Annotated in this window: 53 protein-coding genes, 21 tRNA genes, 2 rRNA genes, 1 pseudogene, 1 riboswitch and 1 other annotated feature; of the genes and pseudogenes, 19 read left to right on the top strand and 58 right to left on the bottom strand. The window is 38.5% G+C overall.

Going from position 1 to position 57,671, the window contains the following annotated elements; genetic code table 11:
* The first annotated feature begins 287 nt into the window (after positions 1–287).
* Together M3189_RS12265 and M3189_RS12260 are read left to right on the top strand one after the other, a co-directional pair.
* The gene (locus tag M3189_RS12265; RefSeq protein ID WP_063252171.1) at positions 288–509 is read left to right on the top strand and encodes a DeoR family transcriptional regulator; all 222 of its coding nucleotides are present in this window, start codon (positions 288–290) and stop codon (positions 507–509) included.
* Between the two features lie 174 nt (positions 510–683).
* On the top strand, positions 684–2,018 hold the full coding sequence (locus tag M3189_RS12260; RefSeq protein ID WP_251634346.1) for an amino acid permease: 1,335 nt from the start codon (positions 684–686) through the stop codon (positions 2,016–2,018).
* Positions 2,019–2,045: 27 nt separating this feature from the next.
* On the opposite strand, the gene M3189_RS12255 is transcribed toward M3189_RS12260, so the two are convergent.
* Positions 2,046–2,771 carry an AAA family ATPase gene (locus M3189_RS12255; RefSeq protein WP_251634345.1) on the bottom strand — a complete coding sequence of 242 codons (726 nt, stop codon included), beginning with the start codon at positions 2,769–2,771 and terminating at the stop codon, positions 2,046–2,048.
* Positions 2,772–2,916: 145 nt separating this feature from the next.
* Positions 2,917–3,726, bottom strand: coding sequence for an adenosylmethionine decarboxylase (speD, locus tag M3189_RS12250; RefSeq protein WP_251634344.1), 810 nt, complete (start codon positions 3,724–3,726; stop codon positions 2,917–2,919).
* A 198-nt stretch (positions 3,727–3,924) separates the two neighbouring features.
* Between speD and M3189_RS12245 the strand changes: the two genes are divergently transcribed.
* The gene (locus M3189_RS12245) at positions 3,925–4,371 is read left to right on the top strand and encodes a Dps family protein (RefSeq protein WP_251634343.1); all 447 of its coding nucleotides are present in this window, start codon (positions 3,925–3,927) and stop codon (positions 4,369–4,371) included.
* A 34-nt stretch (positions 4,372–4,405) separates the two neighbouring features.
* On the opposite strand, the gene M3189_RS12240 is transcribed toward M3189_RS12245, so the two are convergent.
* Both M3189_RS12240 and M3189_RS12235 read right to left on the bottom strand, forming a co-directional pair.
* On the bottom strand, positions 4,406–5,125 hold the full coding sequence (locus M3189_RS12240; RefSeq protein WP_251634341.1) for a pseudouridine synthase: 720 nt from the start codon (positions 5,123–5,125) through the stop codon (positions 4,406–4,408).
* A 30-nt stretch (positions 5,126–5,155) separates the two neighbouring features.
* Entirely contained in the window at positions 5,156–6,778 is a 1,623-nt protein-coding gene (locus tag M3189_RS12235) for a putative polysaccharide biosynthesis protein (protein WP_251634340.1), read from the bottom strand.
* Between the two features lie 239 nt (positions 6,779–7,017).
* Here M3189_RS12235 and M3189_RS12230 point away from each other — a divergent pair, with 239 nt between their 5' ends.
* Positions 7,018–8,295 (top strand): NAD(P)/FAD-dependent oxidoreductase, encoded by a 1,278-nt coding sequence (locus tag M3189_RS12230; RefSeq protein WP_251634771.1) that lies wholly within the window; start codon positions 7,018–7,020, stop codon positions 8,293–8,295.
* Between the two features lie 8 nt (positions 8,296–8,303).
* Here the strand turns inward: M3189_RS12230 and M3189_RS12225 are convergent, their stop codons facing one another.
* From M3189_RS12225 to M3189_RS12210, 4 genes are all read right to left on the bottom strand, one after another.
* Positions 8,304–8,489 carry a sporulation protein Cse60 gene (locus M3189_RS12225; protein WP_251634339.1) on the bottom strand — a complete coding sequence of 62 codons (186 nt, stop codon included), beginning with the start codon at positions 8,487–8,489 and terminating at the stop codon, positions 8,304–8,306.
* A 95-nt stretch (positions 8,490–8,584) separates the two neighbouring features.
* The gene (locus M3189_RS12220; protein WP_251634336.1) at positions 8,585–8,890 is read right to left on the bottom strand and encodes a rhodanese-like domain-containing protein; all 306 of its coding nucleotides are present in this window, start codon (positions 8,888–8,890) and stop codon (positions 8,585–8,587) included.
* 52 nt (positions 8,891–8,942) lie between these two features.
* The gene (gene leuS, locus M3189_RS12215) at positions 8,943–11,360 is read right to left on the bottom strand and encodes a leucine--tRNA ligase (protein ID WP_251634335.1); all 2,418 of its coding nucleotides are present in this window, start codon (positions 11,358–11,360) and stop codon (positions 8,943–8,945) included.
* A gap of 40 nt (positions 11,361–11,400) precedes the next feature.
* Positions 11,401–11,625: a binding site (T-box leader), on the bottom strand.
* 136 nt (positions 11,626–11,761) lie between these two features.
* Positions 11,762–12,949, bottom strand: a complete 1,188-nt coding sequence (locus M3189_RS12210) for an MDR family MFS transporter (RefSeq protein WP_251634333.1) — start codon at positions 12,947–12,949, stop codon at positions 11,762–11,764.
* A gap of 285 nt (positions 12,950–13,234) precedes the next feature.
* Here M3189_RS12210 and M3189_RS12205 point away from each other — a divergent pair.
* Positions 13,235–14,020: pseudogene (locus M3189_RS12205) on the top strand (nuclease-related domain-containing protein); the annotation flags it as partial.
* Positions 14,021–14,317: 297 nt separating this feature from the next.
* Here M3189_RS12205 and M3189_RS12200 read toward each other — a convergent pair.
* The 6 genes from M3189_RS12200 to M3189_RS12175 form a co-directional block, all read right to left on the bottom strand.
* Positions 14,318–14,542 carry a hypothetical protein gene (locus tag M3189_RS12200; RefSeq protein WP_251634330.1) on the bottom strand — a complete coding sequence of 75 codons (225 nt, stop codon included), beginning with the start codon at positions 14,540–14,542 and terminating at the stop codon, positions 14,318–14,320.
* A gap of 226 nt (positions 14,543–14,768) precedes the next feature.
* Positions 14,769–16,238, bottom strand: a complete 1,470-nt coding sequence (locus M3189_RS12195; RefSeq protein WP_251634329.1) for an ammonia-forming cytochrome c nitrite reductase subunit c552 — start codon at positions 16,236–16,238, stop codon at positions 14,769–14,771.
* A gap of 2 nt (positions 16,239–16,240) precedes the next feature.
* Positions 16,241–16,765 (bottom strand): cytochrome c3 family protein, encoded by a 525-nt coding sequence (locus tag M3189_RS12190; protein ID WP_251634328.1) that lies wholly within the window; start codon positions 16,763–16,765, stop codon positions 16,241–16,243.
* 91 nt (positions 16,766–16,856) lie between these two features.
* Positions 16,857–17,693, bottom strand: a complete 837-nt coding sequence (locus tag M3189_RS12185) for a hypothetical protein (protein ID WP_251634326.1) — start codon at positions 17,691–17,693, stop codon at positions 16,857–16,859.
* A gap of 247 nt (positions 17,694–17,940) precedes the next feature.
* Entirely contained in the window at positions 17,941–18,120 is a 180-nt protein-coding gene (locus tag M3189_RS12180; RefSeq protein ID WP_251634325.1) for a glycogen biosynthesis protein GlgD, read from the bottom strand.
* On the bottom strand, positions 18,117–18,404 hold the full coding sequence (locus tag M3189_RS12175; RefSeq protein ID WP_251634324.1) for a YtzC family protein: 288 nt from the start codon (positions 18,402–18,404) through the stop codon (positions 18,117–18,119). The genes M3189_RS12180 and M3189_RS12175 overlap by 4 nt, the downstream gene beginning before the upstream one ends.
* A 338-nt stretch (positions 18,405–18,742) precedes the next feature.
* On the opposite strand from M3189_RS12175, the gene M3189_RS12170 reads away from it, so the two are divergent.
* Together M3189_RS12170 and M3189_RS12165 are read left to right on the top strand one after the other, a co-directional pair.
* A complete protein-coding gene (locus M3189_RS12170) occupies positions 18,743–19,705 on the top strand; it encodes a TIGR01212 family radical SAM protein (RefSeq protein ID WP_251634322.1) in 963 nt (320 codons plus the stop codon).
* Between the two features lie 2 nt (positions 19,706–19,707).
* Positions 19,708–20,280, top strand: a complete 573-nt coding sequence (locus M3189_RS12165; RefSeq protein WP_251634320.1) for a class I SAM-dependent methyltransferase — start codon at positions 19,708–19,710, stop codon at positions 20,278–20,280.
* 30 nt (positions 20,281–20,310) lie between these two features.
* Here the strand turns inward: M3189_RS12165 and M3189_RS12160 are convergent, their stop codons facing one another.
* Together M3189_RS12160 and M3189_RS12155 are read right to left on the bottom strand one after the other, a co-directional pair.
* Positions 20,311–21,369: a tetraprenyl-beta-curcumene synthase family protein gene (locus tag M3189_RS12160; protein ID WP_285889611.1), complete on the bottom strand. Its 1,059-nt coding sequence runs from the start codon at positions 21,367–21,369 to the stop codon at positions 20,311–20,313.
* Between the two features lie 37 nt (positions 21,370–21,406).
* Positions 21,407–22,210, bottom strand: coding sequence for an alpha/beta hydrolase (locus M3189_RS12155; RefSeq protein ID WP_251634318.1), 804 nt, complete (start codon positions 22,208–22,210; stop codon positions 21,407–21,409).
* Between the two features lie 80 nt (positions 22,211–22,290).
* Between M3189_RS12155 and M3189_RS12150 the strand changes: the two genes are divergently transcribed.
* Positions 22,291–22,803 carry a gamma carbonic anhydrase gene (locus M3189_RS12150; protein WP_251634317.1) on the top strand — a complete coding sequence of 171 codons (513 nt, stop codon included), beginning with the start codon at positions 22,291–22,293 and terminating at the stop codon, positions 22,801–22,803.
* A gap of 45 nt (positions 22,804–22,848) precedes the next feature.
* Here the strand turns inward: M3189_RS12150 and asnB are convergent, their stop codons facing one another.
* Both asnB and metK read right to left on the bottom strand, forming a co-directional pair.
* Positions 22,849–24,741 carry an asparagine synthase (glutamine-hydrolyzing) gene (asnB, locus tag M3189_RS12145; protein WP_251634316.1) on the bottom strand — a complete coding sequence of 631 codons (1,893 nt, stop codon included), beginning with the start codon at positions 24,739–24,741 and terminating at the stop codon, positions 22,849–22,851.
* Between the two features lie 202 nt (positions 24,742–24,943).
* On the bottom strand, positions 24,944–26,143 hold the full coding sequence (gene metK, locus M3189_RS12140) for a methionine adenosyltransferase (RefSeq protein ID WP_251634315.1): 1,200 nt from the start codon (positions 26,141–26,143) through the stop codon (positions 24,944–24,946).
* A 203-nt stretch (positions 26,144–26,346) separates the two neighbouring features.
* Positions 26,347–26,492: riboswitch (SAM riboswitch) on the bottom strand.
* 218 nt (positions 26,493–26,710) lie between these two features.
* On the opposite strand from metK, the gene pckA reads away from it, so the two are divergent.
* Positions 26,711–28,297 (top strand): phosphoenolpyruvate carboxykinase (ATP), encoded by a 1,587-nt coding sequence (gene pckA, locus M3189_RS12135; RefSeq protein ID WP_251634314.1) that lies wholly within the window; start codon positions 26,711–26,713, stop codon positions 28,295–28,297.
* A gap of 37 nt (positions 28,298–28,334) precedes the next feature.
* Here the strand turns inward: pckA and M3189_RS12130 are convergent, their stop codons facing one another.
* Both M3189_RS12130 and M3189_RS12125 read right to left on the bottom strand, forming a co-directional pair.
* On the bottom strand, positions 28,335–28,577 hold the full coding sequence (locus M3189_RS12130; protein ID WP_251634312.1) for a DUF2584 domain-containing protein: 243 nt from the start codon (positions 28,575–28,577) through the stop codon (positions 28,335–28,337).
* Positions 28,578–28,616: 39 nt separating this feature from the next.
* A complete protein-coding gene (locus M3189_RS12125) occupies positions 28,617–29,408 on the bottom strand; it encodes an alpha/beta hydrolase family protein (protein WP_251634310.1) in 792 nt (263 codons plus the stop codon).
* Between the two features lie 130 nt (positions 29,409–29,538).
* Here M3189_RS12125 and M3189_RS12120 point away from each other — a divergent pair, with 130 nt between their 5' ends.
* From M3189_RS12120 to M3189_RS12110, 3 genes are read left to right on the top strand one after another with little or no spacing between them, the layout of a single operon-like run.
* Entirely contained in the window at positions 29,539–30,555 is a 1,017-nt protein-coding gene (locus M3189_RS12120; RefSeq protein WP_251634308.1) for an ABC transporter substrate-binding protein, read from the top strand.
* Positions 30,556–30,576: 21 nt separating this feature from the next.
* Positions 30,577–31,347: an ABC transporter ATP-binding protein gene (locus M3189_RS12115; protein WP_251634307.1), complete on the top strand. Its 771-nt coding sequence runs from the start codon at positions 30,577–30,579 to the stop codon at positions 31,345–31,347.
* Entirely contained in the window at positions 31,334–32,140 is an 807-nt protein-coding gene (locus M3189_RS12110) for an ABC transporter permease (protein ID WP_251634305.1), read from the top strand. Before M3189_RS12115 ends, M3189_RS12110 begins: the two co-directional genes overlap by 14 nt.
* A gap of 4 nt (positions 32,141–32,144) precedes the next feature.
* On the opposite strand, the gene ytkD is transcribed toward M3189_RS12110, so the two are convergent.
* Positions 32,145–32,639 carry an RNA deprotection pyrophosphohydrolase gene (gene ytkD / locus M3189_RS12105; RefSeq protein ID WP_251634304.1) on the bottom strand — a complete coding sequence of 165 codons (495 nt, stop codon included), beginning with the start codon at positions 32,637–32,639 and terminating at the stop codon, positions 32,145–32,147.
* An 85-nt stretch (positions 32,640–32,724) separates the two neighbouring features.
* On the bottom strand, positions 32,725–33,048 hold the full coding sequence (locus M3189_RS12100; RefSeq protein ID WP_251634302.1) for a hydrolase: 324 nt from the start codon (positions 33,046–33,048) through the stop codon (positions 32,725–32,727).
* Positions 33,049–33,285: 237 nt separating this feature from the next.
* On the opposite strand from M3189_RS12100, the gene M3189_RS12095 reads away from it, so the two are divergent.
* Both M3189_RS12095 and ytzI read left to right on the top strand, forming a co-directional pair.
* Positions 33,286–33,543: a DUF6154 family protein gene (locus M3189_RS12095; protein ID WP_179160128.1), complete on the top strand. Its 258-nt coding sequence runs from the start codon at positions 33,286–33,288 to the stop codon at positions 33,541–33,543.
* Positions 33,544–33,645: 102 nt separating this feature from the next.
* Complete coding sequence (ytzI, locus tag M3189_RS12090) at positions 33,646–33,810, top strand: YtzI protein (protein WP_251634301.1); 165 nt, start codon at positions 33,646–33,648, stop codon at positions 33,808–33,810.
* 76 nt (positions 33,811–33,886) lie between these two features.
* On the opposite strand, the gene M3189_RS12085 is transcribed toward ytzI, so the two are convergent.
* Positions 33,887–34,360 (bottom strand): S-ribosylhomocysteine lyase, encoded by a 474-nt coding sequence (locus tag M3189_RS12085; RefSeq protein WP_251634300.1) that lies wholly within the window; start codon positions 34,358–34,360, stop codon positions 33,887–33,889.
* A gap of 141 nt (positions 34,361–34,501) precedes the next feature.
* Between M3189_RS12085 and yidD the strand changes: the two genes are divergently transcribed.
* Positions 34,502–34,729 (top strand): membrane protein insertion efficiency factor YidD, encoded by a 228-nt coding sequence (yidD, locus tag M3189_RS12080; protein ID WP_251634299.1) that lies wholly within the window; start codon positions 34,502–34,504, stop codon positions 34,727–34,729.
* Here the strand turns inward: yidD and M3189_RS12075 are convergent.
* Entirely contained in the window at positions 34,726–35,289 is a 564-nt protein-coding gene (locus M3189_RS12075; RefSeq protein WP_251634298.1) for a beta-class carbonic anhydrase, read from the bottom strand. The genes yidD and M3189_RS12075 overlap by 4 nt on opposite strands.
* Before the next feature lie 211 nt (positions 35,290–35,500).
* Between M3189_RS12075 and M3189_RS12070 the strand changes: the two genes are divergently transcribed.
* Both M3189_RS12070 and M3189_RS12065 read left to right on the top strand, forming a co-directional pair.
* Positions 35,501–36,433 (top strand): metal ABC transporter solute-binding protein, Zn/Mn family, encoded by a 933-nt coding sequence (locus M3189_RS12070; RefSeq protein ID WP_251634297.1) that lies wholly within the window; start codon positions 35,501–35,503, stop codon positions 36,431–36,433.
* 92 nt (positions 36,434–36,525) lie between these two features.
* A complete protein-coding gene (locus M3189_RS12065; RefSeq protein ID WP_251634296.1) occupies positions 36,526–36,684 on the top strand; it encodes a DUF1540 domain-containing protein in 159 nt (52 codons plus the stop codon).
* A gap of 32 nt (positions 36,685–36,716) precedes the next feature.
* Here M3189_RS12065 and menC read toward each other — a convergent pair whose 3' ends face one another.
* From menC to M3189_RS12035, 6 genes are all read right to left on the bottom strand, one after another.
* On the bottom strand, positions 36,717–37,832 hold the full coding sequence (gene menC / locus M3189_RS12060; protein WP_251634295.1) for an o-succinylbenzoate synthase: 1,116 nt from the start codon (positions 37,830–37,832) through the stop codon (positions 36,717–36,719).
* A 17-nt stretch (positions 37,833–37,849) separates the two neighbouring features.
* Positions 37,850–39,313, bottom strand: coding sequence for an o-succinylbenzoate--CoA ligase (locus M3189_RS12055; RefSeq protein ID WP_251634294.1), 1,464 nt, complete (start codon positions 39,311–39,313; stop codon positions 37,850–37,852).
* Positions 39,314–39,420: 107 nt separating this feature from the next.
* Entirely contained in the window at positions 39,421–40,239 is an 819-nt protein-coding gene (gene menB, locus M3189_RS12050; RefSeq protein WP_251634293.1) for a 1,4-dihydroxy-2-naphthoyl-CoA synthase, read from the bottom strand.
* Entirely contained in the window at positions 40,211–41,065 is an 855-nt protein-coding gene (gene menH, locus M3189_RS12045) for a 2-succinyl-6-hydroxy-2,4-cyclohexadiene-1-carboxylate synthase (protein ID WP_251634292.1), read from the bottom strand. The genes menB and menH overlap by 29 nt, the downstream gene beginning before the upstream one ends.
* Entirely contained in the window at positions 41,065–42,813 is a 1,749-nt protein-coding gene (gene menD / locus M3189_RS12040; RefSeq protein ID WP_251634291.1) for a 2-succinyl-5-enolpyruvyl-6-hydroxy-3-cyclohexene-1-carboxylic-acid synthase, read from the bottom strand. Before menD ends, menH begins: the two co-directional genes overlap by 1 nt.
* Before the next feature lies 1 nt (position 42,814).
* Positions 42,815–44,215, bottom strand: a complete 1,401-nt coding sequence (locus M3189_RS12035; RefSeq protein ID WP_251634290.1) for an isochorismate synthase — start codon at positions 44,213–44,215, stop codon at positions 42,815–42,817.
* Between the two features lie 355 nt (positions 44,216–44,570).
* Here M3189_RS12035 and M3189_RS12030 point away from each other — a divergent pair, with 355 nt between their 5' ends.
* A complete protein-coding gene (locus M3189_RS12030) occupies positions 44,571–45,509 on the top strand; it encodes a 1,4-dihydroxy-2-naphthoate polyprenyltransferase (protein ID WP_251634289.1) in 939 nt (312 codons plus the stop codon).
* A gap of 182 nt (positions 45,510–45,691) precedes the next feature.
* Positions 45,692–45,919, top strand: coding sequence for a hypothetical protein (locus M3189_RS12025; RefSeq protein WP_251634288.1), 228 nt, complete (start codon positions 45,692–45,694; stop codon positions 45,917–45,919).
* 150 nt (positions 45,920–46,069) lie between these two features.
* Here the strand turns inward: M3189_RS12025 and M3189_RS12020 are convergent, their stop codons facing one another.
* The 28 genes from M3189_RS12020 to M3189_RS11885 form a co-directional block, all read right to left on the bottom strand.
* The gene (locus tag M3189_RS12020; protein WP_251634287.1) at positions 46,070–48,463 is read right to left on the bottom strand and encodes a glycogen/starch/alpha-glucan phosphorylase; all 2,394 of its coding nucleotides are present in this window, start codon (positions 48,461–48,463) and stop codon (positions 46,070–46,072) included.
* Positions 48,453–49,901 (bottom strand): glycogen synthase GlgA, encoded by a 1,449-nt coding sequence (gene glgA / locus M3189_RS12015; protein ID WP_251634286.1) that lies wholly within the window; start codon positions 49,899–49,901, stop codon positions 48,453–48,455. The genes M3189_RS12020 and glgA overlap by 11 nt, the downstream gene beginning before the upstream one ends.
* A complete protein-coding gene (locus tag M3189_RS12010) occupies positions 49,898–50,929 on the bottom strand; it encodes a sugar phosphate nucleotidyltransferase (RefSeq protein WP_251634285.1) in 1,032 nt (343 codons plus the stop codon). Before M3189_RS12010 ends, glgA begins: the two co-directional genes overlap by 4 nt.
* A 19-nt stretch (positions 50,930–50,948) precedes the next feature.
* Positions 50,949–52,094 carry a glucose-1-phosphate adenylyltransferase gene (locus M3189_RS12005; RefSeq protein ID WP_251634284.1) on the bottom strand — a complete coding sequence of 382 codons (1,146 nt, stop codon included), beginning with the start codon at positions 52,092–52,094 and terminating at the stop codon, positions 50,949–50,951.
* On the bottom strand, positions 52,042–53,982 hold the full coding sequence (gene glgB, locus M3189_RS12000; protein ID WP_251634283.1) for a 1,4-alpha-glucan branching protein GlgB: 1,941 nt from the start codon (positions 53,980–53,982) through the stop codon (positions 52,042–52,044). The genes M3189_RS12005 and glgB overlap by 53 nt, the downstream gene beginning before the upstream one ends.
* A gap of 1,050 nt (positions 53,983–55,032) precedes the next feature.
* Positions 55,033–55,104, bottom strand: a tRNA-Glu gene (locus M3189_RS11995).
* Positions 55,105–55,114: 10 nt separating this feature from the next.
* A tRNA-Ser gene (locus M3189_RS11990) sits at positions 55,115–55,205 on the bottom strand.
* An 8-nt stretch (positions 55,206–55,213) separates the two neighbouring features.
* Positions 55,214–55,288, bottom strand: a tRNA-Asn gene (locus M3189_RS11985).
* A 60-nt stretch (positions 55,289–55,348) separates the two neighbouring features.
* Positions 55,349–55,425, bottom strand: a tRNA-Ile gene (locus tag M3189_RS11980).
* Between the two features lie 3 nt (positions 55,426–55,428).
* Positions 55,429–55,502 (bottom strand) — tRNA-Gly (locus M3189_RS11975).
* A 19-nt stretch (positions 55,503–55,521) separates the two neighbouring features.
* Positions 55,522–55,597: transfer RNA gene (locus tag M3189_RS11970), tRNA-His, on the bottom strand.
* A 29-nt stretch (positions 55,598–55,626) separates the two neighbouring features.
* Positions 55,627–55,702 (bottom strand) — tRNA-Phe (locus M3189_RS11965).
* 29 nt (positions 55,703–55,731) lie between these two features.
* A tRNA-Asp gene (locus tag M3189_RS11960) sits at positions 55,732–55,808 on the bottom strand.
* A 3-nt stretch (positions 55,809–55,811) separates the two neighbouring features.
* A tRNA-Met gene (locus M3189_RS11955) sits at positions 55,812–55,885 on the bottom strand.
* A gap of 162 nt (positions 55,886–56,047) precedes the next feature.
* Positions 56,048–56,140 (bottom strand) — tRNA-Ser (locus M3189_RS11950).
* Positions 56,141–56,159: 19 nt separating this feature from the next.
* Positions 56,160–56,236: transfer RNA gene (locus M3189_RS11945), tRNA-Ile, on the bottom strand.
* A 31-nt stretch (positions 56,237–56,267) separates the two neighbouring features.
* A tRNA-Met gene (locus tag M3189_RS11940) sits at positions 56,268–56,344 on the bottom strand.
* A 74-nt stretch (positions 56,345–56,418) separates the two neighbouring features.
* Positions 56,419–56,494: transfer RNA gene (locus M3189_RS11935), tRNA-Ala, on the bottom strand.
* Between the two features lie 21 nt (positions 56,495–56,515).
* Positions 56,516–56,592, bottom strand: a tRNA-Pro gene (locus M3189_RS11930).
* A gap of 7 nt (positions 56,593–56,599) precedes the next feature.
* Positions 56,600–56,676, bottom strand: a tRNA-Arg gene (locus M3189_RS11925).
* 34 nt (positions 56,677–56,710) lie between these two features.
* A tRNA-Leu gene (locus tag M3189_RS11920) sits at positions 56,711–56,799 on the bottom strand.
* Positions 56,800–56,804: 5 nt separating this feature from the next.
* A tRNA-Gly gene (locus tag M3189_RS11915) sits at positions 56,805–56,879 on the bottom strand.
* A gap of 36 nt (positions 56,880–56,915) precedes the next feature.
* A tRNA-Leu gene (locus tag M3189_RS11910) sits at positions 56,916–56,997 on the bottom strand.
* Between the two features lie 33 nt (positions 56,998–57,030).
* Positions 57,031–57,106 (bottom strand) — tRNA-Lys (locus tag M3189_RS11905).
* Positions 57,107–57,136: 30 nt separating this feature from the next.
* Positions 57,137–57,212, bottom strand: a tRNA-Thr gene (locus M3189_RS11900).
* A 9-nt stretch (positions 57,213–57,221) separates the two neighbouring features.
* Positions 57,222–57,297 (bottom strand) — tRNA-Val (locus M3189_RS11895).
* Between the two features lie 10 nt (positions 57,298–57,307).
* Positions 57,308–57,423 (bottom strand): 5S ribosomal RNA (rrf, locus tag M3189_RS11890).
* Between the two features lie 129 nt (positions 57,424–57,552).
* Positions 57,553–57,671: ribosomal RNA gene (locus M3189_RS11885) — 23S ribosomal RNA — on the bottom strand; the annotation flags it as partial.

Here is a 57,671-nt window from a genome sequence, read left to right as displayed (position 1 = left end):
TGTCATAATCTTAACATTCACAACCATAGACTATAGTAAGAATACTGTAAGGGAGGAGAAAAGCCGAACAATAATTGTTAAGTTAAGATGAGTTTTATGTAAAATATTCACTAATGGTGGAAATTTTCAGAAATTACGGGTACAATATATGTAAGTCATCAGGGTATCCACTGCAACTATCTATTAATAAAAGGAGTTGTCTGCGGAAGAAAATTACATACTAATCAAAGAGGCTGTCGGTAGAGGGATTAAGCCATAGGTTTGAAAAAAGGATAGGGAGTGGTTTTTTGAAACCTTCGACTAACCGGATGTTAAACCGCATCAAATGCATCTACATGTTTATTCGGAATAAAGGCACAGTCACGACGCAAGAACTTGTAGAGGAATTTGGTATCACTCCTCGCACCATACAACGAGATTTAAATGTTTTAGCCTATAATGACTTGGTAATAAGCCCAAGCCGCGGAAAATGGACGACAACACAAAAGAAAGTAAAAATGTCATCGTAATAGATGAATAAACAATAAAAGCAACCAAGCACGCGAATATTTCGTGTGCTTGGTTGCTTTTATTTATTAAATAAGGTTGAATATCTATAATAATATGATATATTAGTATAATACTTTAGCACTTAAAAGCGTTTATGCAAGTGAGTAATAATTTCATAATAAAGGCAGGACAACATGGAAAATAATCAGCATGAACTTAAAAAAGGATTACTGCCAAGGCATGTTCAGTTTATTGCATTAGCTGGCATGATTGGTACAGGAATTTTCAAAGGCAGTTCCGATACGTTAAGTATTGCAGGACCTAGTGTTATCTTCACCTATCTAATAGGTGGATTATTATTATTCATTGTGATGGCTGCGTTAGGCGAGATGGCCATTGCGTTTCCTAATCACAATGTACAATTGCTTCTTTATAAAGCATTTGGTTTTAAGGTTTCTTTTATTACAGGGTGGCTTTATTGGATTAACTGGACCATTGTTATTACCGTTGAATTATTAGCAGCAGGAAGTTTTCTGCAATTTTGGTATCCCTCTTTGCCACTATGGTTACTTAGTTTGTTTTGTGCAGCGGTTATTATTGCAATCAATTTATTCCCTGTAAAGTATTATGGAGAGCTTGAGTTTTGGTTCGCAGGAATAAAAATAATCGCATTAGTTGCTTTTATCATATTAGGGGCTTTCATTATTTTTGGTATTTTACCCAGCAATATTGAAGAACCTTTAGCAAACTATACTGCGCATGGCGGATTTTTCCCACATGGAGTTAGCGGTATGCTAAGTGCCTTTTTAGTCGTCATGTTTTCATATGGCGGTGCGGAGTTAGTCGGAGTTGCCGTAACCGAGACAAAGGACGCTGAGCGCGTCATGCCTAGTATCATTAAGGGTGCAGTATGGCGAGTTATTATTTTTTATATTTTCCCAATCTTAATTATTTGCGGTATTATGCCTTGGAATCAAATAACAGGACAAGATAGTCCGTTCGTTCAAGTTTTCACTATTACAGGGCTACCAGGTGCAGCTCATGTGATGAATTTCATACTATTGACTGCTGTCCTATCAGCTGCAAACTCGGGGATATATGCAACTTCAAGAACGCTTTTTTCAATGGCTAAAAGCGGAGTAGCTCCAAAAAGCTTGATGAAAACCTCTAATAGCGGAATTCCGGTTATTGGGCTTTTGATTACATCACTCTGTCTATTAGTTGGTGTTTTTCTAGCTTATATTAGTCCTGGTAATATCATTAGTTACCTTATGACCATCCCTGGGTTCACGATTATGATGGTTTGGATAGGAATCTGTTCGGCCCATTTAAAGTTAAGACCACAGTATAAATCGATGCCTGCTTTCTATGTTCGATGGTTCCCATTCACAACCATCATAGGTGTTATTTCGTTAAGTTTGATTTTTATTGGGTTTGTATTAAGTCCAAACAATATAATTGGCTCAACCGTTTCCCTAGTAATCGTTGGAATGCTCGTAGTCCTATCCTTAATAGCTAAAAAAAGGTGATATCCGTTTTGGATATCACTTTTTTTGTTATTCCTCCTCTTTAAAAAGCTCATGGAGAAATCTTTTTCTATTTTCTAAAAAATATTTTGTAATTGTATAATGGTCTGTATCTTCATAGCTTATTTTTGAAATTTGACCGTGGTCGAAGCTATAGATGTCTGCTTCTGGATATCCCAGTAGGATTGGAGAATGTGTCGCAATGATAAATTGAGCATCACCTTGAGTTTCAAGGTCATGGATGATTTTCAAGAGGGATAATTGCCTTGCAGGGGATAATGCAGCTTCTGGTTCGTCTAGCAGATAAATGGCTTCCCCATTAAATCGATTTAAAAATAGTGACAAAAAGGATTCTCCATGCGATTGTTGCAGCAACGATTTTCCACCATAATCTTTAAATCCATTCTCATCCACTTCATCAATATGGGTAGCAAAGTGATAAAAAGATTCCGCACGTAAAAAGAAACCATTCGTTACTTTTGGCATCCAGGAAAGTCTAATGTACTCAGTAAGTTCTGAATCTGTTTCATAAACATCATAAGCATTATTTCTGCCGCCGCCCGCTGTATTGAAGCCACATTTGTCCGCAATTGCTTCTAATAAAGTAGATTTACCTGATCCATTTTCGCCTACAAAAAAGGTAACGTTACGTTCTAACCGGATTTCACTGAGGCTTGCAATGGATGGAATAGAAAAGGGATAGTGGTTAATGGTTGGAATCTTTTCTTTTAATAAAGTAACTCTCTTTAAAAACATAATTTTCTCCTACTAAAAAGTAAATTTCCTTGATACCATTTTACACTATCGGCGAAAAAAAACAGCCTTACTTTTTCGTAAGGCTGCTGCGAACTTTCTTTTTGGCTACGATTCGATATATTAACGCGATAAGTAATACCGTCATTTATTGCACAATATTCTTGCCATAAAAAATCTCATCCATTTCCAGCTTTATTCTCTCGGTAATTTCGATAAGTTCTTCTGGATGTAATGTTTCTTTTTTATAGCCAAATAAATAATTATTTAAATCAAATTCCCGAAGCTTACATTTTGTGTGGAAAATATTTTCTTGATATACATTTACGTCAATCATGTCGAACAGTTCTCCAACATCTTCAGGAATATAATTTTGTATCGAGCTGATTTCATGATCAATGAATAATTTATATCCATCTTTATCTCTGGTAAAACCACGGACACGGTAATCAATTGTCATGACGTCTGTTTCAAACGAACGAATAAGATAATGCAGAGCTTTTAGTGGTGAAATTTCTCCGCAGGTAGATACATCAATATCTGCCCTGAAAGTACTGATTCCCTCATCCGGGTGATATTCAGGGTATGTATGAACCGTGATATGACTTTTATCTAATTGCATGACCACTGATTCTGGCAGTGGTCCAGGTGATTCTTCAAAGTGCTCGGACGGAGCATTTTCAACAGGACCCTCTGAGACTAGAAGCGTAACACTTGCGCCAGCTGGTTCAAAATCCTGACTCGCTACATTTAATACATGTGCACCAATAATATCCGAGACATGGGTTAATATCTTTTGTAACCTTTCAGCGCTGTATTGCTCATCAATATATTTTACATACGCCTCACGCTCTTCCCTCGATCGGGTGTAACAAATATCGTACATATTAAAGCTTAAAGATTTGGTCAAATTATTAAAACCATGTAATTCAATGGTTTCCTTTGGTGTCAGTTTCAAGTTGCTTCCCCCTTTGGATTTTCAGGAATGCAGGACAGTGTAGTAAATATTTTTAGATTACCCATTTTTATAAATTGTTACTTCATTTTTATAAAAGGATATTTTAATTTTCCTGTTTATAATTATTCTAATTTAATATTTACTTTTATATAATATGTGTTATAATTAAAACAGATAAGAAATTAGGAGGAATGCACAATGACTCAAACGATGACACTTGAACAAGTAATGAACCAACAAATTGCAAACTGGAATGTACTATACACAAAGCTACACCGTTTCCACTGGTATGTTAAAGGACCACATTTCTTCACCTTACATGCAAAATTTGAAGAATTATATGAAGAAGCTGCGGGAACAATTGATGAATTAGCAGAACGCTTATTAATTACAGGTGGAATGCCCATTTCAACATTAAAGGAATATATCCAATATGCCTTAATTGAAGAAACCTCTGAAAATTTATCAGCTGAAGAAATGGTACAAACTATTGTAAATGATTTCTCACAGATTATTTCGGAATTAAAGAGCGGTAAAGAGGCAGCACAACAGGTGAATGACGAGGTAACTGGTGATATGTTTACTGAGCTAATTGAGAAAATAAGCAAGCATAATTGGATGTTAACATCATTCCTACAAGCTTAAAAAGGACAAGGCTAGCTGCCTTGTCCTTTTGCTATTATACAACTTGATATTCCTTTAGTAATTCTACTTCTTCATCGGTTAATTCCCGGTATTCCCCGAGTTCGAGCGTTTCATCTAATGGCAATGGCCCCATGGAAATTCGCTTTAGGTAAACGACTTTTTTTCCAACTGCCTCGAACATTCTTTTCACTTGATGAAATTTTCCTTCGGTTATTGTCAGCTCAATGTCGGAGCGAATGCCAGACTTTAAAATTTTCAACTCTCCAGGTTTTGTTTCATACCCGTCATCCAGGGTTACCCCTTCCCCAAATGCCTTAACGTCTTCATCGGTTACTTCCTGGTCAATTACGGCAAAATAGGTCTTGGGAACATGTTTTTTTGGTGACAACAACCGATGGGCTAATTGGCCATCATTCGTGATTAATAGCAAACCTTCCGTATCCTTGTCCAACCTTCCGACCGGGAATGGCTCATAAACCTGGTCCCCAAGTTCTAGTAGGTCGATTACCGTTTCCCCAACACTGTCTTCAGTAGCTGACAAAACACCTTGAGGTTTGTTCATCATTAAGTAGATAAACTCTCTATATTCAATGACTTCTCCATTTAACGTAACCATTTGTTTAGCTGTATCTACGTGCTGTTTGGCATCCTTCACGATTACATCATCGATTTTGACAGCACCGCTTTTTAGAAGCTGCTTCACTTCTTTTCGACTGCCATAGCCAAGATTAGCTAGCATTTTATCAATTCTCAAAGCATGATCCTCCTTCATTTTTTTTAGGAGTTAATTCGTTAATCTTAATTTCCGCTTGATACGGTCAACCCTGTCACCAAATAGTCTGTTTACAAGTCCAGATTTTAATCCTAAGTAAAAATAGATGATAGCTCCAATGGCTGCACAAACAATAATGATTATAAGCGACTGAAACTTTGATGCTGGAGTTAGAAATAACAAGAGCAGCTTATAAACAATTTCGGTCCCTGCCCACATAATTCCAGCAAAAATAACGATTAACAAGCTCCTTCTCCAAATAAATAAGAACGGGTATTTTGCATAATTTTTAATAACAACCAATTGAATCAATATGGCTCCAATGTATCCAAGGGCCGTTGCATATACGGCACCTTTTGTTTCAAACATCGTAATTAGGGAAATATTCAGCGACAATTTAATCAGTAATCCTACTAACAAACTTAATACTGTCCATCGTTGTTCATTGATTCCCTGCAGTATGGAACTCGTTACTAAAAATAATGAAAAAAGAATTCCAACTGGCGCATAGGCTTTTAATACCTCAAATCCAATCTCCTTGTGCTCATAAAAAACAGTGTAAATGGGCTCTGCTAATAGAGAAAGCCCGATTGCCGCAGGTAATGTTAAGAACAGTAACACTTGAAAAGTCTGATTAAGCTGCTGCTTTAACCCTTTTCGATCATTATCGACAAAAGCCTTCGTGATACTTGGAACAAGAGCCAGTGAGAACCCTGTTGCAAGCGAAACAGGGATAATAACGATTTTATGTGATTCAAAATTTAGGATAGAAAATGCTGCTTCTGCTGCTTTATAACTGTGACCAATATCCTGCATTGCCTGCGAAAAGGTAACTTGATCGATTGCTTGAAATAATGGGTTGGCAATCCCGACAAATACAAAGGGAGCTGCATAGACAAGGATTTCCTTATAAATTTCTCTTAACGAAACTTGTACTTCCCCTTTATCATGTTGGAGCAGCTGGTCTAAGTGTGGTTTACGTTTATACCAATACCAAAACAATACCACCAGACTTCCAATTGCCCCAACAAACGCGGCAAAGGTCGCCACACTTACAGCTGTTACAATACTTCCATTTAAAAAATTTATGACGATGTAGGCTCCTGCAAGTGTGAAGGCAATCCGGACAATCTGCTCGACTACTTGGGAAACAGCGGATGGTCCCATCGATTGATGTCCTTGAAAGAATCCTCTAATTAAACTCATGAACGGAATAACAATCAAGGCAAAACTTACAGCGCGGATCACCGTTATAATATCCTTTGCTCTTGAGCCGACATCTTCTTTTTTACTGATAATCATATCAGCAATAAGCGGTGCTGACATATATAGAATTAAAAATGAAACTATACCCGTCAGCAGCATCATGACTAGTCCAGATTTAAACAATTTACGGCCAACCGCATATTCTTCGAGTGCATTATATTTTGAAATGAATTTTGATACAGCAAGCGGTACACCTGCTGTGGCGATACTTATAAAAATTGTGTAGGGTATGTATGAATATTGATACAATGCTGTTCCTTCTGAACCTACAATTTGATAAAAGGGTATAACATATAGTAAGCCAAGAATCTTGGATATAATCGTACCCAATGTTAAAATAAATGTTCCTCTTATTAGCTTAGACGACATAAAATTAGAATCCCTTCCCAATGAAGAAAAAGTTTGTGCGCGTGTGAGCAAGGTTTATATCAGCTATTTCAAACACACTATTAGTAGTTTACAACTCTTTGGTCTGTGATGCTACTAACAGCACAGTTAATTTTCGTAAAAATAGATGACTTTTCGTTTTCTTTTCTATCAGGATGTTTATAATGGAATAATGCGTAGGATTACTATTTAAATTGAATATATATAAAGTTGGTGGAAGTATGATATATGATGTGGTTGTTATTGGAGGCGGACCTTCAGGTTTAATGGCTGCGATTGCGGCTGGTGAAAAAGGTTTAAAGGTCCTGTTAATCGATAAAGGAGACAAGCTTGGCAGGAAGCTCGCCATTTCCGGAGGCGGCCGCTGCAATGTTACCAATCGGCTCCCTGTAGAGGAAATAATCAAGCACTTACCTGGTAACGGAAAATTTTTGTACAGTGCCTTTTCTATTTTTAGTAATGAAGACATTATTACGTTCTTTGAAAAGTTAGGAATTGAGTTAAAGGAAGAAGACCACGGCCGGATGTTCCCAGTATCGAATAAAGCACAATCAGTCGTGGATGCCCTATTAGATCAATTAGAAAAATTAAAGGTCAAAGTATACACAAATAGCCCGGTTGCGGACCTTATATACAAAGACGGCCATGTATCATCAGTGTTATTGAAAAATGGCACTGAAATTGAAACAAAATCCATTGTTATTGCAGTCGGCGGCAAATCTGTTCCCCATACTGGATCTACAGGTGACGGCTATGCTTGGGCAAAGAAAGCCGGTCATACGATTACAGAACTGTTTCCAACCGAGGTGCCTGTCACCTCAAACGAACCTTTTATCAAAAATAAATCTCTTCAAGGTCTATCATTAAGAGATATCGAGCTAAGTGTTTTGAATCCAAAAGGGAAAGCCATTATTACTCATAAGATGGATATGATTTTCACCCACTTTGGGCTGAGCGGTCCGGCAGTCCTTCGCTGTAGTCAATTTGTGGTTAAAGCGATGAAAAAGTGGAAATTAAATGAAGTTGTCATGAGTTTAGATGTGATACCCGATAAGAAGGAAGAAGAATTCTTTCAGGAAATTGTGAAGCTGGTTAAAAGCGAGCCGAAAAAAAGCATTAAAAATACGTTAAAAGGACTCGTTCCTGAACGCTATCTTTTGTTCTTGTTAGAGCAGAATGATATTGATCCTTTCGAACAGGGTGCAACGATTTCCAATGAAAAAATTCGGACCTTTGTAAAAAGCTGCAAGCAATTTCTAATAAAAGTAAATGGTACTTTGCCGTTGGAGAAAGCATTCGTAACCGGTGGCGGTGTTTCAGTTAAAGAAATAGAACCGCAGACAATGGCATCGAAATTAATGGGGGGTCTCTACTTTTGCGGTGAGATTCTTGACGTTCATGGCTATACTGGTGGTTACAATATTACCTCTGCGTTAGTAACAGGTCGTCTCGCCGGGACCAATGCGGCACTTTCTGCAAAAAAACAATATCAGGCCTAATCATTCTATTAGGCCCGATAGATTATCATTGCCGAAAAACAATAAATTTGTTCTTCCTCTTCATCCTCTGTTATGGCAGCTACATTATACTTAATATCCATTAACTGCTTTTCATCCATTCCTTTTAAAAAACGGTTCATTTCCTTTTCTAAATCCTTTTCATGCTCACGGTCAAACAACTTTACTTGAATCATATGATTCTTCCTTTCTGTTTTTATTTTCATTATCTCCATAATTTCTGAAAATTAAAAATAAATGATATAAAAAAAACGATTCCGCAGTGGAATCGTTACTTTGTTTCTCCCGTCCATTCAAGCATGCCGCCAATCATGTTGCGAACCTTGTATCCTTGGTCCTGAAGATAATAGCAGACATTTTCACTTCTTCGGCTGGAGCGGCAAATGAAGATGTATTCTTTTTCTTTGTCAAAATAATCAAGATTAGCAGGAATCTCGCCCATGCGGATATGCTTTGCACCCGGTATCATTCCTTGCTCTACTTCTTCATGTTCTCTAACATCGACAAGCTCAAGTTTCTCCCCTTGCTCAAGCTTTTTCTTTAATACTTCTGGCGTAATAATTTGAATTTCTTCCATCTTTTCCACCCCATTGTTAGGATTCCCCCTCGTAAAAGGGGGTTCCTTTGTATTAATTGGCTACGATATTAACAAGTTTGCCAGGAACAGTGATGACTTTGCGAATGGTTTTCCCTTCGATTTGTTCCTTCACTCGATCATCGTCCATTGCAATACCTTCTAATGCTTCCTTGCTAGCATCTGTTGGCACTTTAAGCTTAGTCTTTACTTTTCCGTTAACTTGGATAACAATTTCAACTTCATCATCAACTAATTTAGCTTCATCATATGCTGGCCATGTTTCATATGAAATCGTGCCGCGCGACCCAAGCTTTTCCCAAAGTTCTTCAGCAACATGCGGCGCAACTGGGGCAAGCATTTTAACAAACCCTTCCATATAATGCTTTGGAAGAACAGTTGATTTATAGGCCTCATTAATAAATACCATCATTTGCGAAATCGCCGTATTAAATCTCAAGCCCTCATAATCCTCTGTTACCTTTTTCACGGTTTGGTGATACACCTTTTCTAAATTTGAGGCTTCTTCATTGTCCTGAATTTTTGGATTTAAATCGCCATTTTCCTCCACCATCAAGCGCCAGATACGATCTAAGAAACGGCGAGATCCATCAAGTCCATTTGTTGACCAAGCAATAGAAGCGTCAAGAGGTCCCATGAACATTTCATACAAGCGAAGTGTATCAGCACCATGACTGTCAACGATATCATCAGGATTAACTACATTTCCTTTTGACTTACTCATTTTTTCATTGTTTTCACCTAAAATCATTCCCTGGTTGAAAAGCTTTTGGAATGGTTCTTTCGTTGATACAACCCCGATATCATAAAGGACTTTATGCCAGAAACGAGCGTAAAGTAAGTGAAGAACGGCATGCTCTGCTCCACCAATATATACGTCAACTGGAAGCCAGTGATCTAATTTTTCTTTTGAAGCAAGTGCTTGATCATTTTTCGGATCAATATAGCGTAAATAATACCAGCAGCTGCCTGCCCATTGCGGCATGGTATTCGTTTCACGACGCCCCTTCTTGCCTGTTTCCGGGTCAACGACATTTACCCAATCCTCAATCACAGCAAGCGGTGATTCTCCAGTTCCAGAAGGTTTGATATTGGTTGTTTTCGGTAAGGTTAATGGCAGCTGATTTTCAGGAACTGCAGTCATTGTGCCATCTTCCCAATGGATGATTGGAATCGGCTCACCCCAATAACGCTGACGGCTGAACAACCAATCACGTAAACGGAAGGTTACTTTTTTCGTACCAATTCCCTTTTCTTCCAACCAAGAAATCATCTTCGTAATACCGTCTTCTTTATTTAAGCCATTTAAGAATTCGGAATTGATATGTTCACCATCACCTGTGTATGGCTCAACTTCAACGTTACCGCCTGCTACCACTGCTTTAATTGGAAGATTAAATTGTTTCGCAAACTCATAGTCACGCTCATCATGTGCAGGTACCGCCATGATTGCACCAGTTCCATAGCTTACTAATACATAATCCGCAATCCAGATTGGCATTTTCTCACCATTTACCGGATTAATCGCATAGGCTCCAGTAAAGACACCCGTTTTTTCTTTTGCAAGATCGGTACGCTCAAGGTCACTCTTCATTTTAACTTTATTTAAATAAGCCTCAACCGCTTCACGTTGCTCTGTAGTTGTAATCTTATTAACAAAGGAATGCTCAGGTGCAAGCACTGCATACGTAGCACCAAACAAAGTATCTGGACGAGTTGTAAATACAGTAAAAGTTTCTTCATGTCCTTCGATATTAAAGGTTACTTCTGCACCTTCAGAACGGCCAATCCAGTTGCGTTGCATTTCTTTAAGACTCTCTGGCCAATCAAGCTCTTCTAAATCCTCAAGTAAACGGTCGCCGTATGCAGTAATTTTTAAGATCCACTGCCTCATCGGACGGCGTTCAACCGGGTGCCCTCCGCGTTCACTCTTACCATCGATTACTTCTTCGTTTGCCAATACTGTCCCAAGTGCTGGGCACCAGTTAACCGCTATCTCATCAATATAAGCAAGACCCTTTTCCCATAACTTTAAAAATATCCATTGCGTCCACTTATAGTATTCTGGGTCAGTTGTATTTACTTCGCGATCCCAATCGTATGAAAAACCTAGAGATTTAATTTGTCTGCGGAACGTGTTAATATTCTTCTCCGTGAACTCTGCAGGATCGTTTCCAGTATCTAACGCATATTGTTCAGCAGGTAAACCGAAAGCATCCCAGCCCATCGGATGTAAAACATTGTATCCCTGCATTCTTTTTAAGCGTGAAAGAATATCTGTTGCGGTATATCCTTCAGGGTGTCCAACATGCAATCCAGCTCCCGATGGATAAGGAAACATATCTAATGCGTAGAATTTTGGTTTATCAAATTCTTCACTCGTTTTAAATGTTTTTTCTGTTTCCCATTTTTTTTGCCACTTTTTCTCGATATGCTGATGATCGAAACTCATTGTCTATTCCTCCTAAAAAAATAAAAAACCCCTCATCCCAAAAAGGGACGAGAGGATTGTCTATGTATCTTCCCGCGGTACCACCCACATTAGTGTTGTAAACACTCGCTTCATTCATCCTTAACGCGGAATACGGCAAACATTACTAGTCTTTCATGTTTGCAACTCATAGGCGAGTTCATGATGTACCCGGTTGACTTCCACCAGCCGTCAACTCTCTAATAAACGGGTATGATTCACTACTACTCCTACTCACTGTCATTAAATATAAAAAGTATTACGGTTATTGTATTAAATTTCCCAGCAGTATGCAAGCAACATTCACCTAAATCAGTTTGACCAAAAAATTATTTTTTAAACATAACAAAACCGGCCTCATACTTAAGGAGCCACTAAAATAACTACGAAAGGTTCACGTTGAGTTTCTTTTCTGTTTTTAAGATACGGTCATAAGCTAATGTTGTACCAATCGCAATGATGAATAATGCAATTAAAACAAAGAACAATACTGACATACTATATACGTCAACGAGAATTCCACCTAAGAGCGGACCAATCATTCTTCCTCCAGTGGCAGTACTATTAACGATTCCTTGATAAAATCCCTCACGCCCTTTTGGAGCTAAGTCAAAGGCAATGGTTGGTACTGCTGGCCAAATAAACATTTCGCCAATAGTCAGAATGATCATACCTACGAGGAATCCAGAAAATGCGCTTGCATTCCCTGCAATCAGAAAAGAAACAATAAATATAGCAATCCCGATAAGGATTTGTACCTTTAGTGTGGCAGCAAGACGCTTAAGCAAGCCATTTAATAACGGCTGACCAAGAACAATTAATGCCCCGTTTATCGTCCATAACAGGCTGTATTGCGATAATGATATATGAATTTTCTGAGTATATGAAGAAATAGTTGTCATCCATTGAACGTAGCCAACCCAGCATAGCAAATAACCAGCGCATAAAATCAATAATGCATAGAGATTTTTTCGTCCTTTTACATGTGTTGCATCCTGCAGGCTATTCACTTGTTTAGCCGAATCAGTTGAAATCCCTTTATAGCCAAAAGCAGCGATTAGTAAAAAGATAATATACATAACGGTGTTAGCAAGGAAGATTAATTCAAATGAGTAATCAGCAAGAATGCCTCCAAGTGCGGCTCCGACCGCTACCCCAAGGTTTTGCGCAATATAAACGGCGTTAAAGGCTTTACGTCCGCCTTCCTTCCATACCATTCCCGCCATCGCATACATGGCTGGGAAAGTGACTCCACTACCTAATCCAATAATGGTAAGAAAAACAATATATTCAGGCCAGCCATGCCAGAACGTTAACCCAACCAGGGCTGAAAGGGAGATACATATTCCTAGAAGTATAGATTTGTAGCCGCCTATTTTATCAAAAAGACTACCGCCAAAAAGATTTCCAATCACGCTTGCAGCAGAGTTTAACATTAAAACAATACCTGCAACCGATAATGACTTTCCTAAATGATCGTGAATATAGATTGTATTTAAAGGCCATAAAAAAGAAGAACCTGTAACATTCACTGCCATCCCAATTATTAACAGCCATAAGGCACGTGGCATGAAAAACGCTCCTTTACAATAACAATTACTAGTTTCCAAAAATATATTTTAATCCCATTCCAGTTTCCTGACAATCTTTTTCTTTCTACTATTTACCTATTAATCTTGCATAATTGGATAATATTACATAAAATGAAATTATAGTTTTTTAAAATAATATTAGGACGTGAGAAATGATTATCAAGGAGCGACCAGAACCTTTAGAAATAATAATTTCCCGCTTATTAGTTGAACGACATGTGTTAGCTAAAGAGCAATGTTACTTCTAGTGAGAAAGGCTATGAAGGGGAGTTGAGGAGTGACAAATGGCTAGAGGGCCTCACCGACAATTGGCTTGTGTTACATGGTTTATTGTTGGAATATAAAGGGTCCAGGTTTCAGGTCGATACGCTGATCATTGCACATGAAAAGATATACCTATCAGACGTGAAAAATTACGAAGGTGACTACTACCTAGAAGATGATAAATGGTTTACCATAACCCATCCCAACCTCAAAAATCCGATGCACCAGTTAATAAGATGTGAAACGCTGCTTCAACAACTACTCCTAGAACTGGGTTACAAGAATCCAATCGAATCCTATCTAACCTTCAATAACCCCGAGTTTCACCTATACATGACTACATTGAATCCAACGATTATCTTTCCAGCACAATTAAATCGCTTCTTGAAAAAACTCAATTTACGACCAAAAAAACTAAATTCAGACTATCATAAATTAGCACAACAATTAGCATCTCTTCATATAATCGAATCTCCTTATTCACGATTACCCCCTTACTCGTTTGAACAAGTAAAAAAGGGACTCTTATGTCGGGATTGCCGTAAATATTTACTGGAAGTTTTTAATGGTAAATTTACTTGCGGACATTGCGGATGTAGGGAAAGCGTTGATGCAGCTCTCATGAGGAATGTGAAGGAATATAGAATGCTTTTTCCAGATCGAAAAATCACTACAAAGGATATCTTTGAATGGTGTGATCAGGTTATATCTAAAAAGACTATTAGAAGGGTTTTATTAAGAAACTTTACACTAAAAGGGTTTGGACCTTCTTCAAATTATGAATAAGAAATAGGGAGTATTAGGGTAAATCCTTTTTACTCCTTTATTTATTATATCGTCCAAAAATAAACTAAAAAGATTCCCGCCTTACTCGATAATTCTCCTTTTCATGAATCATTCCCCTTGAATGATTCCCGCCTAACCCCTTTTCTCTCCTGCTCAGGAATCATTCCCCTCGAATGATTCCCGCCTAACCCATTCCCTCCCATGTTAGGGAATCATACCTCCTAATGTCCCCCTCCACAGTAATCAAATGCCAATCCGCCAAAATAAAAAGCCCTTCATAAAAAGGACTTTGGTATCTTATCTTTTTTTCTTTTTCGCTAGTTCTGCTGGAGTAAGCTTATTTTTAACTACTACTTTTTCTACCATAATCTGAACATGGACATGTTTGTTATCAACCTGATTAACATCAGTGACCTTTCCTTTACGACCTTTAACGGTAATCATTTCACCGACGGCTGGAACACTTCCAAGAAGCTGATTTAAGAGTTCCACCTTGTTTTCAAAAAAATGAACAATGTACATGATCCTCACCTATTTCATATTGGATTCTTCCATATAAAATATTTGATTCTCACCCATTTTAGACCAGTTCCAGATAAGTTTAATTGACAGTTAGACACGATTTGGTCAAAATAAAGAAAACACTGTCTCCAAAAGAGAAACAGTGTTTTCCTCAAACTTTATGGACTCTTTCCCAACACTTCTTAATCCTTCTTAGCGGGACGATTAGGAAGTTCGTCGAGAGGGTCTATTTTTTCACCGCTGGCACTGCTGGTACTACTGGCTGCTGTGCTGGGAAGTAGCTGTTTACAGCATGATCCTTTTTCTTCTCGTTTACAGTTTCAGCTTTTACAGCAGTCTTCGCTTTCTCAATCTCAGAATTAACCTCTTCGATGCTGACACCTTTTTTCACTAACTCCTCAGTTGCAAGGCGAATAGCATTGTTAGATTGTACAATTGACTCTCTTAAGGAATCCATTGAACCTTGTGGGTTGTGGAAGCCTGATGAGTTTTCAGCGGCAACAATATCCCAGAACCATTGACCTTTACGGACAAATTCTTGAGCCTGCTTAATTCTTTCTTGGCTTACTCCAGAAGTAATCATCTTATTAATATAATAGTGAGCAGTGGTTGAAATATCCTGTGCTTCATGTAATGCACTTACGTTTGCCTCTTGAATTTCAAGAACACGGTCTTTTAATTTGTCTAAATCACGATCTCCGTGACATTGTCCACAAGACGTATCCATTGTTTTTAATGGTGAAGTCCAGTAATGAGAGGTAATTTTCCTTTTTCCATCTACACGCTCATATGGCATATGACAATCAGCACAGGATACATTTGCTTTACCATGTGTGCCCGAAGCATGAGTCTCATATTCAGGGTGTTGTGATTTTAACATTGGAGTTCCAGAAATATTGTGAACCCAGTCCTTTTCAAAACCATTTTCTTTAGCAATTGTATCGTAATACTTGTACATATCTTCAGGCTTAAATCCTTCAGACCATGGGAATGTAACTTCACTGTTGTCAGCTGCAAAATAATACTCCACATGGCACTGTCCGCAAACATAGCTGCGCATATCGTTTTTCGTTGGGTTGGAAGTATCAACACCCTGAGCTTCTAAAGCCTTGTAAAAACTAGGACGTGTAACGCGTAAGTCCATTGTTTCGGGATCATGGCAATCTGAACATCCAATTGGTGAGTGTCCCATCGCTTCCCCTTTTGGCCATATATCTTTATTGAAATTGGCTCCCCAATAATCGTCGCCCATTTCTTCAATCATTTGAGGTACTGCTGTTGATTTACATGTATAACAAGATCCAACTGATTTATCGGTAATCCGCTTAACATCCCGAATATCTTCAAGAGCATAAACATGGCCACGTTCTTCATTATATTCTGTTGCGAATCCATAACCATTGAAAAGAACGGGTAACAACGGCTCTTTATCTGGATCATACTTACTACGTTTGACAGAACCTCCGTATTTAGTATCTTCCATCTTTTCATTCTTCATATAGCTATTATATTGTAGTGGAAATAATTCTTTAAAGGCCTCATTGCTTATTTCGTCTTTAGAAAGGCCTGTTGTACCCTTCGCTTCCTTAGCACTTGCCGTTTTTTCACCTGCACCGTCACTGGAATTGCTGCAGCCAGTAATGATGAGAACAAATACTAGTAGAAGGAGGTATGCCCCATATCGGAACCTTTTCATGCTTAAAATCCTCCCTTATTCTTTAATAGCTCACCGGACTTAGGTGGCTGATGGTAACTATCATCTTTAAAATCGCTTCCATGCGGTACTGTTTGGTGACATGACATACAGTTTTCCTTTGCGTCATGTGAGACATTATCAATTGTGCTCTTATGACACTCCGCACAGTTTTGATTGATGACTCTTAATGTTCGTGTTGTCGCATAGATTCTATCTGGTATATCTTCGGTACCTAGTGTATTGTAGAAAATATGTGTCATCCCTGCGCGGCCTTTAAAAAATAACTTTCCAACCTCACTCTCATGTGGCAAATGGCAGTCGTTACACTGCAATTCTGCATGAGTCGAATCCACAAATGATGTATACACAGACTTCATTGTATGACAGTTTTGACAAAAACCTGGTGAATCTAAGTAAGCCATTGTTTTAACTGTCCCGAATGAAAAGAGTACACCGGCAATAAGAGCACCTAAAAGTAATACCCTTTTGTCAATTGCCAGCAATTTTTTAAACCCTCTTTTTAACATTCTTTCACCTCCCATAATTTATATCTTTCTCTCTAATTTATTGAATAAAGTACATGAGCACTTTATTGCCAAAAGGAATGGTCTTGCAAGGTTATCTCTTATCTCGTTTTCTTTTCATGATGAAAGCGAAAGCACCTGCAGCAATTACACTTATTCCACTAACTGCTGCAATTGAAAGGATAGCTGGACTTTTTTTATTTTCCACAGTTTCAATGGGTTGTTTTTCATGTTTCTCCATCATCTCGATAGTAGGTGCCGTTTCATCTCGTTCATATGTAAGAGTAAAATTTTTCTCTTCTCCGGCTTTTACTCCTTGAAAGAAATACGAGTGAACTCCCTTTTCATCACCATGAGTGTTTTTCTCTTCTGGTGCTGGATCCAGTATGACCTTTTCTGCCTTTAGGGGCTCTATGAATGAAACATTGAATAAGCCAATATCCGTAAAGCTTTTAAATTGATAGGACAGAGACTTCCTTTCTTTTTCAACAACCATGTTATCTGTATAAAATTCAATAACGAATTTGTAACTATCATTGGGTTGAATTTCTTCACTTGTTGTCCAGGAAATGGTTCCTTTTTCTTGATCTAGTATGTACTCAATTTCATATACCTCTGACAAGTCGCTTGAATAATCAGCAACATAGCCAATTCGGAAGTTCTTATCTTCAATCGGAACAGGGATTTCAATCTGCCCTTTTTGCGGCTGTTCTGAATGATTACGCATGGTTCCTTGGTAGCCAATTAGTAAGGGGGGATGCTCTTTTTTCATATCATTTGGATGGTAAGCAAATTCAGGCATTACCTTTATTGAAAGTTCTTCCATCCCCAAGATGTTTGGATTTTCTTCTGCTGCAACAGTTATTAACGGGGTTAATAGCAGCAGTAAACATAGGAGAAAATTTATGTTAATTAGCAATTTTTTCATCATTTTTATTTCCCTTCTATTTGTGAATAATTTGTGAATGCATTCACAATGAAATTTTAAAAAAATATGGATTGTGGAATTTGTTATCTTATTTATCCCAAATTAGCCAAACTCATTCTGTGACCAAAATCACAAAAACACATTGAGTTATTTCTAATTTGTGAACTGGAATTTTACCTTATTTTCATAGTGTTTTTATGGTTTTTGGAAAATAAATGGCCTTCAACAAATGTTGAAGGCCATAGAGCTTTTATGATGATTGGTTTTTTTCTTGGTGGAATTTTGATTTGACTGGCTGACCACCTGATTTTTCATATTGCTTTTTTGCTTGTTTTACAAGATCAACATCTTGACCTAGCTCAAGATCTTGATTGTTGTTGCCATTTCTTGTTTTTTGTTCTGGATTATTTTTTTTAGATCGTTTTTTCAAGTCAGGTTACCTCCGGTGAAAGTCTGCCCTTCTAAAATCATGATATTTTGAAGCTGTTGTATTTGTAATCTCATACGATGGAGTTGATCACGCTGCTGAGAATTTGCACTGTGGGCCATTTTGGCAATATCCTGATAAGTTTGTTCAAGATCCTGTAAGGCCTTGGTATAATCATCATTGTTGTAATGCTCTTGAAGGCTGCTCGTTTCAAACTGTTCTTTCGCATAGCGAATTGTATCCTCACATTGCTGTATTAATGTGTCCATTGAAGCACGTGTAGCCATCTAAGGACCCCCTTTTTTTTGGTGACACCAAATCCCACCCCTAATGTCTTGAAGCTCAGGGCTTCATCTCTTATTTTGTTCTCTCTCACTTTTCCTATTACAACTTACAGTTGATAATTACTGGCAAATTAGAAAAGCGGAAGCGCCTTGTCCAGGGGCGACAGGCATAAGGCGAGCCGGCAGGAAGGTTGCGCTCTTTAACCTTCTTGACTGATTGACTTATGACCCCGAGCCCCTAGGCGCTGGAGCTAGATCATATACAATTATTACAAATGGATAAGCTCTTCTTTTCATGTTAAAATGTAAGTTATGTAAAAAATAAAAAGGAGGTTTCTGATTTGACTCAGACCAACCCTTTTCCATATGCTACTGACGATAAACGTTATCATACATGGAATTATCACCTTCGCCAGCAATTTGGCCATAAAGTTTTTAAGGTTGCTTTAGATGGCGGCTTCGATTGTCCAAACCGTGATGGTACGGTTGCACACGGAGGATGTACTTTTTGCAGTGCTGCTGGTTCTGGAGATTTCGCAGGTGACCGAATGGAGAGCCTAGAATCCCAATTTCTTGATATTAAGGAAAAAATGCATACAAAATGGAAAGACGGCAAGTACATGGCCTACTTTCAAGCCTATACGAATACCCATGCACCTGTTGAGGTTCTCCGTGCAAAGTTTGAGAGTGTTCTCAAACAGGATGGTGTTGTTGGATTATCGATTGCTACTCGCCCTGATTGTCTCCCAGACGATGTTGTTGAATATCTAGCTGAGTTAAACAAGAGAACGTATCTGTGGGTTGAACTTGGCTTGCAAACGGTGCATGAGCGAACAGCACTATTAATCAATCGTGCTCATGATTTCCAATGTTATGTTGAAGGTGTAAACAAGCTTAGAAAACATGGAATTCGGATTTGCTCTCACATTATCAATGGACTTCCGCTTGAATCGAATGAAATGATGATGGAAACGGCAAGGGAAGTTGCCAAGCTTGATGTTCAAGGAATTAAAATTCATTTGCTTCACTTACTAAAAGGAACACCAATGGTTAAACAGTATGAAAAAGGAATGCTCGAATTTCTTTCTCAAGAGGACTATGTCAATTTAGTATGTGACCAATTAGAAATATTACCGCCGGAAATGATTGTTCATCGAATTACCGGTGATGGACCGATTGATTTAATGGTAGGGCCAATGTGGAGTGTCAATAAGTGGGAAGTACTTAATTCCATTGATGCCGAGTTAAAAAGAAGAGACAGCTATCAAGGAAAATATTATCAAAAGAGCACCGTGAGGAACTAACCATGAAGCTAGATCGAATCCTTCCTTTTGCGAAGAAATTACTTGAAATAGCTATTCCTAGCGGCGCAGTAGTTGTTGACGCAACTTTAGGAAATGGTCATGATACAGTTTTCCTCGCCGATCTTGTTGGCCCAAACGGTACAGTATATGGATTTGATGTCCAGGAGGAAGCCATTCGTACCAGTATCGAAAGGCTTGAGAATCAGGGTCTAGCTGATCGAGTCACTATTTTCCATGCAGGTCACGAACAGCTTTACAAGCTAATCCCTGACGAACACCATGGCAAGGTAACGGCAGCGATTTTTAACTTAGGGTATTTACCTGGCAGTGATAAAACGATTGTAACAAAACCAGAAACCACCATATCTGCAATTGAACAATTGCTTGAAATTATGGTACCAGAAGGCATTATTATCCTTGTGATTTACCATGGCCACGATGAGGGAGCAGTTGAGCGTGACGCTTTATTGACTTATTGTCAGGCTATCAATCAGAAGAAGGCTCATGTCCTTCAATATCGATTTATGAATCAACAAAATAATCCCCCTTTTATCGTTGCAATTGAAAAAAGATAAACCAGGCTCTTTGGCCTGGTTTTCTTCTTTTTATGAAAGTCTGGTAAACAAGGAAGGAATCCATTTCTGTACGGAACGATAGGCTAGTCCATTAATATAAAAGAAATAGCTAATGATACCGCCAGTCTTAATGATTTCTTTGGCTAATTTTCGGATATTCTTCTGTTTACGTACCTTTCCATCTGATAAATAAATCCCTAATAAACCTCGGTTAATCAGCTGGTGGAACTTTTTATGCGGCAGGAATTCCGTATGTCTATCTGCTTCACTGACAAAATGTTTTAACCGTTTAAAAAGTGTTTCTGGGTTTTCATAATAAAAACAGAAATTCAAGTCGCCGCCTTCTCGATCTTCTTCTTGGTCGATGAAATAATCTAATAATATATGCAGCCCCTGTATATAAGGAAAATATCCTTTACGAATATTTTCAGCATCCATTGCAGAAAAGTCCTCTCGCATCCCATACGAAATGAGACAGAATATACCTAATGTGGAGCCTGAGCAAGCTGAAAACTCATACCATTCCATCTCTGGCAGGTTGCTTTGATGATCTGCAAACCATTTTTCAAGACGAGGGACACGTTCTTCATGAATTACATGCTTGTGTATTTGTAAGTTGCAGTAATATTCGCAGAGCTCCAACAAGTAACCCTTTATTAATGGATAATGTTTTACTTCATTTAAAACAGATCTGCAGGTTTCAGCTAAATCATTTAAATAGCCGCCATCGTTCTGATCTTCACGAAATCGATAATAATTTCCAGGCCCACTCCCAAGTGTTAAAGCATCGCGCATGGAGTCGTGAAGGGCTGCAAAATCCTTTGGATCAAGTGAAGTACTCCGGTCACAAAGATTATCTAAGTAATCACTAATGGTTTGATAAGCGACAATAAATTTCACTGCTTTTTTATATTCATCATTCGCAGTTAGAGCGAGAATACCTCCGCCTTCACAGTGAAAGGTTTTATGTTCAATACTGGCTAGAGCCTGCGTTCTAAGTTCCTGGTTAGGAATACTTTCTGCACGTTCCCTCCAATAACCCAATTCTTGATGAACAGCTGGAATTATCCTGCGGTATACTTTCGACATGAGTCTGATTGGCATCATGGAGAATATCTTTCCTTTCTTAAACAATATAACCGATTGCTTTTAATTGGCTGATGACAAAATCCTTTGCGTATTCAAATATATCATCCCGTTCTGGTTCATTAAAAATTTCATGATAAAGCTTTGGATATTCCTTAAATCTTTTTTCTGATAACGGTGAATGGTTGAACCATTCCTTTACAGGAGCTTTATTAACAATTTTATCATCGCCGGCTTGCATGACCAGCATGGGCACATCCTGGGTGCCTTCAATAGATAGAAATGCCTCTTTCATCGCCCCAACCAATTCACGGTACCATCGAACAGAGACTTTTGTAATGTAGAGTGTATCACCTGCATCTGCCTCAATAACATTTTGATTTCTGGTGGCCATTTCAACACTTATGCCAGAATTCATTCGTAAAGAAGGGAAAACTATATTTATTGCATGTGAAAGCAAATCTAAAATCTTTGGTGGAGCATGTGTTAAACCCAAGCATGGTGACGAGAGAATCACTCCTGCCAAGTTTAATTGTTCTTCCTGCAATAAACGAATAGCAATCAAGCCTCCCATACTATGCCCTAATAAAAAAACAGGCAATTCATAACGATAGGCTGCTTTAATCCAATCTTTCACTTCACTTAGATACTCTTCAAAAGAATCTATATGGCCCCTGCGGGATCTTGTTGTCATGCCCTGCCCAGGAAGATCACCCATGATAACATGAAATCCAGAACCGCGCCACATTTCAATGAGCCAGCCGTAACGCCTGTGATGTTCCATGGCACCATGAACCATCACGATTACAGCCTTCGCTTCCCCTTCTGCTTCCCACTTCCACATAGTTTTTCCCCCTAGAAAAATATTCTAATTAGTTTAATATTAAAGTGATTATGTATTTCAGTCAAAAAGGAGCGACTAAGATGATATATCCTTACAAAGGTAAGTACCCAAAAATTGCAGATTCTGCATTCATTGCAGATTTTACCACGATTACAGGTGATGTTGAAATAGGCGAGGAATCAAGCGTTTGGTTTAACTCTGTCATCAGAGGAGATGTCGCACCTACGGTCATTGGTAAAAAGGTTAATATTCAAGACAATTCTGTATTGCACCAAAGCCCTAATAATCCATTGATTTTAGAGGATGAAGTAACGATTGGTCATCAGGTTATTCTCCATAGTTGCGTTATTCGTAAAAAGGCTTTAATTGGAATGGGTTCGATTATTCTAGATCAGGCTGAAATCGGTGAAGGTGCATTTATAGGTGCAGGCAGTCTCGTGCCACAAGGAAAAAAAATCCCTCCTAATACATTAGCATTTGGCAGACCCGCAAAAGTTATTAGGGAATTGAATGATCATGACATCAGTGAAATGAACAGGATTTATACAGAATATGCAGAAAAGGCCCAGTATTATAAGTCATTACAAAAATAAGAGGATAGAAAAGCACCCATAAATTTTTTATGGGTGCTTCTTATCTTACTGTTTCATTGGCTGCAGTTCTTTTTGTCCTGAAAAGGAATACTTGCCTTCTATATATACTTGATGCCAAATCATAAAAATAAGAACTGTCCAGATTTTACGGCTGTTATCCGCTTTTCCTTGACAGTGTTCGTCAAGTAGGTTTAAAACATAAGACTTATTAATTAAATGATCTGTGCTGCTTTCACGAATGATTGTTTTTGCCCATTCATTCATTTCATTCTTCAGCCAATGACGAATTGGCACTGGGAAACCAAGTTTCTTCCGGTTTAATACATGCTCAGGAACAATTCCTTCCGCAGCTTTTCGCAAGATATACTTTGTCGTACCATTAGCCGTTTTCAAGCTAGTTGGTATTTTGGACGCAGCTTCAAACACCTCTTTATCCAAAAACGGAACACGAAGCTCTAATGAATGCGCCATCGTCATTTTATCAGCTTTCAAAAGGATATCCCCGCGCATCCATGTATGAATATCAATGTATTGCATGGTGTCAACAGGATCATAACCTTTTGTTTCTTTATAGAGTGTTTTTGTGATATCGGTGAAATGTAAGCCTTCACGATAAACAGAAAGTAATTCTCTTTTTTCTTCTTCAGTGAACATCTTAGCATTGCCAATATAGCGTTCCTCCATAGGAGTTACACCACGTTCAATAAAGCTTTTACCCTTCATTCCCTCTGGCATTATGTTCGCAATCCCTTTTAGCAATACTTTTCCTGCTCTTGGGATTTTATTAAATATTTCTAAATCCTGTGGTTCCCGATAAATATTGTAGCCGCCAAACAACTCATCCGCCCCTTCACCAGAAAGAACGACGGTTACATGCTTCCTTGCTTCACGAGCAACAAAGTAAAGCGGGATACACGCAGGGTCTGCAAGGGGGTCATCCATGTGCCACATGATTTTCGGAAGCTCATTCATGTATTCCTGTGGTGTTATAACATAGCTGATATTTTCTACACCTAACTTTTCTGCTGTTTCTTTTGCTACATCGATTTCACTAAAACCCTGATGCTCGAAACCAACAGAAAACGTCTTAATAGCTGGGTGAAATTGTTTCGCAATCGATGCAATTATGGAAGAATCTATTCCGCCTGAAAGGAAAGAACCAACTGGAACATCACTTCTCATATGCATTTTTACTGAATCAATTAACACTTCTTGGATTTCTTTAATAAAATCTGGCTCTGATTTTTGAATCGGGTTAAAATGAGCTTTCCAATATCTTTTGATTTCCATGGGAGAGCCAATCTTCTTTGTATAATAATGTCCTGGCTCTAACTTATGAATGCCTTTAGACATCGTATTTGGCTCAGGAACAAACTGATAAGTCAAATAGTATTGAAGTGAATCATAGTCTAAAACATCATTTTCAAGGGCTAATAGGATACTCTTTTTCTCAGAAGCAAAGAAAGTTCTCTCTCCATCTACAAAATAAAAGTATGGTTTAATCCCGAAAGGATCCCGAGCACCGAATAAAGTTTGTTCTTGTTTATCCCAAATGGTAAAGGCAAACATACCGCGAAGTTTTTCTACAGCTTTTTCTTTCAAATGGCTGTAAAGAGCAATAATGACTTCTGTATCCGAATTTGTAGCAAACTGTAAGCCCTCTTTGAGCAATTCTTCACGAAGTTCTACGTAGTTATAAACCTCACCATTAAAAATAATCCAATAACGCTCATTTTCATAGGTTAATGGCTGATGTCCGCATTCGATATCAATAATACTTAAACGGCGGAAACCAAATTGAATATGATCATCATAAAAAAAGCCATCATCATCAGGACCACGATGGGTAATAATATCGTTCATATTTTTGAATAGTTGTTTTTGTTCATCACGATAGTTTTGTTCCTTGTCGTGTACACAACCAATAAAACCACACATTATGTACGTCACCTACTCCAATCTAAATATCCAATCTAAAAAACATACTCTCTTATCCTACCACTATTCATACAAAAATGTCAGTGTGAAAGGTAGGAAAATTCAGGTACCTACAGTTTTTACATAATTAGTTTGACCTAAACTTAGACGTTAATATAACAAAGGGAGTTACATATATAATGTAACTCCCACTACCTATTTCTTAAAGATTCGCTTGTTGAAGCAAAGTGTCTGCTTTATCTGTACGCTCCCAAGGAAGGTCCACATCTGTACGGCCAAAATGACCATATGCAGCTGTTTGCTTGTACATTGGGCGGCGAAGGTCCAACATTTTAATGATTCCAGCAGGACGAAGGTCAAAGTTTGAGCCAACCAGATCAACTAATACATCTTCGCTCACTTTGCCAGTACCAAATGTATCGACAGCAATTGAAACTGGTCTTGCTACACCAATTGCATAGGCAAGCTGCACTTCAACTTTATCAGCAAGTCCTGCTGCTACAATATTCTTAGCAACATAACGTGCTGCATAGGCTGCAGAACGGTCAACCTTTGTTGGATCCTTACCGGAGAAAGCACCTCCGCCATGACGAGCATATCCGCCATATGTATCAACAATGATTTTACGTCCTGTTAAACCAGCATCCCCTTGAGGTCCGCCAATAACGAAACGTCCTGTTGGGTTGATGAAGTATTTTGTATTCTCATCAATTAATTCTTTAGGTACTACTGGATTGATAACATATTCCTTCAAATTACGTTGGATTTGCTCCAATGTTACCTCAGGATTATGTTGAGTTGAGATAACAATTGTATCAATACGAACAGGCTTATCATTTTCATCATACTCAACTGTTACTTGAGTCTTTCCATCAGGACGAAGGTACTCAAGAACTCCATCTTTTCTTACCTCTGTTAACTTACGAGCAAGCTTATGTGCTAAAGAAATTGGAAGAGGCATAAGCTCAGCCGTTTCATTACAAGCAAAACCAAACATTAAACCTTGGTCCCCTGCTCCAATTGCTTCGATTTCTTCGTCGGACATTAGTCCTTCACGTGCCTCAAGTGCCTGATCAACACCCATTGCGATGTCAGGACTTTGTTCACCAATTGAAGTTAATACTGCACAGGTCTCGGAATCAAAACCATATTTTGCACGATCGTAACCGATACCTTTAACCGTTTCACGAACGATTTTTGGGATATCAACGTAAGTAGATGTAGTAATTTCCCCTGCAACTAAAACTAACCCAGTAGTAACAGAAGTTTCACAAGCAACCCGAGCATTTGCATCCTTTGCTAAAATTGCATCTAAAATCGAATCAGAAATTTGGTCACAGATTTTATCTGGATGACCTTCCGTTACTGATTCAGAAGTGAACAAACGGCGTTTTGTTGACATCTGATTTCCTCCTATAATATGAGATAAATCAAGGTTCATATGAAGGTTACAGGAATACTTCATGAACCACTGACATTGATACGGTACTCATTCCCTTAGTATGAAATAAACAAGAGATTTTTATTAGCAACTCTTAAATAAAAGGACTTATACAAAACAAAAAACCTTACCACATGAGGAAAGGTTGCTTCGCGGGCCTTTCACTCTTATCGTTCAAGGTCAAAGCCTTGCGTCAGATTAGCACCTTCGCACTTGAGATTAGGACCATTTTATTTGGAAGGTCGTTCTTCTCATAAAGCAGGTTGCTGGGTTTCATAGGGCCTGTCCCTCCACCAGCTCAGGATAAGAGAGTATCCGTTCAAATTAAAATCATACTTGAACATGTCGAACATTGTCAATAAAATTTTTAGCAGATTCAGGTTAAATATATGAATTTTTCCCATTTCTAAATTATAGTTAATAATACAACCTAAATTCTCCAATTAGTATAGACTATTCAATTGAATGTGTTATACTATTCGTAAATATATTGAATATTAAAAAACAATAAAGGAAGGGTTTTCTCTGATGAATTCCGTACATGTCCCAAATGAATTAAGTCAATTGTTAGAAGAAAATAATGTTCACATTCAATTGTCCGTACCGCAATTAGTGGAAAAAGTTTTATCAAGGAATGAAGGAAAATTAACCTCTACTGGTGCTATTAGTGTATCAACAGGTAAATACACAGGAAGATCTCCACAAGACAAATTTATTGTCATGGAAGAATCAATTAAGGATAAAATCGATTGGGGTAAATTAAACCAGCCCATTTCAGAAGATGTCTTTAACAACCTCTATCATAAAGTTCTTGACTACTTAAAAGAAAAAGACGAAATATTTGTGTTTAAAGGGTTTGCAGGGGCAGATAAAAAAACACAATTGCCGATTCAAGTTGTGAATGAATACGCATGGCATAATTTATTCGCACATCAACTTTTTATTCGTCCAAATGATGAAGAATTACTGACACATAAAGCAGGTTTTAACGTGATTTCTGCTCCAAACTTCAAAGCGAATCCTTTAGTAGATGGAACAAACTCTGAAACCTTTATTATCATCTCTTTTGAAAAACGAACCATATTAATTGGCGGAACAGAATACGCAGGTGAAATGAAAAAGTCAATCTTTTCAATTATGAATTACCTTTTACCTGAAAATAATATTTTCTCCATGCATTGTTCTTCCAACATTGGTGTTGAAGGAGATGTTGCTCTGTTCTTTGGTCTTTCTGGGACAGGTAAGACCACTTTATCTGCAGACCCTAAACGTCGCTTAATTGGTGATGATGAGCATGGCTGGTCGTCTAACGGAGTCTTCAATATTGAAGGTGGATGCTATGCAAAAACCATTAATTTATCTCGTGAAAAAGAACCACAAATCTTCGATGCCATCCGTTTTGGTTCTGTACTTGAAAATGTTGTGCTTAATTCTGAAACTAGAATTGCAGACTATGACGATGCATCACTAACTGAAAATACACGGGCGGCCTATCCGATTGAAGCGATTGATAATATTGTGAAGCCAAGCATAGCAGGCCACCCGAATACCATTGTCTTTTTAACAGCCGATGCATTTGGTGTATTACCTCCAATCTCAAAGTTAACAAAAGAACAAGCCATGCATCATTTCTTAAGTGGGTATACATCAAAACTAGCTGGAACTGAGCGTGGCGTTACAGCACCGGAGGCAACCTTCTCAACCTGCTTTGGTGCACCATTTCTTCCCTTGCCTGCAACACGTTATGCCGAAATGCTAGGCGAAAAAATTCTTGAGCATAATGCCAATGTCTTTTTAGTGAATACTGGGTGGACAGGTGGAGAATACGGGGTCGGCAGACGCATGAAGTTATCCTACACACGGGCGATGGTCCAGGCTGCACTTGAAGGGGAACTAAACCAAGTTGAAACAGTTAGAGACGATATTTTCGGTCTAAATATTCCGCTCCACATTGCTGGTGTTCCTGATGAGGTCTTGCAGCCAAGCAAAACATGGGCAGACTCACAGGCATATGAAATGAAAGCGAAAGAATTGGCAGCAAAATTCCGTGAAAACTTTAAGAAATTCACGAAAGTCTCTGCAGAAATAGAAGAAAAAGGCGGTCCCATCTCTTAAAGTGAAAGCCCTTATCGTTTATCGATAAGGGCTTTTATTAATTGGTGGAATTTAGTGAAATTAATTGGTATGTTATCAACGTGCTGCTGTTTTGCCATTCTACTTTTTTAATCACAGCTGTTCCGCTCGTATCGCTTTCTAGTGTTTTCCGAACATCAATTGGAATATCAATCGGATAAAGCCTATAGCCTTCTTTTTCTAATTGAAAAAGGTTTTCTTCTACTCTTTTCTCTCTGCCTTTTGTTACAATTAATGTATTTAACTCAAAGGGCATACCCATATGTATCCGCTCCTTGCTTTTGGACTTACTATTATTTTATCATCTTTTGATTTGTTTTTTCATCCACTGGGTTAAATCCTTGACGATTTTTCTGTTTACTGCAGGCGGAAAGTAGTGGGTATACTCATCAAAATACCAGGATTCCACCTGCTTATCTAATAACCTAAGTCTGCGTTCAAGTCTGTAGCCATGCTCCACGGATACATTTTCATCATTTACCCCGTGGATGATGAGAACAGGCGCTGTAATCCTTTCAAGCTCATAAAGAGGGGTTCGTTCCTCATATCTTTCTGGATATTTCCCCGGAGTACCGCCAATTACTCTCTTTAGCATCTTTCGCAAGTCTTTTCTTTCTTCGTATGTTAAAAACATGTCACTTACTCCGCCCCAAGTCACAATAGAGGCTGCCTCAGGAAATTCAATTCCTGTCATTAATGCCATTACACCACCACGGGAAAAACCAAATACATGGATATCTCTCACGGCAGGTATTGTTTTTAGAAGCTCAAAGGCTGTAAATGCGTCCTGCCTATCCTCTCCAGCAAAATCTTCATTCCCCTCCCCACCTTGGTTCCCACGATAATAGGGAGCAAATACGATGAATCCTTCAGAGGCAAATTGTGCAATTCTTGCAGGTCTGACTTTTCCAACATTCTTAATGCCTCCGCGCAAGTATAAAAAGCCGTCATAGCTTCCTTTTATCTTTGGTTGTGCAAGCATCCCTTTTACTCTCAATCCATTAGATAGATAGGTTATTTCCCATAATTCCACAGTAGGATTGGGTGAAGGGAAACGATACGCCTCGATGATTTTTTCATTTTGTTGGTTCACCTGACTTTTCACCCTTCCATTTTAATCTTAATTAAATTTATGTAACTGGGCATTCACACATTTATTACTTTATCATACGATATGGTAGGCCAATAGCCCAGACTTTGCTCTACTTGAAGGGGGTTTTAGTGTGAAAAAATGGTTTAAATTCAGTTTTTCATCGCTTCTCATTATGATTCTCATGTTCTCCATTGCCGCTTGTAACGGAACCGACAAAACCGATTCAGAGAAAATCGAAAAGGTCCGATTAGTGGAAGTTACCCGTTCCATCTTCTATGCTCCTGAATATGTTGCCATTGCTAAAGGATTTTTCGAAGAAGAAGGTTTAGATGTTGAGCTATCAACAGCCTTTGGCGGTGATAAAACCATGACTGCTTTGTTATCAGGTGGTGCCGACATCGCCCTCGTAGGCTCTGAGACATCAATTTATGTGTACGCCCAGGATTCAAATGATCCCGTCATTAACTTTGCACAATTAACACAAACAGATGGTACTTTCCTTGTATCCAGAGAAAAAATTGATAATTTCTCATGGGATTTATTAAAAGGATCTACATTCTTAGGTCAGCGTACGGGCGGTATGCCGCAGATGGTTGGTGAGTTTGTTCTTAAGCAGCATGGTATTGATCCACATCAGGATTTAAATCTCATTCAAAATATAGATTTCGCAAATATTCCAAGCGCTTTTGCTTCTGGCACGGGCGATTTCGTACAATTATTCGAACCGCAAGCAAGTATCTTTGAGCTTGAAGGTAAAGGTCATATTGTGGCTTCCTTTGGAACAGAATCAGGGCATGTCCCTTATACAACCTTCATGACTAAAGACAGCTACATGAAAGAAAACAAAGATATCGTAGAAAAATTCACAAGAGCCATTTACAAAGCACAGCAATGGGTAGAAACACACAGCTCTGATGAAGTTGCAGAGGCTATTCAATCCTATTTCCCTGATACAGACCTTGAACTTATTAGTACAGTAGTAGACCGCTATAAAGAGCAAGGCTCCTTCGCTACTGACCCAATCCTCGATAAAGAAGAATGGAACAATCTTCAGGATATCATGGACGAAGCTGGTGAACTTCCAGAAGTGGTCGATCACAAAACACTGGTTAATACTGAGATAGCTGAAAAAGTAAAAGACGAATAAATAAAAAGGGAGGCCGGCTTAATGAGTTTTTTAGCCATTAAGGATGTTCATCACACTTATTTCACTAAAGCCTCTGCCACCACGGCCCTCTCCGAGATTACCTTGCATGTTGAGGAAGGAGAATTTGTTTCCTTCCTCGGCCCTAGCGGCTGTGGCAAGACAACATTGCTTTCGATTATTGCCGGGCTAATCAAGCCTACCGAAGGGACTATTTTACTTGAAAACAAACCAACTTCAGGATTAAAAAATCAAATCGGTTATATGCTTCAGCAGGATTATCTTTTCCCATGGAAAACGATTGAAGAAAATATTCTCCTTGGTTTAAAGTTATCGCAACAATTGAACGATAAATCCAAGTTAGCGGCTATAGACCTTTTAAAGCAAATGGGTTTAAGCGGGATTGAGAAGCAGCTTCCGAAACAGCTCTCAGGCGGGATGAGGCAGCGTGCTGCTCTTGTAAGAACATTGGCAACCGAACCTAAACTGCTCATGCTCGATGAACCCTTTTCTGCTTTAGATTATCAAACTAAATTAAAGCTCGAGGACCTAGTATCGAATACACTGGACGCATTTGGAAAAACAGCCATCCTTGTTACACATGATATTGGGGAAGCCATTGCCATGAGTGACCGGGTTGTACTCTTTTCACCAAGCCCGGGCAGGGTTCATAAGGTATTTGACATGCCAGAAGAACTAAGAATTTTATCTCCTTTTAACGCAAGGAACCACGAGACTTTTTCTAGTATCTTTCAAACAATATGGAAGGAGTTGGAGTCACTTGAGTCTAGGTAAGAATAAGGTGAACCTCCTCCATAAGAATTATTTACATTCACTTACGATTGAAAAAAGATGGGTTCGATTTCATCAGGTGATTATCTTCTTAGTCTTTTTTACAGGCTGGGAAATATCCAGTCAGCAGCGGTGGATAGACCCGCTTTTGTTCAGTTCTCCATCTAAGATTTGGAATTTATTTTTAGAAAAATTTCAGGATGGATCATTACTATCCAATCTGGGTGTAACCTTAACCGAAACTATTTTTGGTTTTATTTTAGGTACCCTGCTTGGTACCCTACTGGCAGCGTTATTATGGTGGTCGCCAATGTTTTCAAAAATTATTGATCCTTATCTGGTAATCTTAAATGCTATGCCAAAGGTAGCCTTAGGACCGATTCTAATTGTTGCCTTAGGTCCTGGTTATCCTTCAATCATTGCGATGGGTGCCATTATCTCGGTTATTATTACTACACTTGTCGTCTATACATCTTTTAAAGAAGTGGACCCTAACTATATGAAAGTGCTGCAAACCTTCGGGGCAACACGTTTTCAATGCTTTAAAGAAGCCATTCTGCCTGCGAGTTTCCCAACAATCATTTCAACTTTGAAGGTGAATGTTGGATTATCATGGGTAGGTGTCATTGTTGGTGAATTTTTAGTTTCCTCTAGGGGACTTGGCTATTTAATTATTTATGGCTTCCAAGTATTTAATTTTACACTCGTCTTTATGTCACTGCTGGTGATTGCTGTCGTTGCCACGATTATGTATCAGCTGGTTGAACTGTTAGAGAAAAAACTTATCAAGGAATAGCGGCTTATAAAAATTTGTCGCTATTCTTTTTCAATTTGGAACTTTTAATATAATTTATACACGCAGGAATCACTTCATCCTTCATTATAAAGCTGTACTCATCCCCAAACCGTAATTGTAAAATATCTCCCTCCACCACAACAGGTCCATTCGTCTCGTAATAGTTATTTGTTTTACTAATCGATTTTATTTTGCCCCAAAAAACGGCCTTCACAAAAGAATCTTTTCCTTCTGTTACTTTATATTCTGCTATCTGTAAAAGTTCGTCCACTGTTGCACCTGTTTCCTCATAAACCTCTCGGCGAGCAGCATCTTCTAGAGACTCCTCTGCTTCCACTTTGCCCCCTGGAAATTCTAGACCTCGAACCTTATGATTGGTTAAATACCAAGCACCCTTGTACTGACTAATGACAAGCACATGCTTTGCATTTTTTTCGAATGCGTTTTTTGAAAAAGCTAGCTCCACTTTGTTCCCAAATTTATCATAAAACTCCTGCATCTATACTCTCCCCTTGGCTTTACCTATGGAATCATTATAATCGAAAAAAGCGGAAAATCCCTATAGAATGGATTTTCCGCTTCTTTCAACCTTGTTTTGGCAAAATATTCATTGACTCAATATGGCTTTTTGCTTCCTCATCCCCGAGGTTGTAAATCATCCCATATACTTGCTCAATTGTATTATCATAGGCGTCGTTTTCACGGTCATGATGATATTGAACATATGGAACATGAGCTCTAAAAAAGTTTTTCCATTCCGTTGAATAATTCTGATCAAAAAGCTCTCTTAACTGTATAATTTCCTCATCATTTGCTTGAATTTTAAAACTCCAAGTAGAAGCAGTTGAACTTTGTGAGATTTCTCCATGACCAACGTCTATATAATAGGTCTTTTTTTGCTCATCCATTATGTCATCCCCTTACTTATATTATTTAAAATTTTCCACAATCAAATAAAATTTATTCTTTTTCAAATTTCGACGTTTTTTTTAGAACTGAATCATGTATAATTGTCATAATATTAAGAAAATGGTTAACAACATTTTTATTGATTTTTGCTTCTAGGATAGAGGATATTTTTCATCATTAAGGGAATTGAATAAGTAAGGAAAAAAATTTAAAAAAATTCTTTGGAGGTGTACGAGATGAGGTTAGTCGATGAATTATTTCAAATGTATCGCGACAAGCTGACAGGGGATGAAGAGGATATTGATATGTTAGCATTCGCCTTCTTAGAAGAAATGTCACATGAGGATCTTCTCCACTTAATTAAAGAGATGGATAAACAAGAATTATATGATTTAATGGGGCTCTATTTAATTGAGAGCTTGAAAGGCAAATTTGCGCAAGAAGAGTACGGACAACAGCGCACCCATACTTATTATCCTAGGAATATCCATTGATTATTACATACTACCGTAAAGAGAACTGCCCTAGGCAGTTTCTTTTTTGGTTAAAAAAGTGTAAAACCATGCTAGAATATAAGAATACAAGGGGGGGAAATCATGTATACGATATTTGTGGTAAGCATTGTGATCATCATCGTAGTGCTATTGCTAGCTGTCATTACAACGTCAAAAGCTTATTCATTTAAACATACAGTAGATCCACTCGATGATAATCCATATGTAAATAACGAGATTAAAGAGGAAGAAGAAAAGAAGGCATAAAGAAAATTCCTATTCGTACAGAATAGGAATTTTCTTTAAATCTATCTGCAGCGCATAGGGGCTGCAACTTTTTGGTTTACGCAAAAACTTGTTTTAAATCTTCTTTACTTTGATCAAGCCAAAAACGCATTAGGCGTTTTGCCCCCTCTAAATCGTGAAGCTTCGCTTGTCCGCATTGTCTTTCGTTTGCTGCAGGAATCTCCATTATTTCAACTGCAGTCTTCATGGTATCTTCAAGGAGATCAATGATTTCTTCGACTGTCGGCTCACCACTGACAACTAAATAATATCCAGTTTGACAGCCCATAGGAGAAATATCAATAATATCGAAATGATGATATTTTTCTACATGTGCCCGAAGATTAAAGGCAAGGAGATGTTCTAGTGTATGAATAACATCTGGCTTCATAGCCTGTTTATTCGGTTGACAAAAACGGATATCATATTTATTAACAATTCCGTCGCTTCCTACCTTATGGACACCACAATGTCTAACATAAGGTGCTTTAACGGCATTATGATCTAAATCAAAGCTCTCTACTGAAGGCATTTTCCCCACTCCTTATTACTATCTATAATAGTATCTTACTATAAATTCCGAGTTTTTTCATCAACATTGTTCCATTTAACAATTTAGACGTTATTTCTTTTATATGATATCTTTTAGTAAACAGATAAAGGGAGTGACCCTATGTTAAAAAAAGTTTTTATTTCCATCATACGTTTTTACCAAGTTGCCATTTCCCCGATTAAACCACCTAGCTGTCGTTTTTACCCTACCTGTTCACATTATGGATTAGAAGCCGTTCAGCGGTTTGGAGCGTTAAAGGGCGGCTGGCTTACATTAAAGAGAATTCTTAAATGTCATCCCTTTCATCCAGGTGGAATTGACCCGGTGCCAGAAAAAAAGGAAATTTAACTTTGGTACCCATCAACAATAAGGTCTAATTTTCCTGTTTTTGGGTCAATGACTAACCCATGCACTGGAACACCTTCAGGCATTAATGGATGATTTTTAATTACCTCTACGCTATGTTCGACACTTTCGGTAACATTATCAAATCCATGAAGCCATTTTTTTATATTGATACCTGAATAGGTAAGCGTATCAATGGTTTCATCTTTTACCCCGCGGCTTAACATACTATCTATTACTGGTTCAGCTTTTAAACCACTCATCCCACAATCGTGGTGAGCAATGACTAGGACTTCTTCTGCTTGAAGCTGATATACAGCAATAAGAATACTTCTCATAATACTTCCGAATGGATGAGATACCAGGGCCCCAGCATTTTTAATGGTCTTTACATCCCCATTATTTAAGTTCAAAGCCTTTGGCAATAATTCCAATAATCTTGTATCCATACAAGTTAAAATGACCGTTTTTTTATTCGGAAATTTTGTGGTTTCATATTTCTCATATTCACGACTTTCAACAAAGCTTTGATTATAATCAAGTATTTCATTTAATAATGACATCATTATCCCACCTTTTTTTTGATTACTATAAGCATACATAAATACTAAATGATGTATCAACTTTATGCTTGCAATTATGGTATTTTTTTTGTAAGATACATAAGGAAATCGGAATCGTTCCGTATTATACATTTTTAAATATACCCATCCTAAAAATTTTTCGACTATAAATCGTAATAACTCCGGTTTATTCTCTCTTAAAGGAGCAACTATGAAAAAAATTTTCTTTTATCCAATAGTCATTTTATTACTGTTAATGACAGCCTGTAGTGCCGAAAAAGATGTAACACAAAAGGAAAAAGACAAAATCACCATTTATACTACTGTATTCCCGCTACAATATTTTACGGAGCGTATCGGAGGTAAATTCGTTTCTATTAATACAATATATCCACCAGGAGCAGATGAGCATACCTTTGAACCATCCCAAAAGGATATGATTAAATTGGCTGATTCAGACTTATTTTTCTATATCGGTTTAGGTTTAGAAGGCTTTGTGGAAAAAGCAAAGGAATCCTTAAAAAATGAAACCGTCTCAATGATACCAGTAGCCGAGGATTTAATTTTAGAACCTGCTGAAGACCATGAGGAAGATGCTGATCATGAAGATGAGGGCCATGGAGATTTTAATCCCCATGTATGGCTTGACCCCATCTATTCAAAGGAAATGGCTGCTGTAATAAGAGATTCTTTAGTTGAAAAAATGCCCAAAAATAAAGAAATCTTCGATGAAAATTATCAGCAGCTTGCAAATGAATTAGATCAATTAAATTCGGAATTTGAAAGTACCATTGAAGCTGCAAAACATAGAAACATCCTTGTGACGCATGCCGCTTTTAGTTATTGGGAGCAAAGATACGGCATCGAACAAATTAGTATTTCTGGTTTATCCACAACCAATGAACCAACACAGCGAGAACTAGAAGATATTATTACACTCGCCGACAAGCAAGGTCTGCATTATATCCTTTTTGAACAAAACGTCCAATCAAAATTGGCGGAGATTGTTCAGGAGGAAATTGGAGCGAGAGCTTTACCTGTCCATAATTTAGGGGTTTTAACAAAGGAAAACATTAAGGATAAAGAAACATATTTTTCTCTAATGGAGCAGAACTTAGAATCACTAAAGAAAGCCTTAAACTAGTTCTTTCATTCCCTTTTACTTACAGGGATGAGTAGAGGTAAAAAATCAAAGGCTATTTATGTATTACAAATGATTCTAAGGAGTGATACAAAATGGCTCAAGACGTTTTATGTGAAGTTAACAACTGCTCTTATTGGGCAAAGGGAAATAAATGCAGTGCTGAAAGTATTTATGTTGTCAGTCATAAAGGGAAAACAGCTGATAACGTTCAAGAAACCGATTGTAAAACATTTGAACCTTCCGATATATAAATTAAAAAATAAACCAGATATTATTGTCTGGTTTATTTTTTTTCGAATTTAAATGATTTCTCTAGCAGTGTGGTTTCTTTGAGCCTTTTTTTATTAATGCCAAACCCAATACCTGGAGTATCTGGTACGGTCACTAATCCATTTTCAACCTTTACTTCAGGTGTTATGATATCTTCTTCCCAAAATCGATTGGAAGCAGAAATATCACCGGGGATTGTAAAGCCAGGAAGCGAAGCGAGCGCAATATTATGCGCACGGGATATCCCAAATTCAATCATTCCCCCGCACCATACTGCTATTTTCTTCTCAAGGCAATAATCATGAATCCTTTTTGCTTCATAGAGCCCGCCAACTCTTCCTGCTTTAATATTTATTATTTTACAGCTTCCTAAGTCAATCGCATTTTTAACATCAACAAAGCTCACAATACTCTCATCTAAACAGATTGGGGTCTTTAACTCTTTTTGTAGCAATGAATGCTGAATGATATCGTCGCTTGCCAGCGGCTGTTCAATCATTAGGAGATTAAAGTCATCAAGTGCCTTTAATCTCTCAGTGTCTTTCAATGTGTAAGCAGAATTGGCATCAGCCATTATTGGAAGTTCTGGATAATGGCGACGTATACCGTCCAGCAAAGAATAATCCTGTTGAGGATTAATTTTAACTTTAATTCGCTGGTATCCTTCTTCTAGGTATTTTTCAATTTGTTTAAGAGAACTGCTTAGAGAATTTGCTGCAACCACGACACCAGAAGCAACTTTTCTCCTGCTGCCCCCGATACTGGCAGATAGGGATACTGAATTCCTCTTTGCATGCAAATCCCAAATAGCCATTTCTAGCCCAGCCTTTGCCATATTGTTTCTTCTAATTGAATTAAATAAAATGGCAGCCTCTTCAGGATGTGTTATTGGGTTATTCCTAAGCAAAGGGATTAATATATCTTCTAACAGATGTAAACTGGTTTTAACCGTTTCTTCTGTATACCAGGGTGTTGAAAAGGCCACTCCCTCCCCGTACCCTGAAACTCCATCAGAATCAATTACCTCTATGATTATTCCTTCACGTTCTGTAACAGTACCTAAATGTGTGTGAAAAGGTGATTTCAATGGCATACTTATCACATTAAGTTTGATATGTGCAATGTTCATTCACTCTTTCCACCCTTCTAAACCAATTCACACAGCTTCCTGCGCAGCAGTTTTTTAGCAGCGTTCCTAGGAAGCTTTTCGGTAAAATGGAACGTTTTCGGTACTTTGTATTTCGCCAAGTTTTCTAAACATAATTGTTCGAGTTCTTCCTTTGTTACATTTGCCCCTTCTTTTCTTACAATAAACGCCGCCGGAACCTGCCCCCATATTTCATCGTCAAAGCCAGTGACTCCAGCATCAGCTACATCGGGATGTGATAAGAGTACCGATTCAATTTCCGCAGGATATATGTTTTCGCCACCTGAAATAATGAGATCAGAGCGTCTATCAAGTACATATAAAAATCCTTCTTCATCCAAATAACCAATATCTCCTGTATGAAACCAACCTTCGTTAAATTTTTCCTTATTTATCTCTGGGCGATATAAATAACCCATTGTCACATTCGGACCTTTTACAATAATTTCTCCTGCTTGTTTTGGCGGAGCTGCTTTCCCATCCTCCAAAATAATCTTTAGTTGGGAAGGGAATAACGGCTTACCTGCTGAACCAAGTTTTGAGATGCTGTACTCCGGAGATAGTGTGACGAACTGTGAAGCCGTCTCGGTCATGCCATAGGATTGAAAAACTGGAATTTCTTTTGCCTTACACGCCTCTAGCAACGGTAAAGGTGCTGGACCGCCTCCTAATAGTGCACAGCGGAAGTGCTTCGGAAGCCGAGCTTCATTCAAAGTTTCAACCATTCTAAAAAGCATGGTTCCTACCACTGACATGATGGTAACTTGTTTCTCCTCTATATCCTCTATTATTTTGTCAGCATCAAATGTTTCATGAAGAATAACGGGCATCCCATAGATCACACTTTTCATTAAAATGGAATAGCCGCTTATATGAAAAATTGGCACACTGCAAAGCCAGCGGTCAGTCTCGGTATATCCTAAATTTAACGCGGATCCGACTGCGCTCCACCAATGGTTTCCGTATGTTTGAATAACACCCTTCGGATTTCCTGTTGTACCTGATGTATACATGACCGTACAAATATCTCCCAAATTAATTTCTTCCTGTATTGTAGGATCATTAGGAGTTACTGCAAACAATTCATCTTTTGTAATGACTGGAACCTCTACTTTTTGCTTTATTTCATGAAAGTCATTTTCAATAATCAACGAAACTGCCTTTGAGTCATGTAACTGCCAAACTAACTCTTTTGACGTTAAGCGATTATTTAAAATAACCGCCGTGATACCTAATAGCTGTAGTGCAAATAAAATCACAACAGTATCAAGATGATTTTTAAGTAATACACCTATATATTGATCCTTTTTCAATCCTAACTTTTGGAGCTGACCAGCTGTTTGATAGGTGTTCTCATATAATTCTTTAAACGATATTGTTCTCTTATTAAAATAAACAGCAACCCGGTCCGGCGTAAGGTACGCCCTATTTTTCAAAAAGTTAGGCATTAATTCGTTATTCATTTTTTCACCTACTTATTCTGTCTAGCGTAAACGGCCTAGGCGCATTCGCTTGTCGATATAAAAACAGCCTGATGGAGTCCATCAAGCTGCGTTCAAAACTTTTAAAATCAAGGAAAACGTGGGAATTGACCAAAATCTGGCTTACGCTTCTCTTTGAATGAGTCACGGCCTTCTTTTGCCTCTTCTGTTGTATAGTATAGTAATGTTGCATCGCCAGCGAATTGCTGAAGCCCTGCTAATCCATCCGTATCTGCATTCATTGCTGCCTTTAAGAAACGAAGTGCAGTTGGGCTCTTCTCAAGGATTTCATTACACCACTGAATCGTTTCTTCTTCGACCTTTTCAAGTGGAACAACTGTATTTACTAAGCCCATATCAAGGGCTTCCTGTGCATTATATTGACGGCATAGGAACCAAATTTCACGAGCCTTTTTATGACCAACAATTCTTGCAAGATAGCCTGAACCATAACCAGCGTCAAAGCTCCCTACTTTCGGACCAGTTTGTCCAAATACCGCATTATCGGCTGCAATCGTTAAATCACACACAATGTGTAAAACGTGACCGCCGCCAATCGCATAACCCTTAACCATTGCGATAACTGGTTTTGGAATGACACGAATTAAGCGCTGCAAATCTAGAACATTTAAACGGGGGATTTGATCATCTCCCACATATCCTCCATGTCCACGTACACTTTGATCACCGCCGGAACAAAACGCCTTATCTCCTGCTCCTGTTAAGACGATAACCCCTACATTTGAATCATCACGCGCAATGGCAAAAGCATCAATTAACTCCATAACGGTTCTTGGGGTAAATGCATTATGTACATGTGGGCGATTAATCGTGATTTTCGCAATACCGTTATATGTTTCGTATAGAATTTCTTCATATTTACGTTCTGCTACCCATTCTACTGTCAAAACAATCTCCTCCTTCGTTTTTTGCTGACAAAAAGTCACTTACTATTGTATCAAACTTTTCTTTTTGTTCCACATGAATTGCATGGCCGCTATCATTAATTACAATCCATGAAGCTTTTTTCATTTTCTTTTGCATCTTTTCAGCAATTTTGCAAAACTTTTCATCCTTATTCCCTGTTAACAACAACACTTCACAATCAAGCAAGGATAACTTTTCCCACCAAGATGGCTGAGAACCTGTCCCCATCCCTAGAAGGCTATTTGCAAGACCATTAGCATTATTGGATAATCGTTGTTCTCTAATACCTTCTTGAATAGGCGTTGGAAGATTCTTCATTGTTGAAAAGAGTGGAATTCCTTCCCAGTAATCGACAAAAGATTGAATTCCTTCGTCAATTATAAAGTTTGCTAGTTCCCCATCTTTCATACGACGCTGCATTCTTTCTTCCTCTGTCATTAGGCCTGGAGAAGCACTTTCCAATAGTAGCTTTCTAACTCTATCCGGATAAAGGATTGCAAAGGTCAATGCAAGTCTGCCCCCCATTGAATACCCAAGCAAGTCTATTTGTTCAATTTCTAGCGTATTCAGGAGAATATTCAGGTCTCTGGCAGCAGCCTCTACTTTATAACGATTTATGTCTTCAGGTGATTCTGAGCTCCCATGACCGATAATGTCTGGGATAATTAATTTAGAGTGCCTGCTCCAAGAAGGGTAAAAAGGTGTCCAAGTGGAATAATCTCCAGTAAACCCATGTAATAAAAGTAATGGAAATCCTTCCCCGCACAATTCAACATGGTAACCTATATCATTAATCTTCAGCTGCATTAATGAGCACCTTTGACAAAGTTTGATATTTCCTGGGAAACAACTCGCCAAAATTCGCGGTGTTGTGTTAAATTACTGTCTCTATTTGTTACCACTTCATAGACATTTAATCCTTTGACTTCAATAGATTGGTTCATTAGTTCACGGAGATGCTCCCAATCCTTTACTTTCGTATAGTTCCCACTAAACATTGCAACTGCATGCTCAAATTCTAAGTTTAATGGAGTACCAAATAGTAGTTCAAAATTCTTAGGATGCTGGGATTGTGGCAGGAAGGAGAAAATCCCTCCTCCATTATTGTTAACTACTATAATTCGTATATCTAGTCCATATAACTTCGCTGCAATCATCCCATTTAAATCATGGAAAAAAGTTAAATCTCCTAGAATCAGGTATAATGGTTTTGAATATAATGCTGCTCCTAAGGCCGTTGATACCGTTCCATCAATTCCATTAGCGCCTCTATTAGCCATTACTTTTATTGATTTATGATTATTGAGAAAGAAACTATCTAAGTCTCTAATAGGCATACTGTTCCCAACGAACAAAGTCGCTTCCTCTGGGAGCATTTCTGCTAATTGATAGAACAACCTGCCCTCACTTAACATCTGGCTATCCTTAATCAAAGCCATGTTTGCTTTTGTAAGCTCATTAACTTCCTGCCATTTTTCCAAGAAATCCGTAGACTCTCTAGCTTCCGTTAGAGTTGATAACTGCTCGCAAAAAATGGTTTCGTCACAGAAAATCATTTCTGTTGATAATGTTGCCGGATCCCTCCAGCCCCCAGCCCCGTCAATGACAAATTGTTCAGTTTGATGATTCTCTTTTAGGAATATGGTTAATGCCTTAGAAACAGGCATTGCTCCAAACCGAAGAATGACATCTGGCTTCAAATATGCCTTGGCGTCTTCATTCCGTAAGAAAGTATCATAGGCTTCCACAATATTCTCTAGTGGATGGAGTCCACTCCTGAGCTGTGACAATGGATCTGCTAAAATTGGAAAATTTAGAGAAGCTGCTAACTGTGTGACAGCTTGAGCAAACCGGTTGTCAGCAATGTTTCCGCAAACAATAATTCCTTTTTGATAACCATTTAGCTTTTGAGATATCTCCCTAAATTCGTCCTCCCGAATCGTTAATTCTCCATTTCGAACATTCACATAACCCATTGGACGTTCTTTTAATTCAAAGATTTCTTCATCGAGTTTTGGTATGAGCGGTTCCCTGAATGGAAAATTCAGATGGACTGGTCCAGCAGGTGCCTGACTTGCAATAGCAGCTGCACGTGCACCAACAGTTCGGGCATAACGAATTAATTCATCACTATTCTCGGGCAAAGCCATATCTGCGAACCATTTTACATGCTGACCATATAAATGAATTTGGTCAATCGCTTGTGGGGCACCAACTTCTCTAAGCTCATGTGGACGGTCAGCGGTTAGAACTAGTAATGGTACTCGTGAATACCGAGCTTCAATAATTGCTGGAAAATAATTCGCCGCAGCTGTACCAGATGTACATAAAATGGCTACTGGCTTGTTCGTAGCTTTTGCAATCCCCAAAGCAAAGAAAGCTGCCGAACGTTCATCTACATGGATATGGATATTTATTGCTGGATGTTCTGCCATTACCATTGCCATAGGAGTGGACCTAGACCCCGGACTAACCACAACATCCTTTATCCCTGTTTGTACTAACTCAACAACAAAGGCAGCTAAATAAGCTGCTAATGATTCTTGATGATTCATATTAATTTCCTCCAAGGGCGCGAAGCATCGGTCTGAATTTTAAACCTGTTTCCAAATATTCACTTTCAGAATCAGAATTTGCAACAACACCACATCCTGCAAATAATGAAACTTCCTTATCTTGAATGAGTCCGGAGCGAATAGAAACCGAGAACTCACCATTTCCACGATAATCACACCAACCAAGTGGAGCCGCATAGAACCCACGATCCAATTCTTCGACTTCTCTAATTTTTTCTATCGCTTCTTCTTTAGGAAGTCCACCGAGGGCAGGAGTTGGATGAAGCCTTTCAACTAATAGAAGCAATGATGCGTCCTTCTGACATTTACCAATGACAGGTGTATAAAGATGTTGAATGTCCCTTATTCTCATTAATTGCGGGTTATCTGGAAGGATTATTTCCTCACATGATTCTTCTAATGCTTCTTTTATCATTTCAACCACATATCCATGCTCAATAAGGTTTTTCTTATCATTCAGTAATGTTTGCCCTAACATCTGGTCTTCTTCTTCTGTTTTACCTCGTCTAATCGATCCTGCAAGACAGGTAGAGAATACATCGTTTCCTTGTTTTTTCACTAACCTTTCAGGTGTAGCACCGATAAAACAGTCTCCATTCGATTCAAAAACGAAAATAAAGCTATCACGCTGTTGATTATATAAATTCTTTAGTATTACCTCTGCTTTAACACGTTGATCAAAAAATAACCTTAATTCCCGAGCAAGGACCACCTTTTTCAATGTGCCGGTTTTTAAATCCTCTACCACATCATCCACACTCTGTTTCCAATTCTGTGGAGAAATTTCTTTTGTTTCAAGCAGTATAGCCGGTTTTGTTTCGAGAATTTCTTTCGATGACGTGAGTAATTGGATTCGCTCATTAATTACTTTCTCAAAAAGTGTATAATCATCATTTTGGGTACAAACAATATTCGTCGTTAAAAAAGTCTGCCCTTCAACGATTGTTAACATAAATTTTGGAATATGGAATAAAGAATCTGCATATTTAGACCAAAGCGTTGTTTTTGGCTTATGCGGATCAAAAGAGAATCCCCCAAACATTACGGGACCCAGGCCATTTTCTTTGTATGAATTAAAGATAAGACTGTCTTTTAAAAATCTCTTCCATTCCTCTTCAACATGAAAAAAGCGGTCAGTAGCCTGATCCGACTGAATTTGTTTTGATATGCCAAGGCCAATAAGCACCACTTCTTCCGATGGGTCTTTCCAATAGAACCGTTCTCCTAGATAGCGCTCTCTTCCACTATTAAAAAAGGATATAGGGTCAACTCTGTCCATTTTGTGAACATCACTAATTAGAATGGGTCTGCCTAGTTTCTGAGCAGTACTTACTGCCAAAAGACCCCTTTCCTTTAATTCCGTCTCCTGAATGGTAACCAAAAAAATCCCTCCAAAACAGTCAAATGACTGTTATCCATTCATTTTAATGCCAATTTAAAGATACTACTTTCATTGTAAAGAAGTCAGTAATACTTGTCACTATCTATCCTCTTTAACTTCCTAATTATACCTTAAATAATACCGATCAGGGTTAATTTTGATTTGCACTCGTTTATTTCATTTTCCCTCCAAATTCACATTAATAATCAGATAGGAATTATCTACTAATTCCGCTAATAAAAAATAATTGACTATAGTCGTCAAATTCGCATAAACTTAGGGTTGGAAAGTTTCAAGTCCACAATAGCAAATTAATTATTATATAGATAAATTTTATAAAAAGGGAGAGAATAGAATGCAGCCAAATATACAGCACACATCAAAGCCTGCTGTTGAATCGAATCGCGGTTTTCAAGTTTGGTGGCAAATGACCCGTCCCCATACGTTAACTGCTTCATTTGTTCCAGTTTTGCTAGGTACAGCACTTGCACTTACACATGAGGAAATACACTTTGGTCTTTTCTTTGCTATGTTAATCGCAAGTTTATTAATACAAGCAGCAACCAATATGTTTAATGAGTATTATGATTATAAACGCGGTCTCGATAACGAGCATTCCATAGGTATTGGCGGTACCATTGTCCGTGATGGTATTAAGCCTAAAACCGTTATGCAGATTGCTCTAAGTCTCTATGGAATTGCGTTAGTGATTGGGGTTTACATTTGTATGAGTACAAGCTGGTGGTTAGCACTTCTCGGGCTTGTTTGTATGGCCGTTGGTTATTTGTATACAGGTGGTCCTTTTCCCATTGCTTACACTCCATTCGGAGAGATTTTCGCAGGATTCTTTATGGGTATGTTAATTATATTGATCTCATTCTTTATTCAAACTGGTACGGTCACAACGAATAGCATCCTCATTTCGGTTCCTATTTTGGTTCTTGTAGGTGTTATTAATTTCTCTAATAACATAAGAGATTTAGAGGGCGATAAAGAAAACGGCCGAAAAACATTAGCTATTCTTATTGGTAAAAATAAGGCAGTTACATTAATGGCATATCTGTTTGGATTCTCATTTCTTTGGGTATTAGGACTAATTATCGCAGGTGTTGCTCCCGTTTGGACAATCATTGTAGTTCTTAGTATTCCTAAAGCAAGGAAAGCTATTAAAGGCTTTAAAGCAGGTGTTTCACCCATTCAAATGGCTCCTGCCATGAAAGCAACAGCACAAACCAATACCATCTTTGGTTTCCTACTTGCAATTGGTATTTTCATCGGATACTTTGTTTCTTAAAAAAATTCCAAATAGGAATTAATTGAATAGGTTAAAGGTAGAGCATTTCTTGTAATAAGGAATGCTCTTTTCTTTGAATTGAGAAATTCACATTTTCCATTAGTCCGCTCTTTAATTATTTTTTGAACACCTTTTTTGGACATGCATAGAATGTAATAACTTAATAGAACGGGGGAAATAAAATGGGAATTAGACAAAATTGCTGTGATTGTGATGATTTATTCTTCGGTGTTAATCCAGGTGATAACGTCACGGTTCAATCAGCAGGTAATACAACTCAAAACGGGGATTTTTTAAGAATTGACGGAAATGTCGTTGTATTAGAAGTTGGTCAGGGACAAAACGCAAGAGAAGTAAGAATTTGCTGTTCAAACATCTTCTCTGTCGAACTTGATCCACCTGAGGTTTAATTTAAGCTTTTCCTAGTGAATCCTTTCTTAAGAAATTCTGGCATATAAAGACTACTTCTTGCTGAAAGTGAAGTAGTTTCATAGGCAAAAATTTATTTAACAAGAAAACCACCAATCACTTCGATTGGTGGTTTTCTCCTATTTCTGATTTTATAGAGGTTTTATTCCCCAGATATTGTCCGCATACTCTTTGATTGTCCGATCACTGGAAAAATAACCAGCCTGAGCGATGTTAATCAGACACTTCTTTTGCCAGATTTGTTGATTCCTAAAGGTCTCACCAATTTTCTTTTGTGTATCAGCATAGGAAGCAAAATCCTTCAATACAAAGTACTGGTCATTTTCTTCAAGCAAGGAATCAAATATCGGTTCAAATTCGTTATAGACACCAGGGAAAAATCCATTAACAAGCTGATCAACTGCCTGACGGATGCGGCTGTCATGATGATAATATTCAATCGATTGATACCCGCCATGCTGGTAATAATGAAGAACTTCATCAGCAGAAAGACCAAATGTAAAGATATTCTCATCTCCAACCAATTCATGAATCTCAATATTGGCCCCATCCATCGTTCCTACTGTCAGTGCCCCATTTATCATAAATTTCATGTTGCCCGTGCCAGACGCCTCTTTACTTGCGGTGGAAATTTGTTCACTTAAATCAGCTGCAGGAAAGACTTTTTCCGCAAGCGAAACGCGATAGTTTTCGAGAAAAACGACTTTCATTTTGTCGCCAATAGCGGGGTCATTGTTAACCTTATCCGCTACCGTATTAATAAGCTTAATAATTTTTTTTGCATAATAATAACCGGGAGATGCCTTTGCACCAAAAATGAATACTCTCGGCACCATTGAAAAACTAGAATCCTCTTTTATTCGATTATAAAGATACATAATATGTAATACCTTTAGAAGCTGTCTTTTGTAGGCATGCAGGCGCTTAACCTGTACATCAAAGATAGCAGAGGAATCCACAACAATGCCGTTCTGACTTTGGATAACCTCAGCAAGCCGCTTTTTATTATCAGTCTTAATATCTAAAAGTTTATCCATAAAGGACGTATCATTCTGATATTTAAGTAATTGAACTAAATCACCTGGTGAATTTGTCCATGAAGGACCAATTGATTCGGTAATTAAGGCTGATAAGTCAGGATTTCCTTTTAATAGCCAGCGGCGGTGGGCGATACCATTTGTTTTATTATTGAATTTTTCCGGAAACAGCTGATAAAATTGATTCATTTCACGTGTCTTTAGAATTTCGGTATGCAGCTTTGCCACTCCATTAACACTGAAACTTCCTACAATCGCTAAATGAGCCATTTTTACATAGCCATCAGCAATGATGGCAAGCCCAGCAATCCTATCCCAATCCCCTGTATAGCGGTCCCATAGCTCCCCACAAAACCGTTCATTTATTTCTTCAACAATCATATAAATTCTTGGTAACAGTGGTTGAAAAATGCGAATTGGCCATTTTTCCAACGCTTCTGATAAGGTCGTATGATTCGTATAGGAAATAGTATGCCTTGTAATATACCAAGCAAGGTCCCAATCAAGACCTTCTTCATCTATTAATATTCTCATTAGTTCTGGAATGGCCAAAACAGGGTGGGTATCATTGATGTGAATACAAACGTTTTGATGAAGTTCCTTTAAATTCCCGTGTTGTTTCCGATACGTCTTGATGATGGATTGAATGCTTGCTGATACTAAGAAATATTGCTGCTTTAACCTCAGTATCTTTCCTTCATCATGTGTATCATCCGGGTAGAGAAATTCTGAAACGGATTCCGTTTCCCGTTTATACTTTAAAACATCCTCATGGATGGGGAATTGAGATGGTTCTGCATTCCATAGTCTCAATGTATTAACCGTTTCAGAGTTAAAACCAATTACCGGCATATCATGTGGAACAGCTGTTACACTTTCGGCATTCAAATGCTGAAACGTTAAACGACCATTCACTGTTCTTCCTTCGACATTCCCCCAAAATGGGATTTTAACAGCTAAATCAGCTTTCCTAACTTCCCAGACATTCCCACTTCTGAGCCACTGTTCCGGCAGTTCTACTTGATAACCATCCACTATTTTCTGTTCAAAGAGACCATGTTTATAGCGAATTCCATGACCATGGCCTGGCAGATTAAGCGAAGCGAGGGAATCTAGAAAACAAGCAGCTAATCTTCCTAAACCGCCGTTTCCTAAGCCTGCATCACTTTCTAATTCCTCCAGATCACTTAAATCGATACCAAGGTCCCGGAGACCAACTTGTACGGTTTCTTCGATTCCCAAATTGATTAAGTTTTGCCGAAGGAGCTTTCCTAACAAATATTCTATCGATAGATAATAAACTTGTTTTTCTTTAGCAGCCAGGTATCGTTCATTCGTTTTTATCCAATCGTGACTAACAAATTCCCGAATCATAATCCCAAGTGTTTGGTAATGATCTCGCTCTGTGCTTTCTGAAAAGCTCTTGCCGCAAACCATATTCACTCTCTTTAGGAAATGGTTCTTAAACTCAGTTGGATTAGAAAACATGGGTTTCACTCCTTGAAATCAGCTTTGCATATAGCTGATTATACTTAAATGCAGACTGGGCCCAGCTGTTATCCTTTTCCATCGCTTTTTGAACAATTGTTTCCCAAGCTGGATCATGATAAAAGTGTAATGCCCTTCTAATGGTGTAAAGCATGTCATGGGCATTAAAATTTTTGAAAGAGAACCCATTCCCCTCATTAGTAGTCTCATTCCAAGATTGTACCGTATCATTCAAACCGCCTGTTTCACGGACAATAGGTACAGCACCGTACTTCATCGCAATAAGTTGACCAAGACCGCATGGCTCAAATAGGGATGGCATAAGGAAAAGGTCAGCCGCTGCATATAGCTTGTGGGCCAGTCCTTCACTAAAACCAATGTGCACCTTTAATTTATTGGGATTGGAGTATGCTGCATGACGCAAATACTCTTCATACCCATAGTCTCCAGTACCCAAAACAATCATTTGAATATCTTCGTGAAGAATATCTCTCAAAACGCATTTAACGAGGTCTAAGCCCTTTTGTTTTGTCAGCCTAGTAATCATCACCACGAGCGGTGTGTTTGGGCTCTGTGGCAGCCCAAAGTGCTTTTGGACTTCACTTTTGTTATATGCTTTATTTTCTAGACTATTAGCAGTAAATGTTTTATAGATAAGCGGGTCATCAGCTGGATTATAGAATTTATCATCAATTCCATTTAGAATTCCAACTAGGTCTTCTTCTCTCGTTCTCAAGAGGCCATCCAGTTTTTCTCCATATGCCGGAGTTTGAATTTCTTGTTTATAGGTCGGGCTAACTGTTGTTATTTCGTCAGCTGCAACAAGAGCGCCCTTCATATAGTTTATGCAGCCAAAAAACTCTAAATTTTCAGGGTGGAAAGCTCTCCAATCTAAGCCGAGCAAATCTCCTAGCGTTTCTCTTGGGAAAATACCTTGGAATTGAAGATTGTGAATCGTGAAAACAGTGCGAATCAATCCATAGTCTTTTCGTTTGTAATATTCCATTCTTAATAAAAAGGGAATCATGGCTGTATGCCAGTCATGACAATGGAGGACATCAGGATAGAAGTCTAGATGGGCTAAAGCTTCCAAAACAGCCCGATTAAAATAAGCGAACCTTTCGCCATCATCATAATATCCATAGAACCCTTCACGTTTAAAATAATATTCATTATCAACAAAGTAATAGGTTACTCCTTGATAAATAAGCTCTTCAATCCCACAATATTGATTTCTCCAGCCAACAGGAACTGTGAACTCTTTAATTTTTTTCATTTCCGCTTTAAAGTCTTCGGCAATCGTGCCATACTTCGGCAGAATTACCCTTACGTCCGTACCAAGACTTTTCAGTTCCTTAGGCAGGGAGCCTGCAACGTCTGCAAGCCCCCCTGATTTTGCAAATGGACCACATTCTGAAACTGCAAATAATACTTTCACGTATTCATCAACGCTCCTTGCTTTGTCCCTTTGCGCACAACAAAAGGATCTCTGGAGGTACCAGTTAAGATTGTACCCTCCTCAACCTTTACGTCTTTGTCTAATATTACAGAATCAAGATAACAGTTATCTTCAATCACACATTTTTGCATGATAATGCAATTTTTAATAACCGCACCTTTTCCGATTTTTACGCCCCTGGAAATGATACTATTTTCAACTGTACCATTAATTAAGCAGCCATTCGCAATCATTGCGTTTTGGACAGTTGACCCCTTTAAATAACGGGTTGGCGGCTCATCCTTAACCTTTGTCAAGATCGGTTGTTCTTTTATAAATAATTGATTCCAAACATCGGAATTCAATAAATTCAAACTAGTAGAGTAATATTTTTGAATAGAGTCTATCATGACCGCATAGCCGGAATATTCATAGCGGCAAATGGAATGTTGATGGTCAGGATCTAGAACCACATCTTTCATGCAGGTATATCCTGTTTCATTTCTCGTTTCAATTAATTTAATAAGTAGAGATGTTTTCACTAAATACATTTCCATTGGTGTTCCATTCTCATGGTGGATTTCAGTAATGTCACAACCAGAATGAATATGCCAATCTAACAATGGTTTAAAGTCCATATTTAAAATTGTATAGCAATTTGTAATAATTGAATACTCTTGAGAACTACGGTAAAAGAAATCTAGGTTTGCTGCAAAGTTCTCAAATGAACCAATTTTATTACTATCTGAATCAACAGCGGGAGTAGGAAAAAAGAAAAGGCCATCGCGCTTGCGATTCAAATCCCAGTTCTTTCCTGAACCAAGGTGGTCCATTAGCGAACGGTACATCATTTTCGGAAAAATGGCTACACTTCTTATCCCAGAGTTAACCATATTTGAAAGAACAAAATCAATAATACGATAACGTCCTGCGAAAGGCAGGGCTGCAAGTGAACGATGTGTTAATAGGTCCTCTAAATCATCATGATACGTTGTTGCGTCTATAACACCTAATAGCTTTCTTTTCAATACATGTCCCTCCCGTATATTATAAAGCAGGATGTAACCCACTTAACATTTCTTCTGTAACAAGTATAATTTCATCATCAAATGAACGAATCACGGTTCCATCTGGAATGATAACATCACTCGGAACAATCGCTTTTTCAATCTTAACGTTTTCACCAATTACCGCATCAGGCATAATGACTGATTCCTTTATGATGGATCCTTTACCAACGCTGACACCCTGGAATAATACAGAATTATCAATTTCCCCTTCAATGGTACAGCCCTCATTAATAAGAGATTCCTTAATAATGGCCTCAGGTGAGATATACTGAGGGGGTTGATTAGGGTTTACCGAATAAATTCTCCAATCGTGATCAAACAGGTCTAAATCGCATTCATCATTTAATAAATCCATATTTGCTTCCCAAAGACTCTTAACTGTACCAACATCCTTCCAATATCCCTTGAAAGGATAGGCATAAAGCTTTTTGTTTTCATCTAATAAAGTAGGAATAATGTCTTTACCAAAATCATGTGAGGATTTTGAATTTCTAGCGTCCATTTCTAAATATTCCTTTAGGACACTCCAGCTGAAAATATAAATGCCCATAGAAGCTAAATTATTTTTAGGTTCTGCTGGCTTTTCCTCAAACTCTGTTATTCTTAAATCCTCGTTAGTATTCATAATCCCAAAACGGCTAGCCTCCGCCCAAGGAACTTCTATTAAAGAAATCGTTACATCTGCTCTTTTCTCAATATGATATTCAAGCATACTTTCATAATTCATTTTGTAAATGTGGTCACCTGAGAGAATGAGTACATATTCAGGCTGATATTGCTTTAAATAATTAAGGTTTTGATAAATAGCACTCGCAGTTCCGGTATACCACTTTACCTCAGAAGTCTCAGCATACGGTGGTAAAACGGTTACCCCTCCATCTTTTCGGTCAAGGTCCCATGCACTGCCAATTCCTATATAGGAATTTAATAGTAATGGTTGATACTGTGTTAACACCCCCACTGTATCAATCCCTGAATTAGCACAATTACTTAATGGAAAATCAATGATTCTATACTTTCCTCCAAAAGGAACAGCAGGCTTAGCCAAATCCTTCGTAAGTGAGTTAAGTCTACTTCCTTTCCCTCCTGCCAATAGCATTGCCACGCACTTTTTCTTTCCCATTACCTTTTCTCTCCTTTCGTTTTTTCACCGGTCTTATGATCTGAAAGCCAAAAGGCGGAATCGTCACATTAACGGAATATGGTTTACCATGAAATGGCTCTTCTTCAGCCATAACAACTTTCTTATTTACAAATCCAGCGCCGCCAAAGTCTTGATGGTCACTATTTAAAATTTCCCTAAACTCACATTGAAAGGGAACGCCAATTTTATATTCCGGATAGTGAACACCTGTAAAATTGCATATGATGACTAAGTAATCATTTTCCGTCTTCCCTTTTCTTATAAAAGAAAAGACTGATTGGCTTTCGTTATTACAGTCAATCCATTCAAATCCATCATGGTTATGATCAAGCTCATAAAGTGCTTTAGAGCGCTTATAAATTTTTGTTAATTGTTTAACAAATTGATTTACATTTTGATGCATTTCATAGTCTAATAAATTCCAATCTAATTGTTCTTTATCCTTCCATTCAGAAAACTGACCAAGCTCAAATCCCATAAACAATAGATTCTTTCCAGGATGTGCAAACATGTACCCCAAAAGTAAGCGGAGCTGCGCAAACTTCTCCCAATAATCACCCGGCATTTTATCTAATAATGACTTTTTACCATGGACCACTTCATCATGTGAAAATGGGAGCATAAAGTTTTCAGAGAAGGCATAGAGAAGAGAAAAAGTTACTTTAGTATGAACACTTGCACGTGCAAAAGGCGGAGTTTCCATGTATTTTAGCATGTCATTCATCCATCCCATATTCCATTTATAATCGAAGCCTAATCCACCATAATGGACAGGCGAGGTAACCTTAGGGAAGTCGGTTGAATCCTCTCCAATCATGACAAAGGTTGGATCATATTCATGTACCTCTACATTTAGCTTTTTTAGAAACTCAATTCCAAATGGATTTTCTTGATTGTCGGCTGAATTTGGCCAATAAATGATATTAGCAACAGCGTCCATCCTAATTCCATCAATATGGAAATAATCTATCCAAAAAAAGGCATTTGAGATGAGGAAGCTTTGAACCTCTCCTTTTCCGAGGTCAAAGTTTGCTGTACCCCAAACTTTGTTTTCCCTGTCACTCTCTGTTTCGTAGGAATAAATATGTGAGCCGTCAAAACGATATAACCCATGTGAATCCTTACAAAAGTGACCAGGCACCCAATCCAGAATAACGCCAATGCCATTCTGATGACATTGATCAACAAAGTACATGAAGTCCTTTGGTGTGCCATAGCGAGAGGTTGTGGAAAAGTATCCAGTTCCTTGATATCCCCAAGAACCGTCATAGGGGTGTTCAATTAGAGGTAATAGTTCAACATGTGTAAATCCATGATCCAGCACATATGGAATGAGTTCTTCTGCCATTTCCCTATATGTTAAAAAGTCGCCGTTTTCATGTTTCTTCCACGATCCAAAATGAATTTCATAAATAACTTGTGGTTCAGACAAGTTGTTCTTTTTTTGCTTCCGATACATCCAATGATTATCCTGCCAATCGTAATTTTTCAAAGAATAAACGATTGAAGCAGTATTTGGCCTTAGTTCGGAATAAAAAGCATATGGATCAGCTTTTAAAATTTTTTCATTTTGTGCTGTTGTTATTTCATATTTATAGAGGCAACCACTCAGGTCTTGATTAATGACTATAATCCATACACCTTCATTGTTTACCCTATGTAAATCGTAGCCTTCTCCATTCCAGCTATTGAAATTACCCACTAGCCTTACTTCGGTAGCATTTGGAGCCCAAACACAAAATCTTGTAAAGACTTTATCTGATTCTTTAAACACATGTGCCCCAAAAAGCTGGTGACTTTGAAAAAGGTTTCCCTCATGAAATAAATGCAACTGATAGTCTGTTGGATATAAAGTGTTCACTGCCATTAATAACCTCATCCTTGTGAAAATGTATTTCAAGGGTTAATTATAAGTGCAAATTACTAATAATCCTTGTAAAACTTTTTTATCTTTTCTGACAATAAGTTTTATAGAAAGTCATTTATCGAGTTTGTCCTACATTTTTCGACAACATACAACAAGAATTCCTTCAAGTAACGACAAAAATATATAAAGTTTTTTTGAGATTTTAGGTAAAAAATATTATTTGATTTGCAAAAAATTAAACGGTAAAAACTTACAGAAAACCAGTAGATGTAAGCGTTACCAACGTTTTTCTCATTAATGCGGGAAAGGATGAAATTATACTAATATAGGAATATTCGATAGAAATAGCACTCTCTGGTATTGGACTAGCTATCGGCGTTTTAGAGGATTGAATGGTTTGTTTTTCTTATATAACAACATATATTTTACGGGATGACTTATAAATAACGGTTAGCAAGGAAAATTGGGATGGAGTGACTTTAATTGAATCTTCAGAAGGTATTCGCTTACTTTCTGGGGACTGGAGTGTCACAGATGGAATTATACGTATGGGGTCGGTCACTCCCGTAGGGGTGGGGACTGACCTAGATGGAGTTATCTGCAAGGGCTTGGTCACTCCAGGGTGGCTGGTGTGACCCGGATAGGCTTACAAGAAGGTATTCGGTCACTCCTAGGTGGCTGTAGTGACCAGGATGAAGGAATCAACAGGTGTCCAGTCACTCTGGCACTTTGATGTAAGGATGATTCAGTTTGCATAGTATTCTCAATCACTATAGGTCTTGTCATAGTTACCGTTTTTCATTTTGATTTAACAGTTGGGTCATTATGGTGCTGCTATAGTGCCCCATTTTCTGTTTACTGCAACATTTCAGTCACTATCAGGCCACTATAGTGACCGAAATTCTATTTACATTAAGGTTCCAGTCATTATACAGTTTCTATAGTCACCCAATTCTAGTTGCCTAAACGTTTGGGCCACTATACCTTTCAGTTAATATAATAAAAATAAGCACAAAAAAACTGATGATAATTATCATCAGCCTTTTTGTATGACCCCTACGGGATTCGAACCCGTGTTACCTCCGTGAAAGGGAGGTGTCTTAACCACTTGACCAAGGGGCCTTAATTTTTATGGCGGAGAAGGAGGGATTTGAACCCTCGCGCCGGTTACCCGACCTACACCCTTAGCAGGGGCGCCTCTTCAGCCTCTTGAGTACTTCCCCATAAAAAATGGCTCCGCAGGTAGGACTCGAACCTACGACCGATCGGTTAACAGCCGATAGCTCTACCACTGAGCTACTGCGGAACAATGTAAATTTTTTTTACTTCGCAAAAAATTCTAATTCTTTTACTTTGCAAAAAATTCTGGTGGGCCTAAATGGACTCGAACCATCGACCTCACGCTTATCAGGCGTGCGCTCTAACCAGCTGAGCTATAGGCCCATATGGAGCGGGTGATGAGAATCGAACTCACAACATCAGCTTGGAAGGCTGAGGTTTTACCACTAAACTACACCCGCATATTAATAAATTAATAGATGGGGCGACTGATGGGAATCGAACCCACGAATGCCTGAACCACAATCAGGTGCGTTAACCACTTCGCCACAATCGCCATCATAAAAGTTTCCATCTAAAAACAAATGGTGGCTCAGGACGGAATCGAACCGCCGACACAAGGATTTTCAGTCCTTTGCTCTACCGACTGAGCTACTGAGCCACAACATTATTTTGCCATTTTAATAAAAATGGCGGTCTGGACGGGACTCGAACCCGCGACCTCCTGCGTGACAGGCAGGCATTCTAACCAACTGAACTACCAGACCGTATTGCGGGGACAGGATTTGAACCTGCGACCTTCGGGTTATGAGCCCGACGAGCTACCGGACTGCTCCACCCCGCGACAATAGAAATTAACATATTTACTTCATGCCCATAGTTTGTATGGACTGTATCAATCTCAGAAAGCCAATTCAAGCAGCAGTTCGATTGATACAACTCGCAGTATATTCTGTGAAGTAACGCTCGTTGCTCCACCCCGCGACAATAGAAATTCTTAAGATAATGGAGGAGGAAGAGGGATTCGAACCCCCGCGCGGTGTTACCCGCCTGTCGGTTTTCAAGACCGATCCCTTCAGCCGAACTTGGGTATTCCTCCGTTGTAAATAAAAAATTAATGGTGGACCTTGTAGGACTCGAACCTACGACCGGACGGTTATGAGCCGTCTGCTCTAACCAGCTGAGCTAAAGGTCCTCATATTTGGTTGTTTTGCTTCGCAAAACATTGGTAGCGGCGGAGGGGATCGAACCCCCGACCTTACGGGTATGAACCGTACGCTCTAGCCAGCTGAGCTACACCGCCAAATATCTAAATGCATTGTAAGTTATTTTTTACTAGTGTAAAAAACTTTGATTATTTTGCTTCGCAAAAAATCTTGGTGGAGCCTAGCGGGATCGAACCGCTGACCTCCTGCGTGCAAAGCAGGCGCTCTCCCAGCTGAGCTAAGGCCCCATTTTGTTATTGTTAGTAGAATGGTCGGGAAGACAGGATTCGAACCTGCGACCCCTTGGTCCCAAACCAAGTGCTCTACCAAGCTGAGCTACTTCCCGTAAAATATGGCGCGCCCGAAAGGAGTCGAACCCATAACCTTCTGATCCGTAGTCAGACACTCTATCCAATTGAGCTACGGGCGCATATATTAATGTTTAAACGTCGCTGCAAAAAACTTGGTGCCGAGGACCGGAATCGAACCGGTACGGTAGTCACCTACCGCAGGATTTTAAGTCCTGTGCGTCTGCCAGTTCCGCCACCCCGGCAACATTGGAGCGGAAGACGGGATTCGAACCCGCGACCCCCACCTTGGCAAGGTGGTGTTCTACCACTGAACTACTTCCGCATATATTGTGTTACTTTTTTATAATAAAAACTTAAGTGCGGGTGAAGGGAGTCGAACCCCCACGCCTTGCGGCGCCAGATCCTAAGTCTGGTGCGTCTGCCAATTCCGCCACACCCGCATATTGAATTCATTTGCTTTCGCAAAAATAACTTGGTGAGCCATGAAGGACTCGAACCTTCGACCCTCTGATTAAAAGTCAGATGCTCTACCAACTGAGCTAATGGCTCATTATTACTTATTGTAAGTAATAATGAAAATGGTGCCGGCGAGAGGACTTGAACCCCCAACCTACTGATTACAAGTCAGTTGCTCTACCAATTGAGCTACCCCGGCAAAAAAATTTGGTGGAGGATGACGGGATCGAACCGCCGACCCTCTGCTTGTAAGGCAGATGCTCTCCCAGCTGAGCTAATCCTCCATATAATACAGCCTGGCAACGTCCTACTCTCACAGGGACAAAGTCCCAACTACCATCGGCGCTGAGAAGCTTAACTTCCGTGTTCGGTATGGGAACGGGTGTGACCTTCTCGCCATTATTGCCAGACTATTTTTTCAAAGACATTTATTATTATACTGTCTTTTTGATATTTTTCAAGAGGTTTTTTAAAAAAATTATTCCCTCAAAACTAGATAATTTCAGAAGAAGTTGTAAAACGAGTTTGCCTTTTAAAAATTGGTTAAGTCCTCGAACGATTAGTATCAGTCAGCTCCACATGTTACCACGCTTCCACCTCTGACCTATCAACCTGATCATCTTTCAGGGTTCTTACTAGCTTGACGCTATGGGAAATC

Source organism: Neobacillus niacini (assembly GCF_023715415.1).
Lineage (GTDB): Bacteria > Bacillota > Bacilli > Bacillales > Cytobacillaceae > Neobacillus > Neobacillus niacini_C.
This window is presented reverse-complemented; position numbering and strand designations above follow the sequence as displayed.

What these genes read in the sequence shown, in the direction of transcription:
- M3189_RS12005 (WP_251634284.1), bottom strand. Translation starts at nt 52,094, where the DNA reads ATGGGAAAGAAAAAGTGCGTGGCAATGCTATTGGCAGGAGGGAAAGGA.
- M3189_RS12155 (WP_251634318.1), bottom strand. Translation starts at nt 22,210, where the DNA reads ATGTGGAAGTGGGAAGCAGAAGGGGAAGCGAAGGCTGTAATCGTGATG.
- M3189_RS12225 (WP_251634339.1), bottom strand. Translation starts at nt 8,489, where the DNA reads ATGATTCAAGTAAAGTTGTTTGACCGTGAGCATGAAAAGGATTTAGAA.
- M3189_RS12195 (WP_251634329.1), bottom strand. Translation starts at nt 16,238, where the DNA reads ATGAAAAGGTTCCGATATGGGGCATACCTCCTTCTACTAGTATTTGTT.
- M3189_RS12025 (WP_251634288.1), top strand. Translation starts at nt 45,692, where the DNA reads ATGGGAATTAGACAAAATTGCTGTGATTGTGATGATTTATTCTTCGGT.
- M3189_RS12020 (WP_251634287.1), bottom strand. Translation starts at nt 48,463, where the DNA reads ATGTTTTCTAATCCAACTGAGTTTAAGAACCATTTCCTAAAGAGAGTG.
- M3189_RS12165 (WP_251634320.1), top strand. Translation starts at nt 19,708, where the DNA reads ATGAAGCTAGATCGAATCCTTCCTTTTGCGAAGAAATTACTTGAAATA.
- asnB (WP_251634316.1), bottom strand. Translation starts at nt 24,741, where the DNA reads ATGTGTGGTTTTATTGGTTGTGTACACGACAAGGAACAAAACTATCGT.
- menC (WP_251634295.1), bottom strand. Translation starts at nt 37,832, where the DNA reads ATGAACATTGCACATATCAAACTTAATGTGATAAGTATGCCATTGAAA.
- ytkD (WP_251634304.1), bottom strand. Translation starts at nt 32,639, where the DNA reads ATGCAGGAGTTTTATGATAAATTTGGGAACAAAGTGGAGCTAGCTTTT.
- M3189_RS12100 (WP_251634302.1), bottom strand. Translation starts at nt 33,048, where the DNA reads ATGGATGAGCAAAAAAAGACCTATTATATAGACGTTGGTCATGGAGAA.
- M3189_RS12260 (WP_251634346.1), top strand. Translation starts at nt 684, where the DNA reads ATGGAAAATAATCAGCATGAACTTAAAAAAGGATTACTGCCAAGGCAT.
- M3189_RS12230 (WP_251634771.1), top strand. Translation starts at nt 7,018, where the DNA reads ATGATATATGATGTGGTTGTTATTGGAGGCGGACCTTCAGGTTTAATG.
- metK (WP_251634315.1), bottom strand. Translation starts at nt 26,143, where the DNA reads ATGTCAACAAAACGCCGTTTGTTCACTTCTGAATCAGTAACGGAAGGT.
- menH (WP_251634292.1), bottom strand. Translation starts at nt 41,065, where the DNA reads ATGCAGCTGAAGATTAATGATATAGGTTACCATGTTGAATTGTGCGGG.
- menD (WP_251634291.1), bottom strand. Translation starts at nt 42,813, where the DNA reads ATGAATCATCAAGAATCATTAGCAGCTTATTTAGCTGCCTTTGTTGTT.
- M3189_RS12185 (WP_251634326.1), bottom strand. Translation starts at nt 17,693, where the DNA reads ATGATGAAAAAATTGCTAATTAACATAAATTTTCTCCTATGTTTACTG.
- M3189_RS12085 (WP_251634300.1), bottom strand. Translation starts at nt 34,360, where the DNA reads ATGCCTTCAGTAGAGAGCTTTGATTTAGATCATAATGCCGTTAAAGCA.
- M3189_RS12210 (WP_251634333.1), bottom strand. Translation starts at nt 12,949, where the DNA reads ATGCCACGTGCCTTATGGCTGTTAATAATTGGGATGGCAGTGAATGTT.
- M3189_RS12235 (WP_251634340.1), bottom strand. Translation starts at nt 6,778, where the DNA reads ATGTCGTCTAAGCTAATAAGAGGAACATTTATTTTAACATTGGGTACG.
- M3189_RS12095 (WP_179160128.1), top strand. Translation starts at nt 33,286, where the DNA reads ATGAGGTTAGTCGATGAATTATTTCAAATGTATCGCGACAAGCTGACA.
- M3189_RS12075 (WP_251634298.1), bottom strand. Translation starts at nt 35,289, where the DNA reads ATGTCATTATTAAATGAAATACTTGATTATAATCAAAGCTTTGTTGAA.
- M3189_RS12115 (WP_251634307.1), top strand. Translation starts at nt 30,577, where the DNA reads ATGAGTTTTTTAGCCATTAAGGATGTTCATCACACTTATTTCACTAAA.
- glgB (WP_251634283.1), bottom strand. Translation starts at nt 53,982, where the DNA reads ATGGCAGTGAACACTTTATATCCAACAGACTATCAGTTGCATTTATTT.
- M3189_RS12030 (WP_251634289.1), top strand. Translation starts at nt 44,571, where the DNA reads ATGCAGCCAAATATACAGCACACATCAAAGCCTGCTGTTGAATCGAAT.
- M3189_RS12190 (WP_251634328.1), bottom strand. Translation starts at nt 16,765, where the DNA reads ATGTTAAAAAGAGGGTTTAAAAAATTGCTGGCAATTGACAAAAGGGTA.
- pckA (WP_251634314.1), top strand. Translation starts at nt 26,711, where the DNA reads ATGAATTCCGTACATGTCCCAAATGAATTAAGTCAATTGTTAGAAGAA.
- M3189_RS12245 (WP_251634343.1), top strand. Translation starts at nt 3,925, where the DNA reads ATGACTCAAACGATGACACTTGAACAAGTAATGAACCAACAAATTGCA.
- ytzI (WP_251634301.1), top strand. Translation starts at nt 33,646, where the DNA reads ATGTATACGATATTTGTGGTAAGCATTGTGATCATCATCGTAGTGCTA.
- leuS (WP_251634335.1), bottom strand. Translation starts at nt 11,360, where the DNA reads ATGAGTTTCGATCATCAGCATATCGAGAAAAAGTGGCAAAAAAAATGG.
- M3189_RS12130 (WP_251634312.1), bottom strand. Translation starts at nt 28,577, where the DNA reads ATGGGTATGCCCTTTGAGTTAAATACATTAATTGTAACAAAAGGCAGA.
- yidD (WP_251634299.1), top strand. Translation starts at nt 34,502, where the DNA reads ATGTTAAAAAAAGTTTTTATTTCCATCATACGTTTTTACCAAGTTGCC.
- M3189_RS12055 (WP_251634294.1), bottom strand. Translation starts at nt 39,313, where the DNA reads ATGAATAACGAATTAATGCCTAACTTTTTGAAAAATAGGGCGTACCTT.
- M3189_RS12150 (WP_251634317.1), top strand. Translation starts at nt 22,291, where the DNA reads ATGATATATCCTTACAAAGGTAAGTACCCAAAAATTGCAGATTCTGCA.
- M3189_RS12200 (WP_251634330.1), bottom strand. Translation starts at nt 14,542, where the DNA reads ATGTACATTGTTCATTTTTTTGAAAACAAGGTGGAACTCTTAAATCAG.
- M3189_RS12175 (WP_251634324.1), bottom strand. Translation starts at nt 18,404, where the DNA reads ATGGCTACACGTGCTTCAATGGACACATTAATACAGCAATGTGAGGAT.
- M3189_RS12220 (WP_251634336.1), bottom strand. Translation starts at nt 8,890, where the DNA reads ATGGAAGAAATTCAAATTATTACGCCAGAAGTATTAAAGAAAAAGCTT.
- M3189_RS12160 (WP_285889611.1), bottom strand. Translation starts at nt 21,369, where the DNA reads ATGTCGAAAGTATACCGCAGGATAATTCCAGCTGTTCATCAAGAATTG.
- M3189_RS12070 (WP_251634297.1), top strand. Translation starts at nt 35,501, where the DNA reads ATGAAAAAAATTTTCTTTTATCCAATAGTCATTTTATTACTGTTAATG.
- M3189_RS12255 (WP_251634345.1), bottom strand. Translation starts at nt 2,771, where the DNA reads ATGTTTTTAAAGAGAGTTACTTTATTAAAAGAAAAGATTCCAACCATT.
- M3189_RS12065 (WP_251634296.1), top strand. Translation starts at nt 36,526, where the DNA reads ATGGCTCAAGACGTTTTATGTGAAGTTAACAACTGCTCTTATTGGGCA.